Origin of the sequence: Longicatena caecimuris (genome assembly GCF_004341945.1) — a bacterium.
Lineage (GTDB): Bacteria > Bacillota_I > Bacilli_A > Erysipelotrichales > Erysipelotrichaceae > Longicatena > Longicatena caecimuris.
The window spans coordinates 1-50,611 of record NZ_SMBP01000024.1 but is presented as its reverse complement, the minus strand read 5'-3'; the positions used below and the strand labels follow the sequence as shown (position 1 = coordinate 50,611).

Genomic DNA, 50,611 nt, shown 5'->3' with positions numbered 1-50,611 from the left:
TATTTTCGCACATAAAAACCCGCATAAATACGGGCTCTGATTAACATTTGTTTTTTTGCTCCTAAAGAAACATGGTGCTAACTTCTAAAGACGGGAAAAATTTAATGTATTTTACCATCTTTTTCGCGAGAAACACTTGCGATTTGAAAAAAGTGTTGCTATAATGGTATAGCACTTACTTTGGACCCACCTGAGGTCTAAGGCGGAAGGAGAGTAAAATTATGAAAAAAGGAATTCACCCAGAATACCACCGTATCATGGTGAAATGTACTTCTTGTGGAGCTGAATTTGAAACAGGTTCAACAGCGAAAGAATTACGTGTTGATACTTGCTCAAACTGTCATCCATTCTTCACTGGTCGTCAGAGATTTGCTGCTGCCCAGGGACGTATCGAGAAGTTTAATAAGAAATACGGACTTAAATAAGAACACACATAAAAAAGAGGGTAACCTCTTTTTTTCTTTCATAGGGAAGCCTAGCCTTTCATAATTGAATGGCATTGAGGCAATTGTTTCCAATCAATAAACAGATGTTACATATTGAAAAAGTATTTGGGAAATATGATAATTTCTTATGTTTATTTCTACCATTTCCCACATAAATTCGTTATAATAGATACTGTTGTAATGAGGTGAAAAGATATGTATCAACAATATCGTGAAGGGTGGCTGGAAGTCATCAGTGGCTGTATGTTTGCAGGAAAAACAGAAGAATTGATTCGTAGAATCAAGGTGTTGGAATATGCTAAGAAAAAAATAGCTGTTTTTAAACCGAAGATTGATAATCGTTATAGTGAGGAATGCGTTGTATCACATGCCGGAAGCAGTGTAAAAAGCTTTAACATCAGTAAGGCAAGAGAAATTTTTGATTACATAGATGACAGTTATGATGTAATTGCTATTGATGAAGTACAGTTTTTCGATGAAGAAATTGTGCAGATTTGTGACTATTTTGCTGATCGTGGCAAGCGTGTCATGGCGGCTGGATTAGACATGGATTTTCGCGGTGTTCCATTTAGTGTTATGCCGGAATTATTCACGCACGCGGAATTTGTTACGAAACTGACTGCTGTTTGTACAAAGTGTGGAGCACCTGCTACACGGACACAGCGTTTGGTAAATGGTAAGCCTGCAAGCTATGATGATCCTATTATCGTTGTGGGAGCCAGTGAACAATATGAGGCTAGATGTCGTCATTGTCATGAGGTAGAAGGACGACCTCAAATACATGTAGAAATGAAGAAATAAGAAAAGATGAGCGTTTGATTAATTAATTTGATAACGTTCATCTTTTTAAATGTCTTTGTCATTTGACTTTTTTTGTTTTAGATAATTCATGATAAGAAATTTACGTTTTTCACTTGTTTGTGTCGTATATAAAAAGGAAGGAGGTCTAACTAATGGCACATATTGAGTGTGGCGTAGTTATGGGAGGAAATGACAGTGGATTTGGTATATTTATTTATCTTTCTACTAATATGGATTGAATATCTGCGTACTAGCAGATAATTGATTTATTGAAGCGTAAGATAGCCCCGCCGTGGTCCTTATCACACGAGCAGGTTTCCATTAGCCATTCTCTCATTGTCCTGAACTCCTTTAAGCGTCAAAAAGGGAACGACCACCATCGTTCCCTTTCCTTTGCCCGAAGGCATTGTCCTGATGACTATATTTTACTGATTTCCTATAGTTTGTCAAGATAAAGTAGTCGTATTTAAAAAAATGATTTCTTTTCTTCATCTTTACGTTTTTTATTCGCTCGTGTCGTATATAAAAAGGAAGGAGGTCTAACTAATGGCACATATTGAGTGTGGCGTAGTTATGGGAGGAAATGACAATGGATTTGGTATATTTATTTATCTTTCTACTGATATGGATCGAATATCTGCGCACTAGCAGATAATTGATTTATTGAAGCGTAAGATAGCCCCGCCGTGGTCCTTATCACACGAGCAGGTTTCCATTAGCCATTCTCTCATTGTCCTGAACTCCTTTAAACGTCAAAAAGGGAACGACCACGAATCGTTCCCTTTCCTTTGCCCGAGGGCATTGTCCTGATGACTATATTTTACTGATTTTCAATAATTTGTCAAGACAATAAAGGAGGGTTCAGAAAAAATAAGCTCTTTTCATATTCTTTACGTTTTTCACTCGTTTATGTCGTATATAAAAAGGAAGGAGGTCTAACTAATGGCACATATTGAGTGTGGCGTAGTTATGGGAGGAAATGACAGTGGATTTGGTATATTTATTTATCTTTCTGCTGATATGGATCGAATATCTGCGCACTAGCAGATAATTGATTTATCGAAGCGTAAGATAGCCCTGTTGCGGTCCTTATCACACATACAGGTTTCCATTAGCCATTCTCTCATTGTCCTGAACTCCTTTAAGCGTCAAAAAGGGAACGATTCGAGGTCGTTCCCTTTCCTTTGCCCGAAGGCATTGTCCTGATGACTATATTTTACTGATTTTCAATAGTTTGTCAAGATAAAGTAGTCGTATTTGAAAAATGATTTCCTTTCATCATCTTTACGTTTTTTACTCGCTCGTGTCGTATATAAAAAGGAAGGAGGTCTAACTTATGGCACATATTGAGTGTGGCGTAGTTATGGGAGGAAATGACAGTGGATTTGGTATATTTATTTATCTTTCTGCTAATATGGATTGAATATCTGCGTACTAGCAGATAATTGATTTATTGAAGTGTAAGATAGCCCTGTTGTGGTCCTTATCACACATACAGGTTTCCATTAGCCATTCTCTCATTGTCCTGAACTCCTTTAAACGTCAAAAAGGGAACGACCGAGAATCGTTCCCTTTCCTTTGCCCGAAGGCATTGTCCTGATGACTATATTTTACTGATTTTCAATAATTTGTCAAGATAATAAAGGTGGATTTAAAAGGTGGTTTTAGAAAAATAAACTCTTTTCATTTTCTTTATGTTTTTTACTCGCTCGTGTCGTATATAAAAAGGAAGGAGGTCTAACTAATGGCACATATTGAGTGTGGCGTAGTTATGGGAGGAAATGACAGTGGATTTGGTATATTTATTTATCTTTCTGCTGATATGGATCGAATACCTGCGTACTAGCAGATAATTGATTTATTGAAGCGTAAGATAGCCCTGCCGTGGTCCTTATCACACGTGTAGGTTTCCATTAGCCATTCTCTCATTGTCCTGAACTCCTTTCAACGTCAAAAAGGGAACGATTCTCGGTCGTTCCCTTTCCTTTGCCCGAAGGCATTGTCCTGATGACTATATTTTACTGATTTTTAATAATTTGTCAAGATGAAATCACATAGTGTTTTTTAGTAATAGCTTTATTTATTTTATTAAACATTCTCCATTACTTTCAATAACTGATTTATACCAGTAAAAAGATTTTTTTCGGATGCGCTGCATGGAGCCACTGCCATCATCCTGTTTATCAACATATACAAAACCATACCGTTTTTTCATCTCACCGCTGGAGGCACTAACTAAATCAATCGGTCCCCAAGCGGTATACCCCATCAGTTCAACACCATCTTCTTCTATTGCAGCTTTCATAGCAAGGATATGCTCACGCAAATAAGAAATACGTGCATCATCTTCAATCGTTCCATCAGCCTTTACCGTATCAATCGCGCCTAAGCCATTTTCTACAATGAACATTGGTTTTTGATAGCGATCATAGACGTGATTTAAAGTGATTCTTAAGCCTAATGGATCAATCGGCCAACCCCAATCGCTATAGGTCAGATAGGGATTCTTTGCGGAAGCAAACAAATTGCCTTCTGTTAGTTTTTCTGGTTCTTTCTGTCCGCTGACACAGCGACTGTTATAATAAGAAAAGGAAATAAAATCAACCGGATATTTCTTTAAAATCGCATTGTCATCATCTTCCATATGGGGCATGCAATGTTTTCTAGTTAATTCCTTTATCGCATAGGATGGATAAGCTCCACGTGCTTGGATATCAATGAAAAAGTAACTTTCTCGATCTTTCTTCAAAGCCTCAAAGACATCTTGTGGATGACAGCTATAAGGATAGACAGAACCTGCCGCAAACATGCAGCCAATCTGATTTTCTGGATCTATTTCATGTGCTAATTTTGTGGCTAGAGCGCTAGCTATCAATTCATGATGCGCAGCCTGATATTTAATACGCTCTTCATCATCTCCATCCTCAAAATATAAACCGGCACCTAGAAATGGAGCGTGTAAGATCATATTAATTTCATTAAAAGGCAGCCAATATTTTACGATACCTTTATAACGTGTGAATAAAACTTTGCATAAACGAAGATAAAAATCAATCATCTTACGGTTTTTCCATCCACCATAGGTTTGGATGAGATGCATAGGGCAATCAAAATGTACGATTGTCACAAGTGGTTCTATATGATACTTTTGGCATTCACGAAAGATGGCATCATAAAACTGCAAACCTTCTTCATTTGGTTCTTCTTCATCCCCATTGGGAAAGATACGTGTCCAGGCAATGCTCATGCGATATACCTTGAACCCCATTTCTGCCATGAGGGCGATATCTTCTTTATAATGATGATAGAAATCAACACTGTCATGTGATGGATAGTGATGGTGTTCATCACAGGTAAAGGTTTTAAGATGACTACAAATAATAGCGGAACGATCACTTCCTGAAGGACAGATATCAACATTTGCTAAGCCTCTGCCACCTTCCTGATATCCACCTTCAAATTGATTTGCGGCGGTTGCCCCTCCCCATAAGAACTGTTTAGGAAAGCTCATACACATACCTCTATTTTACGATATGCAGGAAGTCTTCTCCTGCATGTATCGTGTCTTTCGCAACATCCAGTACATCTAAATACTGAGCAGAGTTGGTAATGACAACTGGTGTTTCCAGACAGAAACCTTTCTCTTTTACAAATGCTAGATCCACATTTACTAATGGTTGTCCTTGTTCTACATGATCACCTTGTTTCACAAGTGCTGTAAAGCCTTCCCCATTGAGCTGTACGGTATCTAATCCAATATGAATTAGTACTTCTATTCCATCATCCGATGTAATGCCGATGGCATGACGTGAAGGGAATAAAGTAGAAATCGTTCCGCTGATTGGCGCATGAAAACATCCATCTGTCGGTAAAATAGCACAGCCTTTTCCAAGAATTTCACTGGCAAAAGCATCATCCTGTACATCACATAACGTAATGATCTTACCATCAACAGGTGCTGTCAGCATGGTTTTCTTTACTAAAGGTTTTTCCATTTCCGTTGCTGTTTGTGTTTCTATCGCAGAAGTATTTGTTTTTTCAGCTTTATCTTTAAAGCTAATCATTGTGATTATAAAGGCGATGACCATCGTTAACAGGATACCGGCAATCGCAACCGTAAGATTGCCCATACTACCATCAGGCTCTATCATAGCAGGCAATTCAAAGATGCCCATGCCACCCATAGAGAACTTACGGAAGTTACAGAAGCCATAGAAACCGCCGCCGATACCTCCGGCAATACAGCTGATGATAAATGGTTTTTTCAAAGGTAATAAAATACCATAAATAGCAGGCTCAGTAACACCGAAGATGCCAGAAATAAAGTTAGGAATGCACATTTCTTTTAACTTTTTATCTTTTGTTTTTAAGAAGATAGCTAAAACAACGGCAGAAGTCGCAAAGGTACAAGCGAAGAAAGGCATCATGACCGCATCAAAGCCATTGGTCATAATATTATTGATATATACTGGAATAAAGCCCCAATGTAAACCGAAGATGACAAGAATCTGCCAAGTTAAGCCAACCACAGCACCTGCCAACATTGGAGAGAAATCACGAATCGCAATAACGGTTTCGGCTATGATCTTAGAACCAAAGGTAGCAACAGGTCCGATTAATAAGAAACCAATTGGTAAAGCAACAAGCAATGTCAACATTGGCACAAAGAAGAATTTAACCAGATCTGGAATCCATTTGTTAAATAGTTTTTCACATTTACTAGCAAAGTAAACGATAAAGATGACTGGAATAACGGTAGAAGTATAATCCATGGAAATCAAAGGAATGCCAAAGAAATCAATATAGACAGGAGAAGCAAACATCGTTCCCTCAAACAGGGTATACATAGGCTCTCCCAAGGTTGATACGGCACTGCTTTGAATAGCCGGATAACACATGATCGCACCGATTGTTAAACCAACCATTGGCTTTAAGCCAAATTTCTTTGATGCAGTGTAACCAAGATATAGCGGCAGGAAGGTAAACATCGCATCCCCAATTGCATTGATGATCATATAGCCACCGCAAGTATCGCTATACAAATGCAAAGATACAAAAAGGATATTTAAGCCTTTGATCATACCACAGGCAGCCATGATACCAAGGATTGGCTGGAAGATACCGGAGATGATATCCACAAAACGATCTAATAATTTTTCCTTTTTGCCATCGCTTTGTGTTGCCATATTGTCCATATCACCAAGATGCAATAAAGGCAGGACCTGCGCATAAACATCCGCAACTGCATTGCCAATGACAACCTGATATTGTCCACCGCTTTTCATGACGGTCACAACACCATCCAGATTCTTTAAGACTTCATCCTTGGCGATGGATTCATCTTTTAGTTTGAAGCGTAAACGAGTGATACAGTGTGTGAGGCTGATGACATTGTCACTGCCTCCGATGTTTTTCACAATTTCTTGTGCAAGTGTTTCGTAAGTAGCCATTTTAAAGTCCTCCATTTCTTCATTTTAATGAAATACACGAAACGAAGGTCAAGCCAACTCAATGTAACTATCCTTCTTAAATGCTGCTTAGCTGTCGCTTGTAACGACTTATATCAAACTCAGCTTTTCTGAGTAGATACCTGAACAATACGTGAGATATGAATGCTTAAATATAAGATTTCTTCCTCACTTAAGGTATAAGCATATTTTTTTGTTAGAAAGGCACTGATTTTATTCACACAGGCATAAGCCTTCGGATATTTTTGAATGATGACATCCAATAAGCCATCGACTTCTTGCCCGGTAAAGGTTTTGTGGGAAAAGACACGTTCGGCAAAGAATTTCAAATGGGAAATAAAGCGATCATAATAGATAGAATCCGTATTGATATCAATCGCAAAATCAATGCGAACGATACGTTCGATTTCCTGCATGAGTACCGTGATCTCTTTTACCGTCTTCGTTTGCAGATTCAACTGCGCATTTACGATATGCAGGGCAATAAAGCCTGCTTCATCTTCGCTCAATGCAACATGAAAGCGTTCTTGCACCGCTTTTACTGCATAGCGGCCGACTTCATATTCATCCCGATAGAACTTTTGAATATCCCACAAGAGAACATTCTTCACATCGACGCCCTGTTTCTTACGTTCTACTGCCATATAAATATGGTCACATAAAGCAAGAATGGCATTTTCATTCATTGCCTCATTCACATGGATCTTTGCATAATTTACAATTTCTTCAGCTAATTCCACATGCTCCATCGGAATCGTTTCACACAGCTCCAACAATTTCTGATTCGCTTTCTTATCCGCTAAGGCAAATACTTTTTCAATCTTTGCTTCATCCACTTCACTGCCTGCCTGCATCTGAAAGCCTAATCCTTTCCCTGTAAGAATTTTTTCATCTGTCCCATCAATCGCAATCACAACATTGTTGTTTAAGCGCTTCTTAAATATCATCTATGCCATCCTCCTAACAAAAAAGACCCATATAAGAAACCATATGCATGAAAGCATATACGTTAATTTATACAGGTCGAGCTTGTCTTTCAACAATAACTATCCTTGTTTGCGGTTTCATTATAACAAGCCTTTTTTTAGATGTCAACGCTTTCATGATGATTTTTTGTTTGATATGCAGGTGTGTCGTGCTTTTATAAGCAGCGATTATTTGAACGATAGTTTCATTTTTCTATTGAATCATTTGTATGCTCATCTCATTTTTTCTAAGCGTTGCTTATCATCATATCATGTTATAAGCACCTGTTTACTGTCAGCCTTTTCTATGATGTATTCCCTTCATTAAAATTCGTTTCTCTTATCCTTTAATACAGGGTGTACCACCTTCATCAACATTAACTTTTCTTATCTTTTTCCACACAGTAAAACCTTATATTACTCTATAAGAATTGCTTTTCATTTTTTACTTTCAATGGTATAGTATATAAGGATATTTGCGCATATAAAGGCAACAATAGAAAAGACGCAAAACAAGGAGGTTTGTTTATGAGCATTATGATCGAGCGACTGGAAGGTATGGTCAACCGGTATCATGAGATTACAGAACTGATGATGCAGCCGGATATTGTCTCTGACAGCAGAGAATTGGCAAAGCTGGGAAGAGAGCAAGCAGACTTAACACAGGTCGTTGAAACCTATCAGGATTATAAACACAGTATGGAAGCCTTAGAAGAGGCAAAAGAACTGTTAAAGGAAGAAGATAAAGAAATTAAAGAAATGGCGAAGATGGAAATTGAGGAATTAGAGCCGAAGATTGAAGAATATTTAGGAAAACTGGAGATTCTTTTGATTCCTAAAGATCCAAATGATTCGCACAATGCCATTGTGGAAATCCGTGGAGCTGCCGGTGGCGATGAGGGCAATATCTTTGCGGGTGATTTGTATCGTATGTATAGCAAGTATGCGGAAAGTCAGGGCTGGAAGATTGAAATTGTTGAAATGGATGATAGTGAAGCCGGTGGTTTCTCTTTGGTATCCTTCATGGTGAAGGGTGATGGTGTGTATGGCAAGCTGAAATTTGAATCTGGCAGTCATCGCGTACAACGTGTGCCAAAGACAGAAAGCCAGGGACGTATCCATACTTCTACAGCAACGGTTTTAGTTACACCGGAGATTGAGGCTGAAGATTTTGATATTGATATGAATGATTTGGAAATTGAAACGATGCGTTCCAGTGGTGCCGGTGGACAGCATATCAATAAGACAGATTCCGCTGTTCGTATCGTGCATAAACCTACCGGTATTACGGTAAAATGTCAGGATGGACGTTCACAGCATGAAAACCGCGCAACTGCTTTGATGACGATTCGTTCTCGTGTGTATGAGGAACATCAGCGCAAGCTGGAAGAAGAGCAGGGCATGGAGCGTAGAAGCAAGATTGGTACCGGAGATCGTGCAGAGAAGATTCGTACGTATAACTATCCACAAAACCGTGTGACCGATCATCGTATTGGTTATACCGTGAATCAGTTGGATCGCATCATGGAAGGCAAGATGCAGGATTTATTAGATGCCTTAACAAGTGCTGATCAACAAGCAAAACTGGCAGGTAATAACGAATGAGTACGTATCGTGAGCTGTTAAAAGATGCCAACAGACGCATGGAAGAGGCCGATCGTGGGGAGCAGGCAGCCTTATTGTATTTGTTGGAACTTACCAATATGGAGGCCCATAACCTTTATATGGAATATGAGCAGGAAGTACCTGCCGATATAGCCGAACAATTTGAACAGGGCTTATGTCGTCTGATTAAAGGAGAACCTTTAGGGCATGTTTTAGGTTTTGAATGGTTTTATGGCTATCGTTTCAAAGTCAATGAAGACGTATTGATTCCCAGACCGGAAACCGAAGAATTGGTGGCGAATGTATTAGCTGCTTATGATGAAGTATTTGATGGTAAACAGGTAACGGTCGCAGATATCGGTACCGGTAGTGGAGCAATCGCGATTTCCTTGAAAAAGGAAGAAGATAGATTGCATATGTTGGCAACGGATATCAGTGAAAAAGCCGTTATGGTTGCCAAAGAAAATGCCGCTGCCAATGAGGCAACCGTGTGCTTCATGGTAGGGGATATGCTGCAGCCTTTGATCGAACGCAATATTAAGCTGGATATCTTAATTTCCAATCCGCCATATATTCCCAATGAGGAAGTGATGGAGGAGAGTGTTGTTGATTATGAGCCACATGTCGCATTGTTTGGTGGTGAAGACGGTTTAAAATTCTATCGTATCATCTTTGAGAATGCGCGTAAGGTATTAAATGAAAAAGCTTTTATGGCTTTTGAAATGGGCTATGATCAAAAAGAAAGACTGACAGCATTGGCAAAAGAATATTTTCCGGAAGCTAAGATTGAAGTCTTACAGGATATGAGTGGAAAAAATCGCATGTTATTTATTTATCTGCATACGGATGCGTCTTAAGCGTATCCGTTTTCCTTTTCTAGATGAAGACAGCTTAAAAGATCTTACGAATTGTCCTTGATAAAAGAAGGGTTTATAATTAATGTGCTATGATTTCCAACCGAAAGAAAAAGCGGGTAAAACAGGTGTATGTATTTTATTTGAGCATTTAGAAAAAGAAAAACACGCAACCTTTTCCTTTGTATCAAATAGGAAAAGGGGTAAGGGGTTACTTACAGATTATATGAAATAACATGAAATATTGCTGTTCAATGGATAGAAAATATTTTATAATATACCACGTAAATATGTATTTGCTTTATATATGAAGGAAGGAATGTTTATGTACCATCAGAAAACATATTTGTATGGAAAAGAGCGCTGGATAAGTTTTGGATTCTTATGTATAAGTACCTTGATTATTTTGCTGGCAGCTTTTCTGACAAATCAAATCGTGTCAAGAAGTATCTTGCTGGTGATGTCCTTATTGAATCTTTTATTAGCAGGTATGGTATTAAAAATGAATTTGCGTAGGAAACGTATTCAGAAAGAATTTATATATGAACTAGATAAAGATATTCGTAGTAAAGAGGTATTATGTCCTTCATGTGGGGCTAAGATCGGGGCAAGTGGCATTTGCCCTAAATGCGGATATTGTCGAAAGAATTAGGAGGAAACAGGATGGCAGATGTTATCGTTATCGGCGGAGGTCATGCGGGTGTTGAGGCCGCATTAGCTTGTGCTCGTTTACAGAAAGAAACAATCTTATACTCCATGCACATAGATATGATTGCATCTATGCCATGCAATCCAAGTGTTGGAGGACCTGCAAAAGGAATTGTTGTAAGAGAAATTGATGCGCTTGGCGGTGAAATGGGCAAAGCGGCAGATGCAACAGCGTTGCAGTTTAAGATGCTAAATACCACAAAAGGCCCAGGTGTGCAGTGTTTACGTGTACAATCGGATAAATTGGCTTATAAGGCCTATATGCAGAAAGTACTGTTAGCGCAGGAACATCTGGAAGTAAGAGAAATGTGCGTTGAAAAAGTCATTGCAGAAGATGGTGTCGTAAAAGGCGTTTTGCAGGCTGATGGACATATGGAAGAATGTAAGGCATTGATCATGACGACCGGTACATTCATGTCAAGCAATATACTGGTTGGTCATACCTCTACACCAAGTGGACCGGATGGAGAACCAACAACGAATAACTTATCTCAAAGCCTGCGTGATTTAGGTATTCGTACTTTCCGTTTAAAGACAGGTACACCGGCACGTGTTTTAACAAGCTCTATTGATTTTTCTAAAACAGAAGTACAACCTGGTACGGATGCCTTTCTTTGTTTCTCTCATGAAACAACAAACATTAGACCTTTTAAAGAACAGGCATTATGTTATTTAACCTATACCTCCCCTGAAACCCATCGTATCATTAATGAAAATCTAGAACGTTCTGCCATGTATTCCGGTTTGGTAAAGGGAGTAGGACCTCGCTATTGTCCAAGCATTGAAGATAAATTGGTGCGCTTTGCGGATAAACAACGACATCAGATATTCCTTGAGCCAGAAAGTGAATCCTTGGATACTACCTATGTACAAGGCTTTTCAACCTCTATGCCACATGATGTACAGGAAGCTATGCTGCATAGCTTACCAGGATTGGAAAATTGTGTCATTAAAAAATATGCGTATGCGATTGAATATGATGCAATCGATCCTTTACAGTGTAAACCAACCTTAGAAAACAAGCGGATTGCTAATTTGTATACTGCAGGACAAATCAATGGAACCAGCGGCTATGAAGAAGCAGCTGCCCAAGGGTTACTAGCAGGCATAAATGCAGTCTTAAAACTGGATGGCAAAGAACCTTTTATCTTGCGTCGTGATGAGGCATATATTGGGGTAATGATTGATGATTTGGTTACCAAAGGGACAAAAGAACCTTATCGTCTATTAACATCGAGAGCAGAATATCGTTTGTTGCTGCGTCATGATAATGCAGATTTACGTTTAACACCTTATGGTCATACAATAGGCTTGATTTCAGATGCACGTTATGAAAACTTTAAAGGAAAAGAACAACAGATCATTGACTGTCTGGAATATTTAGATACCGTTCGCTTTACACCGAAATCTACTGTAAATACGTATATGCAGGAATTGGGCTATGAGCCTTTAAAGGAAGGCATTAGCGCAAAAACCTTATTAAAACGTCCGAAAGTGACAATGGAAGGTTTAGCACCTTATTTAGAAAAAACCTTTGCGCCAGCCATTGCGCAGCAAGTAGAAATAGAAATAAAATATGAAGGTTATATTCAAAAAGCGAAACGTGACGCAGCTCATTTGCGACAAATGGATGCCGTCCGTTTGCCGGAACATATAGATTATCAGCAGATTCAGCATTTATCATTAGAAGCGCGACAAAAATTAAATGAAGTGCAGCCAATGACAATGGGGCAGGCTTCTCGTATCTCCGGTGTCAATCCGGCAGATATTGCCGTTTTAGCTGTTTATCTTGAACAATTAAAGCGTGAAGATCATAAAAATGAATCATGATATGTTTATTTATCTACAAGATAAAAGGTGCTTAGCATAAAAAAAGATAATGTATAAAGAGGTAAAAAATGAAACTATTATTTAAACAACGGATCTTCAGCTGGTTTGATAGCTATGATATTTATGATGAAGAACAACAGCCACGCTATCATGTGAAGGGGGTTATGTCACTTGGACATCGCCTACAAATTTATGACAGAGATGGTAATATGCTAGGCGAAATCAAAGAAAAAGCATTTAGCTTTCTGCCTAAATTTACTATGTATATCGACGGCGAAGAAGTTGGTACTATCCAAAAAGAATTAACCTTTTTACGGCCTAAATTTCATTTAACCTGTAATGATTGGGAAGTAGATGGAAACGTCATGGAATGGGATTATGCTGTTGTCAGCCAGAGTGGGCATATTATGGATGTTCATAAAGAGCTGTTTCAACTTTCTGATACATATACAATGGATATCGTACATGAAAAGGACGCATTACTCTGCCTGATGATTGTATTGGCAATTGATGCGGCGAAATGTTCACAAGGTGAATAGCATCCAAATAAAAGGCTTTACAGATACGTCAAAGCTCTAACATAAAAGATATTGTTTTAATAGGTAGCTACTCATAAAACAATATCAACCAACAAACAGAAAGCGAGTAGCTGTTGTATAGGATGTGAAGAAAGACGAGTAAGAAGCAATTGCTTTTTGCCCGTCTTTTTTTGTCTGTTTCCAATAGGAACGTTTACAACAAACGCCCATGCGGCATAAAACTACATAGGCGTTTGAATAATGTGATTTATATAAGTATGTATAATGTATGGATAAGCATGGGTAAAATTCCGTCATATGGATTCAGCTTTTTTATGAATTCCATAACGTTTGCATGATGGTAATTAACATAATAAAACCTCTTCCAAAAGAGAAAAACCGAATTTTGTCCTTTCTGGCCTTATTGCGTGATTACAGATAGGACACAGGATCCAATGATACATATCTAAATCCCTATTTTTTTTGCACAATGTTATGCAATCTGCTATCTACGATAAATTTCTTTTTTCGTGGATCACCCTCTGCCCGATATATCATCAGCTTTTTCAAATCAAAGATGGAACTCCAGACAGTTTCAAAATCTGGTTCATCATATTGACACATGAACCCGAAATTGCCTCTTAAAAGCTGTTGAGTCGCTTCTATCAGATTTCCTTTTATGTGGGTGCTGAAATTTTCCATAACCGTACGATAGCGTTTTGCAGATTGATAATCGTTTCCCTTAGCTGCGTCGTGTTGCTTCATTTCATCAGATGTAAAGCTATTAACAGTACACACAATTTTAGCATCATCGATGCTTACCGCTTCACGGATTCTTTTTTCATACGGTGTACATTCGACAACAAGCATTTCTCCACTCTTGTCTGCGATAAGAATATTACAGTTAGATGCTATCGGCAGTTTCATCAGCAGAAACAGTGCATTTTCTGTGCTATTCGCTTTTTCAAGCAAGTACCTTACGACAAAACAGGAATTAAAACCCGCTTGTATGTTTTTCAGACTAGTCATAACAAAAGTCATTGCTACGGCCAATCCATGTTCATTCACCCCTTCTTCTCCGTTAATGAAAGAAGAAGTTGTTATATTAAATCTATTCCCATTTAACGGGGAATAGATTTCACTTTTACTCCCTTTTTTCAAATATGGTGGTAAATCATTATTTCTTCCATAGATTATGTTGTTGTTTTTGGAATAGGCAAAGGCTGTACACCCCCTGATTTCTACGGGGATATTATCTTCCAGGTTATACATACAGCAGCCCATGCATAACATCCATGATACAAAGGGTAGATAACTTACCCCGATGGTATCACTGACGCCCTTTATTTCTTCACATACTTCAGGAAAATACTCTTTCAATATCCGTTCGCTTTTTCTTCCATGCTCAAGTTGAAAATCATCAAGATGCAGAGGAAATGTGATATTGCTTTTTTGAAAAATTTTTCCTCTTTTAACGCCCATTTGATAATGGTCGCCTTTCAATCGTAAATGATACATATTTCATCCTCCTAATCTTTTTTTATGGCAATCCACACTTCAGAATGACCTCTTGACGGTGTTTCTTTGGTAATAGGATATACTTCTATGTCTGGAAGTCCAGCATATGCATATCCTGAAAACGGCAGCCATTCTGTATAAAATCTTCGAAAAATGTCCTGCACATTTTCTTTAAAATCTCCTTTGTTCTCAAAGACAGCCCATACAGCAGCCGGAATTTCAAATGCAAACATACCGGATGGGACAGGTTCTTTCGTGGCTGCTGCAATATAATAAAATATCTTTTTGGGATTTTCATAAACACTAACGCCTAATATTCCTTCGGGAGATTGATTTGATAAATCACATATTTCGGAAAATAAACTGCTCTTTAAAGCAGACTTCCAAAATTTTGGAATTATTCTTTGATTTTCCTCCATGTCCTCACTTAACGCAATACGAACACCTACCATACGCATGGCTTGTTTTTGTGTAATATGATAGGACATAGCAGTTTCTCCTGAAACTTGAACGGAAAAGCGAATTGCTGGATAAGCATTGAATGTATTTCCTATGCTGCGCGCAGCTGCGGGTGTGATATTATGGACGCTCTGAAATGCCCTATTAAATGAAGTCGGAGAAGCGTATCCATATTTTAAGGCAATATCAATTACTTTCGCGCCTGTCCGTTGTAAATCAAACGCTGCCTGTGTCATTTTTCTGCGCCGAATATATTCAGACAGTGAAACACCTGCCACATAAGAGAAAACCCGTTGAAAGTAAAAGGTTGAACAACAGGCGATTTTTGCAGCTTCGTCATAGGATATATCACCGTCTAAATGGTTTTCTATATAATCTATGGCTGCGCTTAGCTTTCTCAACCATTCCATTTTGTGTGCCTCCTTCTATATAATCATAGCTTCTCATTACTTATTATTCCTCGCTTTTGATGCGCTCTTTTGTAAACTTATATATAGTGTAGATGAATAAAAATTTTGGTGCAAATTTTCTTTATCTATTTTGGCATTTTACAATTACCATCGTATTTAAAATCGAGAACTATCTGACAACAGATTTCTAAATGCTCTTTTTAATGATGAGCATAAGCAGGAATAACTGTGGGAAGACTTCCCACCTCTTTACTAACGAGTGCAAAATGAAAACGGCATAACCTGTAAGTTACGCCGTTTCCTGAAAATAATTTTGATCATACTGTATTATTGAGCCGTCTTAGGCAGCTTTTTTATGTTATATGAGTTTAATCATCATCTCTTTCACTGGTCCATTTTAAGAAAGTTCCGGTTTTCGCATCAATTTCAAAATCATATTCTATTTGTTTATACTTGATTTCTCCTTCATATACCTGTTTGCCATCTTCATCATCTAAGGATAAGTGAATGTTTTTACTGGTTGCGCCAGGCACTTTCTGCAATGCGATAGAGCGAGCTTTCGCTAATGAGATAATAGAAGTAGATGGTGTATGGTGTTTCTTTTCTTCCACATCAATATCATACTGGATAATCTTTCCGTTACTGCGGGCAATGTCATAGTCATATTCGGTATTACCAACGTAGAATTCAACGGAATACACCTTAATGCCATCTTCACGTTCTTTTTTTACTTTCAACAATTGCGTGTTGTTTTCAGTGACCTTGGCATGCGCCAAAGCAATTGCTTTCGCTTTTTCCGCACTGATTTCTTTTGTGGAATCCGATGTATTTGGCTGTGAGGATGCATGGTTATCAGTAGACTCGGTTGCCTTTGTTTGAACATTGTTTTGTGAATTCTGTGTATTCTTGTCTGCTGTTTTATTATCTTCCGTCGTCTTTTTCTTATCGTCGTCTTTCATGTTGTTGGAAATGGATGAAGATAGAATTTCTCCTTTTTCTTGCGTAATCGTATAATCATATTCCTTTGTTTTTGTTTCAAATTCAATATCATATACCGCTTTGCCCTTCTTTGTTTCTTTTTCCACATGAATTTTGGTAAGCTCTGCCTCTTTTACCTTTGCATGTTCCAGCGCAATCGCTTTTGCCTTTGCTTCCCCAATGTCACTTGCGGCTGAGGATGGAGTTACGGCACTGCCACAGCCAGCTAAGATAATGGCACTGAGAAGAGTTGTCAGATATAATTGTTTTTTCATAATCGTTTCCTCCTATGCGATTCCTTCTTTACACATACACAGTACCATGGAAAGATTAAAGGAAGATTAAAGCTTTTCATCTTTTTTTAAAACGGGTAAAGTGAAAATGAAGGTTGTACCTTTTCCATAGCAGCTCTTCACATCACATAAACCACCATGCGCTTCAATAATCCATTTTACCATAGATAATCCTAAGCCACTGCTAGTGCTGTTGTTTCTGGCACTGTCACAGCGATAGAACCGATTCCATATATAAGGAAGCTGTTCTTCTGTTATGCCGATTCCATCATCATCCACAATAATCTGCACATGATCTTCCATAAGTTTTACCTGTAGGAAAAGATGTCCTTGCTCCTTACCATATTGAATTGCATTATGTAACACGTTCATCCAGAAACGAATTAACAATGTCTGATCACCATAGACCATGATGTTGTTCTGTATGTCACTTGTTACCTGTATCTGTTTCTTTTCTGCCTGTAGCTGTATTTCTTCAATGGCATAAGCACTTAATTCACTAAAGTTCAGTGGTTCCATCGTCAACTGGGCATTACCCATATCGGCTCTCGACAACAATAACAACTGGGAGATGATATTACGCATGGCAATGGCTTTTTGTTGGATGACTTTTAACTCTTTGGCGGATGCTTCATCCTTCTGTTTCTCATGTAACAGCTGTTCACATTGCATTAGGATAGTTGTTAATGGTGTTCTTAATTCATGTGAAACATCACTGGTAAATTGCTGTTCTCGTTGTAAACTGTCTTCCATCTGCGCTAACAGTTTATCAAAGGTTTCAGCCATCTCATAGATTTCATCTTTTCCTTTTCCTAAAGCCACGCGTTTCGTCAGATTTTGTCCTTTTAAAATGGTCTGGACTCTTTGGGTAATGGTCGCAACCGGTGACAATGCTTTTTTCGCAAGAAAATAACCGGCAATTGAGCTGACGAGTACAAACAAAGGCAGTAACAGTAAGCTCAAACGCAGGGTAGCATAAACGTTTTCCTGTGCATCACTGATGGATATGATACCGCGCACCATCAAAGAAGGGGCACTCTTTTTTACCTGATACTGCATATCTAACACATAAAACTTAGTCTGATTGCTTTTAATCTTGCGCACCTGTCCATCCGCAAAAGGAAGATCATACGCAAAGCCATAAGGAACTCGCCCATACACCAATTCCTGCGTTTTTGCATCATATACAGAAAGATAGACACCATCTTCTAATTCTAATATATCATTATCAAAATGATAGCTGTCATGCTTATAGTCGATGTTATCAAAACTAGATGATACATGTTCTTCTAAAGTTGCTTTGGTATGGGAAAGAATCTCTTGGGAGCTGTATGTGAAGAATAGCCCTATGATAAAGATGATCAAAAGCATCATCAATGAGCTGTACAATACTGTCAGTTTGGCTTTAATAGATAATCGTTTCATACGTCCACCTTCAAAACATAGCCAACACCGCGAATCGTATGCAGCAGCTTATGCGTATGCCCTTCATCGATTTTCTTACGCAGATAACGGATATAAACATCAATGACATTCGATTCTCCGCTGTAATCATAATTCCAGATATGCTGTTCCAGTTTTTCTCGGCTTAAGACAATACCGGTATTTTGCATCATATAACGTAATAATGAGAATTCCTTTGCGGAGAGATGAATTTCCTTATCAGCACGTAACACTTTATGAGTATTTGGATATAAGACTAAATCATCTACCTGATAAAAACCGGTGTGCTGATTGGATGGTTTGCGTAATAAAACACGGATTCGTGCCAAAAGTTCATCAAAGGCAAATGGCTTTACAAGGTAATCATCTGCTCCGGCATCCAATCCTTTAACTCTATCCTGAATGCTGTCTTTTGCTGTCAACATCAAAACCGGCACTTGCTTGCCATTAGCTCGCAAGGTTTGTAAAACCTCTAAACCATCTACGATGGGCATCATGATATCCAGTATGACAACATCATATTCCATGACTTGTAAAAATGCTAAGGCTTCTTCACCATTTAGGCAAGCATCAACACTGTATTGTTCTTCCCGTAATCGTTCACATACGATACGATTTAGTTCTTTTTCATCTTCGGCTAAAAGAATACGCATATAATCACCTCATCTTCTATGTTCATTTTAGCATATTCCTTGTAATGGGGTATAGGAAATGCCAATAGGGAAAGAAAAACCAGTAGCAGACAGGGATTCAGACCATTGTCAACTACCGGTAATTCATATATGAATCAGAGAGGCTACATTTCATCAATTAGCGTGATGATGTCTTTAATCGACATGAGTTGTGCATCAGCTTCCTTCGCGCGATGATGTTTTAAGATGCTGGCTGCTGTTTCTTGCATGGCTGGGAACGCACTGCGCGTTAACTGATTGGCATAGATAACGATGTTGATACCATGCGCTGCCAGCTGTTCTTCCAATACACTATGATAGGAAGTAGGCACTACCACAATCGGGGTGTTCTTATCTTTTTGGCGAAAGGCATCACAAAAGGCAAAAATTTCATCCGGTGTTTTTTGTCTTGAATGAATCATAATGCCATCTGCCCCAGCCGCGACATACGCATAAGCACGTTGTAATGCATCCGCTATGCCTTTTTCAAGAATCAAACTTTCGATACGAGCGATGATCATAAAGTCCTCGCTTAGCTGTGCCTGTTTCCCGGCTTGGATTTTTTCACAAAAATGGGCAATGCTGTCTTGTGTCTGTTCTACATCATTACCAAATAAAGAGTTTTTCTTTAATCCTGTTTTATCTTCAATAATAATTGCCGAAACGCCAAGACGTTCCAAGGTTCGTACGTTGTATACAAAATGTTCAATCAAACCACCAGTATCGCCATCTAATATGATGGGTTTGGTAGATACATCCATCACATCATCAATGGTACGTATGCGGCTGGACATATCCACCAGTTCGATATCAGGTTTTCCTTTTGCGGTAGAATCACACAGACTGCTGATCCACATGGCATCAAACTGATCAAGTTCTTCTTTGTTTTGCACAATTGTTTTTTCGGCAATTAAAGCCGTAATGCCACTGTGGACTTCCAGTGCTTTTACGATAGGACGCAGCTGTAAAAGCTGACGCAATCGTTTCCTTCGAAATTCAGGCATAGCTAACTTATCATGCATCACTTTATCGATATGCTGTACCTTTTCCGTGCGTGTATAAGGAACCTCAATGAGTTGTCCTCCCCATGTTGATAGAACCTTAAGCACGTTATCACGTATGATTTTTTGTTCGTTCGTCTTCCAATTATCACCATGAATGACATAATCCGGTTTTAACTTTTGTAAGTTTTCGGTATATGAAACCGTGGATTGCGCAACAACATGTGCAACGCCATCCAACTTTTGCATCATTTGAAAACGTTCATCAAAGGTAATTGTCGGAAAACGATCAAACTTTATCAATGCCTCATCTGTTAATACCCCTATCGTGAGCTCTCCATAGGCCTGTGCTTCTTGAATAATATGAAGATGTCCTTCGTGAATGACATCGGTACTAAAACATGCATAAACACTTTTCATGTTAGTATTCTCCTTTCAAAACGCTCATAAATTGTTCTTTATTTTCTACAGCAGTTTCTTTCGGTCTTCCTAAGTCAGCACGAGAACCTACTGCAACACCGATTTCGATAAATACCGGTCCTTGATAGTTTCTTTGTAAAGTGCTATCCAATTCTTGTAAATCAGTAATATAGAGAACATGTTTATAGCCCATGGCCTTTGCGATATCATAAAGGGGCGTCTTAGCACATTGTGTCGGCATGCCACCAACGGATTCATGAGCAAGATTATTAAAAACGATATGGATAAGGTTCTCACAAGGCTGTTGGGCAATATAGTTCATAGAACCCATGTGCATCAGCGCAGCTCCATCGCCATCAAAACAAAAGACACGCTTATGCGGACACTTTAAGGCTATACCTTGTGCAATCATAGAGGCATGTCCCATAGAGCCTACGGTTAAGAACGCTTGTTTATGATGACCTAATATAGCATTGCTCTGTTCATAAACCTCTCGGGAAATCTTGCCGGTCGTACTGATGATGACATCTTCTGATTGCAGTGAAGAAATAACGTGTTGAATGGCTTCTTCTCTTCGTATATGGAAGCCATTTTGAAAGTGTAAGGTTTCTTCGCTTTCAAGAGCACCTTTTTCCACAACGATGGCAAATTGCTTCTTCGCTTGAAAACATGTCTGTGCTTTTTTTAGTATCTGTGAAAGGGAGAAGGCATCATCGTCTTTTTTCAACACGGCATAGGGAATTTCTAACAGCTCTAACATAGGTAAGGTGATCGCTCCCTGAAACTTATGCTGTGGTTCATCTGCATATCCGGGCTGACCGCGATAGCCGATGATGAATAACATTGGAATCGCATATACCTTTTCATGCAGCAGACTGGTGATAGGATTTACAGCATTACCTAAGCCACTGTTTTGCATATAAACACAAGATATCTGACTGCTTGCTAAATAGATGCCAGCTCCCATAGCCAGTGCTGCACCTTCATTTACAGGCACATGATGCTGTGCAGGGCTCTTGTGCAAGTATAAATAATCACAAAAGCTTTTTAATGTGGAATCTGGAACACCAATATAATCGTGGATAGCAATTGCTTCTAAAGCATTTATCAAAGTTTCTGCTTTCATCTGTTTTCCTCCATATACATGCGTAAGACTTTTTTAAAGTGAAGAATATCTGCATCGCTGATTTCCCCTATATTACCAATCCTAAATGCATCTATACCAGGTAATTTCCCAGCATATAACAAGAAACCATGGGCTTTAAAAAAGTTGTAGAAATGCGTAAAATCAAAACCTTTCGGACACAAATATGTCGTTATGACACAAGATTGCACGTCAGGCTCTACTAAGGTATGGAAACCATACTTCGTCATACTGTCATGCAATTCTTTTTGGACATGCATATAGCGTTTACGACGTGCTGGAATGCCTCCGTTTGTTATCAGTGTTGTCAAAGCTTCTTGCAAAGCTAACATGACATGCGTTGGTGAAGTAAAGCGAAATGCGCCTTGGGTTTCTTCCATAGAGCGATATTGTTCGTACAAATCTAAGGACAGGCTAACAGCACAATGCGGACATGTATCCAAATGTGCTTTTCTGGCAAAGATGATAGCTACTCCCGGTACACCATGCAGACATTTATTCGCACTGGTTATCAGATAATCAATCCCTGCATCTGCAATAGCAATCGGTGCAGAGCCAAAACTGCTCATGGCATCGACAATGCTGATTTTGTGATAGCTGCGGATACATTCTTGTATACGGTAAAGATCATTCATCACACCTGCCGTTGTTTCACAATGCACATAGGCAACATGGGTATAGCGAGGATCGGCTATCTGCTCTTTTACTTCATCGAGTGGTAAAGCTTTATCCATAGGATAATTTTTTAATGTAAATGGGATATGAGCAGTTTCACATATTTGTGCCATGCGGTTTCCATAAGCTCCATTCGCTAAAATCAGAACATGCTCATCTTGACGAATCGTGCTTGTTAAGACACTTTCTACTCCAAAGGTTCCAGAACCTTGCATGAAAATCAAAGCGTATTGCGCTGGATGCACTTGTCCCAATTCGCATAGTTGTTCACGCAAAGATTGGATTATCATACGATATTCATCATCTCTAGTGCCAAGATCTTGTAACATTGCTTGCTTTACAGCAGCGCTGGTTGTTAAAGGACCCGGTGTTAATAAGACAGTAGGCTTCATTTTTAGCATCTCCTTTTGATGAATCATATAAGATAATTATATGTTCAATATCGTTATGATAATACATAAATTGAACAAATACAAGGAAAATATCAATATAAATGTTTTTTCTATCTGAATTAATCGCTATAATATGAACAAATAATAGCCTTTGTAACTAGCCGTTTGCTTCTTTCTGTATAGGATAGATACTATCCGGGAATACCTTAAGAAAGGCAGTGATAAAAAACTTGATGCAATGCTATTTACAAAAATGAAAACGGAAACATTGATGTTGTAAGCAGATGATAGTATAATGAAATTACAAGGTGAGGAGGTCGATTTTATGAAAAAGACCATTATTACAATCAGTAGAGAATTTGGAAGCGGCGGTAGAGAAATCGGCAAAAAGCTGGCTGAACAGCTGAATGTACCTTTCTATGACAAAGAACTTATCGAAATTGCTGCAAAGGAAAGCGGATTAGATAAGGAATTGTTTGAGGAAGAAGATTCTCGTACAAGCAAAGGTTTCCGTTTATTAGGTGCTCTTGGTTATTCCTTAGGAGGACCGTTATCAACAATTACTGAACTTTCCTTGAATGATCGTCTGTTTCTGGTACAATCACAGGTTATTGAGCAGGTGGCAAAGGAAGGCGCATGTGTTATTGTCGGACGCTGTGCAGATTATGTTTTAAAAGATTATGATACGGTATTAAATGTATTTATTCATGGTAATATGAAAGAGAAAAAAGAACGCGCTATTCATTCTTATGAAGTAGATGAACGCGATATTGAAAATTCTATTCATAAAATTGATAAGCGTCGTGCGAATTATTATGAGTATTATACCGATCGTAAATGGGGCCGTGCAGAAAATTATGATATTTCATTAAACTCCAGTACCTTTGGTATTGATGGTTGTGTGGAAATCATTAAAGAAGTTGCGGTCAATAAGAGTTTATAAAAAGGATGTGCATATGTTGAGCCTTCTAAAACAGAGGGCTCTTTTTGTATGAAAAAAATCCTTCAAATAGTGATAAGAATTCTGGGTATAAATCATAAATCGGTGGATATTTATTCATATTTACTACGTTTGTCATTACCTTTTTGATCATTCAGATGATTACGAAGGGAATGACTTATCATGAACGCTGAAATATGGTATGATAATACACGTAATAATTTTCAGTTATGCTGATGAGGTGATGATGATGTCTGAAAAAAAAGTAGTTCGTTATAAATTAGTGCGCCATAAATGGCCGGATGAGATAGAAGCAGAGAAGAAACAAAGGAAAAGACGCATTGGCATAATTGCTCTATGTGTTATTTTCTTCTTTTCTGGATATGGTCTTAACCGATTTTTAAGCCGTTCAGATGTCACCAATGATAAAACTTTTGCTAAATTGAGTGAAGTATATACCATCATGAAAAATAAATTTTATTTTGGGAAAGATAAAGAAGACTTCAATGAGCAACTGATCAATGGAGCTATCAAGGGTATGGTCGATGCCGGCGGTGATCAGCATACGATGTACCTGAATAATGAGCAAAGTGAAAGCTTTACAAGCTCTATGGAAGGCAGTGTTGTCGGCATTGGTGTTACAATGTATGCCTTAGATGATAATACGTTTATCATCTCTGATATTATTAAGGATTCACCGGCAGAAAAAGCAGGACTTCATGCAGGTGACCAGATTTATGCAGTAGATGGCAAAGTATTAAAAAACACTTCAACAGAAGAAGTGGCTAAAAAAGTTAAAGGGGAAAGTGGCACAAAAGTGAAGCTGGAAATCATTCGCAGTGGAAAACATATAGAAAAAACGATTACCCGTAAAAAAGTAAATGGAACTGTGTTCAGTGAAATCAAGGGAGATACAGCAAAAATTGAACTAACGACTTTTGCGGAAACAAGTGGTGATGAATTTGGTCGCCATTTAGAGGATATCAAGAAAGCAAAAGTTAAGCATTTGATTATTGATTTACGTGATAACAGTGGAGGCTATTTAAAAGCGGCACTACAGATTGCCAGTTATTTAATGCAGGATGATCAGGTTATTTTTAAGGAAGATGATCATGATGGCAATATCACGGAATATAAGACATTGAATGGTTATGAGCATTATACCTTTGATAAATTATTGATACTAGTCAATGGTGGAACGGCAAGTGCATCAGAGGCTTTAACAGCGGCTTTAAAAGAACAGGCGCAAGCAATCGTTATCGGTGAAAAAACATATGGTAAGGGTACGGTACAGATTCCATTACCATTTAAGGATGGCAGTATGCTAAAATACACAACCGGTGAATGGATAACACCAAAAGGTAATAAGCTTAATAAAGTTGGAATTACTCCGGATATCAAAGTAGCACAGGAAGCGGCATATGTAACAGGCATGCCGCAATTAGATAAAGAAGAATTTGCTTTTGATACCGTAAATGAAGCGGCATCTCCCGTACAGATCTACTTAAAGTTTTTAGGATACGCAGTTGATCGTACGGATGCCTATTTCTCTTATACCTCTGCAAAAGCATTAACACAGTATCAAAAAGATCATGAATTGAAAGCGGATGGAAAGATTCGCGAAGAAGTCTGTAGATCACTGGTATCAGACTGCCTTAGAAAATGGCGGAGTGATCCATATAAATATGATTTACAATTAAAGAAAGCGATGGAAATAGCAAATGAAAAATGAGGAAAAGCTATTTGATTTAGTATCAGAATATCAGCCTCAAGGAGATCAACCTAAGGCAATCAAAGAGCTTGTAGAAGGCATAAAGGAAGGAAAGAAACAGCAGGTTTTGTTAGGGGCAACCGGAACGGGTAAGACCTTTACGATATCGAATGTCATTGCACAGGTCAATAAACCTACGCTAGTGTTTGCGCATAATAAGACGTTGGCTGGACAGCTATATTCAGAATTTAAAGAATTCTTTCCTAATAATCGTGTGGAATATTTCGTATCTAACTTTGATTATTATCAGCCTGAAGCCTATATACCAAGTTCTGATACCTATATTGATAAGAATGCCACAACCAATATGGAATTGGATATGCTTCGAATGGCAGCCGTCAATTCGATACTGGAACGAAGAGATACGATTATTATTGCGTCTGTAGCCTGTATCTATGGTGCCAGTAACCCAGAGCAATATCGGGATATGTTTTTCAGTATTCGCGTAGGGGATATCATAGATCGTAAGGAATTAATGGGGAAATTAGTAGCACGTCAGTATCAGCGCAATGATATGGATTTAATACGTGGTACCTTCCGTGTACGTGGTGATGTGATTGAGGTGGCACTTGGACATACCGATTCTTATATCTTGCGTATTGAGATGTTTGATGATGAAATTGAACGTATTTGTGAAGTAGATCCTTTGACTGGTAAGGTACAAAACGCCTATACGGTATATGTTGTGTATCCGGCAAGTGGCTATGCGACAAAGCAAGAAATTATCAATCGTGCCGCAGATACGATCGGTGCGGAATTAGAAGAACGCTTAAAAGAACTTGATAATGAAGGAAAGCTGCTAGAGAAACAGCGCTTGGAACAACGTACTCGTTATGATATGGAGGCATTGCGTGAATTTGGCGTATGCCCCGGTATAGAAAACTATTCTCGTCATATCGATGGACGAAAACCAGGGGAACGTCCTTATACCTTATTTGATTACTTCCCGGATGATTTTTTATTGGTCGTAGATGAAAGTCATGTATCTTTGCCACAGATTCGTGGGATGTATAATGGCGATCGGGCAAGAAAAGAAACTTTGGTGAATTATGGATTCCGTTTGCCAAGTGCATTGGATAATCGACCGCTGCGTTTTGAAGAATTTGAAAAAATGTACCATCAGGCAGTCTTTGTTTCCGCAACACCGGGAGATTATGAAATGGAGAAGACGCATGGTGAAGTCATTGAACAAATCATACGTCCTACAGGATTGTTAGATCCTAAGGTTGAAGTTCGTCCAACACAAGGACAAATTGACGATCTGGTGGATGAGATAAAAACACGGATCGCTCGTAATGAGCGTACCTTGATAACCACATTAACCGTGCGAATGGCAGAAGATTTATCCAGCTACTTGAAAGGGATGGACTTTAAGGTTGCCTGGCTGCATCATGAAGTAAAAACAATTGAGCGAACGGAAATCATCCGTGATTTGCGTCGTGGGAAATATGATGTATTGATTGGTATCAACTTGCTAAGAGAAGGTCTGGATATTCCGGAAGTTTCCTTAATAGCGATATTAGATGCGGATAAGGAAGGCTTCTTGCGTAGCGAACGCTCTTTGATTCAGATCATTGGACGTGCTGCCCGTAATGCGCATGGTGAAGTTATCATGTATGCCGATACGATTACCGGCAGTATGCAGAAGGCTTTGGATGAAACAGCCAGAAGACGTGAAATCCAGATTGCTTATAATAAGGAACATGGAATCACACCAAAAACAATCATCAAGCCGATTCATGAGGTTGTTCGCAGTAAAGAAACACAGGAAATGACGGCGAAATATATGAGCAAAAAAGCCAAAGTAACAAAGAAGGATAAAGAAAAACTCTTAGTAAATTTGGAAAAGGAAATGAAAGAAGCGGCAAAAGTGCTCGATTTCGAGCGAGCTGCGGAATTACGCGATATTTTGATTGAATTACGTAATTCATAATCACTAATAAGGAAGAAGGAGATGGGGCAATGTTAAAAGATAAGGATAAGAAGTTAAATCGTTTGACGATGAAACACATTATATTCATCATCACCTATACCATTGCCTTGGTTTGGGTCATTTTACATATTGATCAGGTCATGGGTACTTTACAGATGATCATAAATTTATTAAAGCCATTTATTTATGGTATTATGATGGCATTTGTCTTTAATCTGCCAATGAAGTACTTTATGAAGAAACTGCCTGCATCCTTGGGTAAAGGTAAACGTGCAGTGGCAGCCTTGTTATCATTGATCATTATTATAGGTGTGATCACCTTTATCTTTTGGATTGTCATGCCGCAAGTAATTCACAGTGTTACCACACTGGCAAATGCATTGCCGGGGTATTTAGAAGAAGTGCAAAAGAATATTCAAACGGCGATTGAGAATAAACAGATACCGGAAGAAGTTTTAAAACAAATTGAAACCTATGCGATGGATATTCAAAAAATGACGGTTAATATCGTAAAGAATGGGTTGCCTCATCTCATTGATATGGCAAGTGGCTTTGCGAGCAGCATTGCGAATATCTTTATGGCTTTGGTGATTGCGGTCTATCTGACAATTTCCAAAAACCGCTTATTAACCCAAGCAAAAGAATTCTTATATGCCTTTACATCAAAGCGGGTAAACGAGTATTTACTAAAGGTTGCACATTTAACCAATGTAACCTTTGCTAATTTTGTTACCGGGCAATTAGTAGAAGCAATCATCATCGGTATCCTTTGTTATATCGGATGTCTGATTTTACAATTCCCATATGCGCCGATTCTTAGCGTAATCATTGGCTGTACAAATATTATCCCTATCTTTGGAGCAATCTTCGGTGTAGGTTTAAGTGCCTTGCTTGTTGCTTTTGTTGATCCGCTGCAAGGAATCTTCTTTATTTTGTTCGGTATTTGTCTACAGCAATTTGAGTCTAATCTCATCTATCCACGTGTTGTGGGGAATACAGTAGGCTTATCTGGCTTATGGGTGTTATTTGCAATCACGGTAGGCGGAGGTTTCTTTGGTTTTGCCGGTATGTTATTGGGCTTGCCGATTTTCTCCATCATCTATGCTTTATTGCGTGAAGAAATGCATCGGCGAAGCAGTTTGAAAAGACAAAGTGATGAAGGAGAAAAGTCAAAGCAACCTTTGCCAAAACAAGCATCATAAAAAATAAACAAGGCGGTAGGAAGTCATACATTCTTATCGCCTTGTTTTATGATCGGTGTTTGAGCTTTCAAGAAGCGTTTCATAGTGCTGTATGACTTCTTCATAAAAAGCATTCGTTTCTTCCACAGAATAAACCATTTCTGTGTCCCATAAATTCGCTAAAAAGTCATAAATACAATGATTTAAACTATTCTCCTTAAAGAAGAAGGTGCTTTTATCCATATCTTCTCCGTAATAGAAAATAATATTCGTTGGAGAATAACAGCTGATAGAAAGGATGCTTTCAAAAGAAAAGTATTCTTCTTTTAATAGGAAGTCAGCTCTATTATCTTCTTGATTTTGTTTTAAGATCTTACGCAGGACATAAAGGCGTTCTGCTAATGTGGTTGGTTCATATAAAAAGGAAGGTATTTGAAAATCACGTCCATTTTCCATAAACAATAACACACCTTGCTTCGTAAAATAATTTACGGAATTTTAAAACGTCCTGCTGCAGCCAAGGTACAATTAAGTACAACGAAAAAGACGATGTATAAAGGACAGAAATCTTCCTTAAAAGCCAGCGTCTTACCTTCAAAAGCATCTCAGAATGTTATTTGGTCGAGTAGTAATAAAAAAATTGCAACGGTGGATAAATATGGTAAAGTCAGCGCAAAAGCCACAGGAAGTGTAACCATTACAGCGAAATCATTGAATGGGAAAAAAGCACAATGTATTGTAAAGGTTGTAAATGCTCCTTCAAAGGTGACTTTAAATTATAAGAACAAAACATTGAAAAAAGGATCTTCTTTTACCTTAAAAGCAACACTGGCACCGAAAGGAACCATTCAAACAGTTACCTGGTCAACATCTAATAAGAATGTTGTGACCGTCAGTGCAAAAGGAAAGGTTACAGCTAAGAAAAAAGGAACTGCCTATATTTATGCACGTAGTGTAAATGGCAAAAAAGTTTCCTGTAAGATTGTTGTGAGATAATGCTAATTGAACAGCATGAGAAAATCTGCTGTTCTTTTTTAATGCAACCAAACTTTTAGGAAGTTTCACCAGAAAATTACGGGGCAACTTTAGGGGAATGAAAAAACAAACAAGAAATTTCAGACCCCTAAAGATTTTGGATACCCCCTTTTTTTATGCCATCAGCATTCTGTCAAAATGGAGGATATCTGTTATAATACATACAGAAAGTGAGGGATTTTATGCTTTATATCATTTCACCGACAAAAACAATGAAAACAACGACCCATTACAAACCATCTGCCCTGCCACAGCTGTGGGAAAAAGCAGAGTTGCTTTTAGCGAATATAAAGATGTTAACAGTAGAAGATATTATGCATTTCATGCATGTGAAAGAAGCATTGGCTATACAGACAAAACAACGCTTTGATCAATTGTCTTTTCATGAGAATGGCTATTGTGCAATAGAAGCTTATGATGGCTTACAATTTAAATATATGCAAATGGAAAATTTAGCGATGAGCGAGCTTTCCTATCTTCAGGAACATCTGCGTATCCTAAGCGCTTTTTATGGCATTGTCAGACCCTTTGACAGTATTCAACCTTATCGCTTAGAAATGCAATGTAAACTAAAGGTACAAGATTATAACGATCTATATGCATATTGGCAAGATACTTTGGCTAAAGTATTGCTAAAGGAAGTTCATACGCATAAAGAGAACTATCTTTTGAATCTTTCAAGTAAAGAATATGAGAAAGCAATACGTCCCTATATTCCAAAAGAACAATGGATTGATGTTATTTTCCAAGTAGAAAAAAAGGGAAAACGTAAAGTTGAGGCAACACAGGCCAAGATGGCAAGAGGACGCATGGTTCACTTTTTGGCACAGCGACAAGTAGAAACTTTGGCAGAAGTTTATCAGTTTCAAGAAGATGGTTATCAGCTAGATAAGGAACGAACTGGAAATCAGCAGATCGTATTTTATAAAAAAGGATAAAATGATAAGATTTTAAGGTAATCCTGTTTGCATAGAGATTGATTCCTTGATAAAATTTAAACCGTTCTAGAAAGGAGTCAAAAGAATGGATTATATAAAACTTATCGGTATCGTTATCATCGTCGCTGGCTTTGTCATGAAATTTGATGTTTTAGCGACCGTGTTGATTGCCGGTTTTGTAACTGGCTTGGTATCCGGATTAAGCTTTATGGAAATATTACGCATTATGGGAGAATCCTTTGTGAATAATCGCTTGATGTCGATTTTTTTGGTGATTTTTCCTGTTATTGCGATTATCGAGCGATATGGACTTAAGGAACGCTCTGCTTATTTGATAGGGAAGATTAAAAATGCATCTGCCGCCAAGGTATTGGCTTTGTATATGATCATACGCAGTATTGCCAGTGCCGCAAATATACGAATCGGCGGACATGTAGAATTTGTACGCCCTTTGATTTTGCCGATGTCAGAGGCGGCAGCAGAGAAGGCTAAGGGGGAACCCTTAAATGAAAAGCAAAGAGATACATTAAAAGGAATGACAGCCTCCATTGAGAACTATGGGAACTTTTTTGCGCAAAATCTGTTTCCTGCCGCAAGTGGTGTCTTATTGATACAGGGAGCGTTAGCAGAAGCCGGCTATGGAGAAGTTACGATCAGTTCTGTAGCAGCAGCTTCCATACCGGTGGCCATAATTGTCCTGTGCTTAAGCTTTGTGCAGGTTTGGCTAAAGGATAAGAAATTGCGAAGGAGGGAAGAATAAAATGGCGGCATTCTTAGATTATGCAGCGGAATTTATCTTTATCCTTTGTGGATTTATCAGTTTTAATGCAGCCTATCGGGCTTTGGAAAATGAAAATGCCAAAGTGGGGACGACATTGTTTTGGAGCATCCTTGGGGTTATCTTTATGTTTGGTAAGGTGTTACCCTATGAAGTGTGCGGCATCTTGTTATTAGTGATGGGCGGTTTGACCATGACCCATCAAGTACAAGTTGGTACATTTGCGCCAGTAGATCAAAAAGCACGTCAACAATACAGTGAAAAAATTGGTAATAAGATATTTATACCGGCGGTGTTGGTAGCGGTTGTGGCGTTGATATTGTCAAGAGTGAAACTTGGTGAATTAGCGTTACCCGGTGCGGTAATGGTTGGAACAGGATGCATCCTTGCTTTATTTACCGCTATGTTTATTTGTCGTCCAAACTTTCAGGATACACGCCATGATACGGCTAGATTGCTGATGCAGGTGGGAAGTGCCTCCTTGTTGCCACAGTTGTTAGGAGCATTGGGGCAGGTATTTACCAAAGCCGGTGTTGGCGATGTCATATCAACAATGATGGCTGGTATCTTGCCAGAAGGCAGTATCTTCTTTGGTGTGGTTGTCTATTGCCTTGCGATGGTCATTTTTACGATGATCATGGGAAATGCTTTTGCGGCTTTTTCAGTTATAACGGTAGGGATAGGTATTCCATTTGTGATTGCTCAAGGCGGTGATGCCAGTGTTGTTGGAGCTTTAGGTATGACGTGTGGATATTGTGGAACATTATTAACACCGATGGCGGCAAATTTTAACATTGTACCGACGGCCGTATTAGAAACAAAGGATAAATGGACCATCATCAAAGCACAGGCACCAATGGCTTTGTTGTTGATTCTCATTCATATCATCTTGATGCTGACCTTAGCTTTTTAAAAAAGTTTAAAAAGCTTTGATTGGCACAGAATAAAGCGTATGGAAAGGAGCACATACAGCACATAACAGCTGTATCATAAGATTATGAAAATATTAGTAACAGGTTTTGATCCGTTTGGAAAGGAAAGTATCAATCCGGCAATTGAGGCAGTGAAACGTTTAGATGATGAAATTGCGAATGCACAGATCATAAAATTAGAAATACCAACGATTGCCCATACATCTCTTGCCGTCATCAAACAGGCGATTGAAGACCATGAACCGGACATGGTGCTATCCATTGGTCAGGCAGGAGGCAGAAGTGATATCACGGTAGAGCGCATTGGTATCAATATTGATGATTATCGCATTGCAGATAATGGTCATCAGCAGCCTATCGATGAAAAAATCTTTGCGGATGGTCCGGATGCTTATTTTGTTAATCTGCCGATTAAGGCGATGGTCAAAAGCATACGCTCTGCAGGTATACCAGCCTCTATATCTAATTCAGCAGGGACCTTTGTGTGCAATCATGTTACCTATGGCGTTCGCTATTTATTAGAAAAACGTGGAAAAGGACAAAAAAGTGGGTTTATTCATATTCCATATCTCCCAAGTCAGGTTGTTGATAAACCAAATCAGCCAAGTATGGCATTGGATATCATTGTAAAAGGTATTCAAGCGGCGATAACGGCAATGGTTGAGCAAGCAATTGATGTTAAAGAAAGTGAAGGCACGATTTGTTAATGAAACAGATATTTGTATATGGTTCTTTACGTAAGGGAATGTATAACTATGAACGCTATCTGAAAGGGAAAAGCCGCTTTGTTGGATATGGATATGTAAAAGGCTGCCTCTACGCATTAAAAGATGCGGCGTATCCGGCATTGCTGGATGGTGATCAAGATGTCTTTGGTGAAATTTATGAGATTGATGAACAGGTTGCATCAGCGATTGATGAGCTGGAGGGCTGTCATAAAGATGCGTTAGGGGAGTACTACAAAGCACGAAAGATAATACGTACAACACAAGGCGCACTTTTAGAATTGGAAGTCTATTGCTTTTCCTTGGATTATGAAAAGAATGCGGAGCGTTTAAAAGCGGTAATTCCGCATGGAGATTTTGTGAAATATGTTAAGGAAGAAAAGAAAGAGGCAATATAAGAGATAGAAGCAAATAGCAAGCAGATTGACACATGAAGGATCTAGGGACGTATTTGATATTGGTCTATGTGAAAGATATAGGAAATCTCTATATCGGCTGATGAGAAAGATAGCTTATTTAATAAAAAGTTAGCTTATTTAATAAAATAATAAGCTATATGATTTTTATAAAAGGATAACCGATCAAAGCACTTACTCAGAGGATTTGTTGAAATTGTTGCGTTCTTTGAAAGTATGGTATAATGATGCTACATGAGTGATCAAATCGAAAGGGAAAGGGGCAAAATGAATGAACTATGCGGTGAGTGCATGTCTTATGGGCGTGAATTGTAAATACAATGGCGGTAACAATGAAAATGCCAAAATTATAGCATTTTTAAAGGATCGTCCTCATCTTACAGTATGCCCTGAAATAGCCGGTGGTTTACCGGTTCCGCGGGCATGTTGTGAGATCGTTAACGGACGTATCTTGAATACAGATAAGGAAGATGTGACAGACGCTTTTATAAGAGGCGCTGAAAAGGAAGTACAGCGGTTGCTTGATGAAAAAGTAGATTTGGTAATCTTACAGCCAAGAAGCCCAAGCTGTGGAAAAGGGCGTATTTATGACGGTACTTTTCAAGGGAAATTAAAAGATGGTGATGGTGTTTTTGTACAGCTCTGTAAAAAGCAGGGAATTGAAGTGTGGAATTGTGACGAATTTCTTGAAAAACGAATCGGCTTTTTAAAATAATGGCGATTTCCTTTGTTTTCGTTAAAAAAAAGATTGTAAGTGGTATCAAAATGGTTTAAAATAGAGTATGTAAATAAGTTAATTTAGGAGGAATATAAAATGAAACAAATTACTGTATCTGTAATCGACCCAGTTGGTTTGCATGCACGTCCAGCTACTGTTGCTGTAAACGCTGCAAGCAAATTCAAATGTGAAGTTAACGTGTCTTTCAAAGGCCGTGAAGTAAACATGAAATCCATCATGGGTGTTATGTCACTGGGAATCCCAACACAGTCTGAAATCACAATCACTTGTAATGGTGATGATGAAGATTCTGCAATCGCTGCTATCGAAGAAGTATTGCGCGCACAGAAAATCATCGGTTAATGAAATTATGATGAAAAAGATGACAAAGGTCATCTTTTTTTTCAACTCTTTTATAAGGTAATAAAAAAGAAACATAATGCATCACAGAAATCTGTGGTAATCGCTTACATTTCGATAAAGTTTGATATAAAATGTAAATGAAGTATGCTATAATAGAAACAGCAATACAGAAAGGAAGAATGAGAAAATGTACAAAGATATTTATGAAAGATGGTTACATCATCCTAACCTAGATCCTTCTTATAAAGAAGTGCTTGAAAACATGGATGAAGAGACGATGAATGATGCTTTTTATACAACGATAGAATTTGGAACAGCAGGAATGAGAGGCTTGTTGGGTCCTGGAACAAATCGTATTAACATTCATACGATTCGTAAAGCAAATGTGGGATTTGCTGAATATATCTGCGCACATGGCGAAGAAGCTATGAAACGCGGCATTGCGATTGGTTATGACAACCGTCATATGTCAAAAGAGTTTGCTATGGATTCTGCAAGGTTGTTGGCTACGTATAACATTCGTTCTTATGTGTTTGAATCCTTGCGCCCGACTCCTGAATTAAGCTTTGCAGTCAGACATTTTCAATGTTTCGGCGGTATCATGGTAACGGCTAGTCATAATCCGAAAGAATATAATGGTTATAAATTGTATGATGAAAAAGGCTGTCAGCTAGTACCGGCACTTGCTGCACAAGTTATTGATCGTGTGAATGCGGTTGCGGATGAATTGGCAATTGAGGCGAATCCAACAGCGGAACAGGAGAAACTCATTACGGTCATCGGAAAAGATGTTGATGAAGAATATTATGCTAATGTATTAAGTATCCAGTTGAATCCGGATATTCCAAAAGATGATGTGAAAATTATCTTTACCCCAGAGCATGGAACAGCCAATATTCCAGTGAAAGAGGTATATACACGTGCGGGATATCATTTTGTGGCTGTGGAAGAACAATGTACGCCAGATCCTGATTTCTCGAATACACCAACACCAAATCCTGAAGAAGCAGGTTCTTATGAAATGGCATTAGAATATGCAAAACGTGAAGATGCCGATATTATTTTGGTATGTGATCCTGATGCAGACCGTATGGGTGTCGGTGTTAAACATAATGGAGACTATAAACTATTAACAGGGAATCAAAGTGGTGCCGTTTTAATTGAGTACATCTTCTCACAATTGACAGCAAAAGGGGAAATGCCAAACAATCCTGTCATGTTTAATACCGTTGTAACCAGTGATCTTGGAGAAAAGATTGCGACAAAGTATGGTGTTGCAACAGAAAAGACATTAACCGGTTTCAAATTTATTGGTGAAAAGGTTGCGAAATATGAAAAGACAAATGAAAAGCAGTATGTATTTGGTTATGAAGAAAGTTATGGCTCTTTGATTAAACCATTCGTACGCGATAAAGATGCTCCACAGGCTTGTTTGATGCTAGCTGAAGCTGCTTGCTACTATAAAGCAAAAGGTAAGACATTAGTGGATGTATTATATGATTTGTATGCTGAATTGGGCTATTATGAAGAAAGTCAAACTTCTTTGAAATTAGAAGGACAGGCTGGAGCTGAACGCATTCAGGAAATTTTAGCTACTTTGCGTAAGAGTGAAGTAAAAGAAATCAATGCAACAAAGGTAACGCGTTTTGAGGATTACAAGGAATGTCGTATCTTAGAAAATGGTGTAGAGAGTGAATTATGTGGCTTTACGAAATCAGACGTCTTGAAATACTATTTAGAAGATGGCAGCTGGATAGCAATACGTCCAAGCGGTACAGAACCAAAATGTAAGTTCTATTATTGTATCAAAGGCACTTCCTTACAGGACGCACATGAAAAAACATTAGCTTATCAAGATGCTATGAAGAAACTGATTGGTTAATAGAACATAGCAAAGTACATTTTAATGCCCGATTTGGGAAAAAATAAGGAAGTCTTAAGACTATTGAAAAATAGTAAAGACTTCCTGTTTTAATTAGCAAAGGAGTATGAAGATTTTACCATCTGCCATGAAAAGGCAAAGTTTATGCGGGATGCCAGGTCAAGGTAACCAAAATGATCAATAGAAAGACAAAGCTTATTGAATGATGTCTTATGCACATAGTTTAACAATCTGCAATAGTTTTTTCTTAATGAAAAAGGTACTATAGGCAAAAGATAATACAAGTAAAGGGATTAAGATGATCATAAAAACACCTCCTTTTGTTAGCTTAGGATAACTCTATATATACAATAACTTATATGGGATTAGAAGTCAACATAGATGCATAAAACTTTGATTATCAAAGGCTAAACGACAATTTTCATGATTTGTATAAAAAAACAGCAAAAAACCTTGAAACCCATTACAAATTCTTTAAAATAACAAAATTCTTGTAGGTTTTACAGGCAAAATAGAGTAAAATAAAGATATGATATAGAAACTGGAGGAGTTCTCATGAAAAATAAAATTTTAGATAATTATTATAAAGGAAATGCCATCAATGCATATGAGTTTTTTGGTGCGCATATCTGTGAAGAACGTGGGAAAAAGGGTGTTCGTTTTACGACATTTGCGCCGCATGCACAGGAAATACAGGTCATTGGAAGCTTTGATGATTGGAGCTGTAAAGGACACAAGATGCGTCGCAGTGATGATAAAGGAGTATGGACATTATTTATTGCTGGTGCTAAAGAAGGAGATATGTATAAATACCGTATCACACAGGCAACTGGCAGAGTTGTCGATAAAATGGATCCATATGCATTTTATTCAGAGTTGCGTCCGAACACAGCATCCATTGTGACAAATCTGGAATATAAAAAATGGAGCGATGGCAAATGGCTCGCAGAAAGAGATAAGAACTTTGCAAAACCAATGAATATCTATGAGTTGCATATAGGCTCATGGAAAAAGGAAGAAGATGTGGAATGGGTAAATTATCGCAGCATAGCAAAAGAATTAATCGCTTATGTAAAAGAAAATCATTTTACTCATATTGAATTGATGCCTTTGAATGAATATCCATTCGATGGTTCTTGGGGTTATCAATGCAGCGGTTATTTCAGTGCAACGAGCCGTTATGGTACATGTGAGGATCTGATGTATCTGATTAACGCATGTCATAAAGCAAAAATTGGTGTCATTATGGACTTTGTGCCGGTACACTTTGTACGAGATGATTTTTCTTTGTCTTATTTTGATGGAACGCCTCTATATGAATATGAGAAAGCATGTGATGCAGACTCACAATGGGGAACCGCTAATTTTAATCTATGGAAAGAAGAAGTACGCTCATTCTTAATGTCAGCGGCAGCTTTCTGGATTGATAAATATCATGTCGATGGTCTTCGTATGGATGCAATCAGCAATGTCATTCACTGGCATGGCAATAAAGACTTAGGAACAAACGAAGGAGCATTGCACTTTATTAAACGAATGAATTTTAATTTACATGAAGCATTCCCTGGAATCATGCTGATAGCAGAGGATTCCAGTGATTTCCCTAAGGTTACACATCCGACGGTTGAAGGTGGTTTGGGCTTTGACTATAAATGGGATTTAGGCTGGATGAATGACACCTTGAAATATTTAGAAAAAGATCCTATTTACCGTAAATGGCATCATAATAATATTACTTTCTCAATGGCCTATTTCTATTCTGAAAGATTCTTGATGGAATTTTCTCATGATGAAGTAGTACATGGCAAGAAGACAATTGTTGATAAAATCTTTGGAACCTATGAACAAAAATTTGCGCAATTAAGAACGTTATATTTGTATATGTTTACACATCCTGGTAAAAAGCTAAACTTCATGGGAAATGAATTGGCTCATTTCCGTGAATGGGATGAAGAAAAACAGTGCGATTGGGATCTATTAAAATATCCGATGCATGACGCTTTCCATAAATACTTTGCGAAACTAGGTGAAGTATACTGTAAATCGGCTACGCTGTATGAAAAAGAATATGACTGGGAATCTTTTGAATGGATCGATGCGGATAATGCGGATGAAAATCTCTTTAGTTATATGCGAAAAGGGGAAACTAAGAATTATATCGTTCTTCTGAATTTTTCACCTAATGTATATAAGGCTCATACCTTCGGGGTTTCTGAAAGTGGAACCTATCAGGAAATTCTGAATACGGATATGGATATATATGGAGGAGAAACTACAACATTGCAGAAATATAAAACGATAAAAGAAGAATGCAATAAACGTCCTTATACCATTACAGTAGATGTGCCAAGTTTTGGCGGTGTCTTATTAGAATATAAGAGAAAAAAACCAACTGCGAAAAAACAAGTGAAATAAAGTAAGAAAGGTTCAATGCCATGATGGTATTGAACCTTTGCTATATATGGGACAAACGTTATGCATTTCATAAAGAGTATCGTTTTTTAATACCTACTATCGCTTTTGGAAAAGAAGTTTAAAAAAATAAACACTTCTTCTTGCATTTCATTTCCATTCGTATTAAAATACAAGAGCGCCACATTTTGTGGTGTTTTAGAATGCGTGGGAGAAGGAGCAGCTCCTTCAATCAAACCACTGCATAAGACAACAATATATAGGAGGTGTGTCTTGTGAGTAAAAAAGTTGCAAAGATTTGTAAACTTCAGTTCCCTGCAGGAGGAGCTAGACCGGGACCAGCACTGGCATCTGCCGGAATCAACATGCCGCAGTTCTGTACAGCATTTAACGATGCTACAAAGGACCGTAATGGTGATATGGTACCAGTTATTATTACTGCATACGAAGACAAGAGCTTTGATTTCGTATTAAAAACAACTCCAGCAAGCATCATGATCAAGAAAGCTGCTGGCATCAAGAAGGCTAGTGGTGATCAGAAAGAAACCGCTGGAACAATTACAGTTGATCAGCTGCGTGAAATCGCAGAATACAAAATGCCTGACTTAAACGCAAATGATGTAGAAGCTGCTATGCGTATCGTTGCTGGTACTGCTAGAAACATGGGCGTTAAAGTTGAAGGTTATGAAGGATAAGAAAGGCGAGAGGTAAATAGATATGGCAAAAGTTGGAAAGAAATACGCTGAAGCTGCTAAGAAAATCGACCGCTCAAAGTCTTATTCGGTAGCTGAAGCTGTAAAATTAGCAAAAGAAACAAACATCGCTAAATTCGACGCATCTGTTGAAGTTAGCTTCAAATTAAATGTAGACCCACGTCATGCAGATCAGCAGATCCGTGGTGCTATGGTACTGCCACATGGTACTGGTAAAACACAGAAAGTTTGTGTTATTACACAGGGACCTAAGGAACAGGAAGCAAAAGACGCTGGCGCAGATTTCGTTGGTGGAAAAGAATTGTTAGAAGAAATCCAGAAGGGATGGTTTGACTTCGATGTGATCGTTGCCACTCCAAACATGATGGGTGAATTAGGTAAATTAGGTCGTCTGTTAGGACCTAAGGGCTTAATGCCAAACCCTAAGACTGGTACAGTTACCATGGATGTTGCAAAAGCTGTTGAAGACATCAAAAAAGGTAAAGTAGAATACCGTGTTGATAAAGAAGGTAACATTAACCTGATGATCGGTAAAGTAAGCTTTGACGATGAGAAGTTAGTGGACAACTTCAACGCAATCTACAACACAATCGTAAAAGCACGCCCTGCTGCAGTTAAGGGTGCTTATATCAAAAACCTTGTATTAACAACAACAATGGGTCCTGGCATCCATGTCGAAATCGTTAAATAAGGTTGACAAACTGCAAAACAACGTTTAAAATATTCGATGTTATCAATATACCATAGACAGTAACGGCGTAACAGCTTAATCATGTTACCGAGGTAGAAAGCAAGTAGATAAAACTTTCACCCGTAGACTGTCCAGTTTGCGGGTGTTTTATATCACTCTTGAAAGGTATATTGTTACATATAAATCAGGAGGTGTGAAGTTCATGAACCAGGCAATCATCGATAGCAAAAAGGCAGTCGTTTCTGAAATTGCTCAGAAAATGAAAGAAGCCGATTCAACCGTAGTTGTTGAATATCGTGGTCTGAGTGTTGCGGAAGTAACACAGCTGCGTAGAGATCTTCGCGCAGAAGGCGTAGAGTTCAAGGTTTACAAAAACTCTCTTGCTCAGCGTGCTGCCGAAGAAGCCGGTGCCAGTGAATTAGTAAAAGACTTGGTTGGACCAAACGCAATCGCATTTGGACCAGACGCAGTTGCCCCTGCTCGTGTATTAGCAAAATTTGCGAAAACACACGACAAGCTTGTACTGAAGAGCGGTATCGTAGAAGGTAAGGTAGTCAGTGTTGACACAATCAAAGAGTTGTCAAGTCTGCCAAACCGTGAAGGTATGTTATCAATGCTGTTAAGCTGCTTACAGTCACCAGTACGCGGATTCGCATGTGCTGTTAAAGCTGTTGCAGAAAGCAAAGAAGAAGGTGCAGCACCAGCTGCCGAAGCTACAGAAGAAGCTGCTGCTTAATTGCATGCAGACAAACTATTAACTAGGAGGAAAAGAACATGGCAAAATTAAACCAGGAAGACATCTTAGCTTACTTAGAAGAAGCTACAATCTTAGAACTGAATGAATTAGTAAAAGCAATCGAAGAAAAATTTGGCGTAACGGCTGCTGCTCCAGTTGCTGTTGCAGCTGCTGCTGATGCAGGTGCTGCTGCTGAAGGACCAAGCGAAGTAACTGTTACATTAACAGACATCGGTGGAACAAAAGTTGCTGTTATCAAGGCTGTACGTGAAATCACAGGCTTAGGTCTGGTAGACGCTAAGGGTCTGGTTGACAAAGCACCAAGCGTAATCAAAGAAAATGTTAGCCCAGAAGAAGCAGAAGAAATCAAGAAGAAATTGATGGACGCTGGAGCTAGCGTAGAAGTTAAGTAATAACTTACACATCTTGATGAACTACAAAAAGCCTTCGGGCTTTTTGTCACCTAAAAAAGGCGGGATAACGATGGATCATTATTTTACAGATAATCGTCATTTAGCAGAAAACCGGAAGGAAATATCTTTCCGGTTTTGGTGTTTTAACTATACTTTCTTAACTGATAACGGTGTCTTCTCAAAAGGCGGTGTTGATTTTGGAACACAGGTCTTCTTAAACACCCTGCTGAAAAGAGATGAACTACAGGATACGATACTTGATGTTGGCTGCGGATATGGACCAATCGGTATCATCATCAAGCATACATATCCCGATAAGCATGTGGAAATGGTCGATGTCAATCCACGTGCAATCGCCCTAGCTAAAGAAAATGCCAAGGCCAATCATGTGGATGTGCAGATTCATGAGTCCGATGTATATGCACAGGTAACTGGGAATACTTATACTGACATCCTAACCAATCCACCCATCCGGGCCGGTAAGAAGGTCATTTATGAAATCTTTGAAAAAGCTTATGATCATTTATGTGAAGGCGGCTGCTTATGGGTTGTTATTCGTAAACAACAGGGCGCAAATAGTGCAGTGAATAAAATCAAAGAAGTGTTCGGTAATTGTGACATCATTGAAAAAGAAAAAGGCTATTGGATCTTAAAGGCAAAGAAATAAATATACGTACAGCTATAACTATAGTACCGCTATAACGTAGGGAGAAATTAAGTCGGTTGATATCAAGAATACCAACGATAACGTAGAGAAGTTAAATCGGTTGATATTAGGGAATGCCAACATGCACGCTTTCACGAAATTAGGAAGGAAAGCTCTTCTTTATGGAAATTGCCACCATGATGGTGCAACAATCGTTATCACATGCAATCAGTTACGAAAATATACCTTTCCATGCAGATTGCTACCCAACGTACACAAATAGCTAAAATATCGAAAAAGCATTGACAATTTGACAAACCATTGATATTATAATAAATTGCATAATACTAAAATATTAAAATGGGTTTTCATGCCCTATTTTGGTAAGAAAAACTTGTAGAAAGGATGGCGTACATGGACAAAAAACAGCCTTATCGTATTGTCGCTTCCGGTAAAAAGGCAGAGCGTCGCGATTACTCAAAAGTTAGTGGACATCTGGAACTGCCGAATCTGGTTGAAATTCAGACGGATTCTTTTGAGTGGTTCAAGAACGAAGGAATTGGAGAAGTTTTCAATGAAATCTACCCGATTCAAAACTATGGAGGAAATATCAAGCTGAAGTTCGCCGGTTATGAATTCGGTGAACCTAAATACAATGCGGAAGAATCAATGTATCGCGAATGTAATTACGCAGCACCATTGAAAGCACGCATGGAACTTGAAATAACAGATAACACAACAGGTGAAGTTATCAATAAATGGGAAGATGTCTTCCTGGGTGATTTCCCTTTAATGACCGAAACAGGTACTTTCATCATCAATGGAGCGGAACGTGTCATCGTTTCGCAGATCGTGCGTTCTCCGGGAGCGTACTTCTCTACCGGTTATGATGAAAAAACAGGTAAAGTATCGTATGCCTGTGAATTAATTCCAAGCCGCGGTACTTGGCTGGAATACATGACAGAAACGAAAAAAGCGTCTACCGGACGTGTTTTAAACATGAGCATTGACCGTAAACGTAAAATGCTTTCTTCTGTATTGTTTAAAGCTGTCGGTATGTCTATTGATTTAGATCACAGCGAAGATGCCCATGATACAACACAGATCAAGACGTTCTTAAAGGCTATGGGACGTGATGTGATCGAAGATGTTGCACAGGATGATGAAGATCGTGAATTCATGAATCTTTACCTTACATTATATGCATCTTACTTTGGTAAATACGAAGAAATTGAGAATACCCTGTTAGCCGATAAGGTTAAGACTACACAGGAAGCTTTATTGTCTATTTATGAAAACCAGCGTTCGGATGAAATACCTACCTTGGATGGTTCTATCACCTTAATGAATGCGAAGTTCTTTGATCCTCGCCGTTATGATCTAACCAAAGCCGGACGTTTTAAATTACGTAAGAAATTAAATGCCATCAACCGTATTTACGGTAATCGTTTGGCAATGGATATTTTGGCAAGTGATGGCAGTGTCTTCATGCCTAGCGGTACGATGATTCATCGTGATGAACGTAACACTTTACGTGAAGAGTTGGAAAAAGGTATGCATGTACATGCTTTCCCTTTTAATCCATTATTCAACCATCCGGATAAAGTAGAAGTTCCGGCATCTAACCATCTTGGTCTTGTTGGCCGTGTTTTGGCAGAGGATGTGGAATTGAGTGATGCTACCCTGTTTGAAGGAACCGTATTAACACAGAAGGATGTAGACGCAATCGCAAAAGAATGTGAAACCATTTCTGTACATGGCGGTATCATCGCAAAGCAGGTGGCATTGGAAAAAGGCAATGTCAATGCAGTGTTAAACTATGGACAGCGCATGTATGCGTTAGGCCGTGTAACGGATGCACAGGGCAATGATCTGGAAAATGAAGAAGGTGACTTCTATGCAGAAGGCTATTTACCTCGTCACAAGCCAGATACCTTAAGTGCAAACGACCAGGAAGCTTTACGTAATAAAGTAAACAATGGTGAAACTGTGTATGCATGGTTGGTAGGTGCAGCTGTTCAGGAAGTGCTTGTACGTACTGGCGATGAGCAAGTAGTAAAAGTAATTGGTAATGACCCATATGCGAACAAGCATACCATTACGATTTCCGATATGTATGCATTCTATACGTATAACTTAAATGTTATGGAAGGTGTCGGAGAAACCGACGATATCGATATGTTGGGTAACCGTCGTATCCGTTCTGTTGGTGAATTGATCCAGAACCAGTTCCGTATTGGTTTAAGCCGTATGGAGCGTGTTGTTAAGGAGCGTATGTCCATTGCGGAAACAGCAACCTTAACACCTAAGAAATTAACGAATATTCGTCCATTAACAGCAGCTATCAAGGAGTTCTTCTCTAGTTCTCAGCTGTCACAGTTCATGGATCAGCAGAATCCATTGGCAGAATTGACCAACAAACGTCGTATTTCTGCCTTAGGTCCAGGTGGTCTGACCAGAGATCGCGCCGGTTTTGAAGTACGTGACGTTCATAGTTCTCACTATGGTCGTATCTGTCCTATCGAAACTCCAGAAGGTCCAAACATCGGTCTGATTTCCAACCTGACTTCTTATGGTAAGATCAATGAATATGGATTTATTCAGACACCATATCGTATCGTTAAGAAAGATGGAACAGTAGAAGATGAAGCAATCTACTTATCAGCTGATGAAGAAGCGGATTATGTTATCGCGCAGGCGAATGAGGTTGTAGAAGGCCGTTTGATCAATGAAAATGTCGTTGCTCGTAAAGCGGGAGAAACCATCATCGCTAAACGTGAAGAAGTAGAATTGGCCGACGTTTCACCAAAACAGATCGTATCCGTGGCAACTGCCTGTGTACCATTCCTGGAAAATGACGATGCTTCTCGTGCCTTGATGGGTGCGAACATGCAGCGTCAGGCCGTACCTTTGTTACAGCCACATTCTCCATATGTAGGAACTGGTATCGAATATAAGATTGCCAAGGACTCTGGTGTCGGTATCGTCGCAAAAGAAAACGGTATTGTTGAATACGTCGATTCTCAGCGCATCATCGTCAGTGGTGATGATGGAGAACGTCATGAATATCGTTTGCGTAAATTCCAGCGTTCTAACAATGGTACCAACATCAACCAAAGTCCAATCGTAAAAAAAGGTGAACGCATCGATAAGGGAGATATCCTAGCCGATGGACCATCTATGGAAAAGGGTGAACTTGCCCTTGGACAAAACGTTACGATCGCCTATATGACATGGTATGGCTACAACTATGAGGATGCCATCATCATGAGTGAGCGTTTGGTACGTGATGATGTGTATACGTCAATTCATATTGAAGAATACGACATTGATTGTCGTGAAACAAAATTAGGGCCAGAAGAAATTACTCGTGACATTCCTAACGTAAGTGAAGCAGCCTGCCGTAACTTAGACAGCCGTGGTATCATCATGGTTGGTGCGGAAGTACGCGAGGGTGACATTCTGGTTGGTAAAGTAACACCAAAAGGACAGAGTGAAATCTCTCCTGAAGAAAAACTGTTATTAGCTATTTTCGGTGAGAAATCCCGTGAAGTGCGTGACAACTCCTTGAAGGTACCTCATGGTGGTGCCGGTATCGTACATTCTATCCGTATCTTCAAAAGAAGTGAAGGACATGATTTGCCACCTGGAGTTAATGAAACCGTAAAAGTTTACATCGTTCAGAAACGTAAGATTTCTGAAGGTGATAAGATGGCCGGCCGTCATGGTAATAAAGGTGTCATCTCCAAGATCTTACCGGTTGAGGATATGCCATATATGCCAGATGGAACGCCAATTGATATCATGTTGAACCCATTCGGTGTGCCATCTCGTATGAACATCGGACAGGTTCTGGAAATCCATTTAGGATATGCCGCTAAGAAACTGGGCGTGAAATTCTCCACACCGGTATTCGATGGTATCAACAACCAGGAATTAAGCGACATCATGAAAGAAGCCGATATGACCGTAGATGGTAAACAGGTACTGTACGATGGACGTACCGGTGAACCATTCGATGAACGTATTTCTGTCGGTGTTATGTACATGATCAAACTGGCGCACATGGTTGACGATAAGCTGCATGCCCGTGCAACCGGACCTTACTCCTTAGTAACGCAGCAGCCATTAGGTGGTAAAGCACAGAATGGTGGTCAGCGATTCGGTGAGATGGAGGTTTGGGCACTGGAAGCTTATGGTGCTGCCCATACACTGCAGGAAATCTTGACGGTAAAATCTGATGATATCGTAGGACGTACTAAGACTTATGAAGCAATCATCAAAGGAAAAGATATTCCTGAACCAGGCATTCCTGAATCCTTCCGCGTATTGAAACATGAATTACAGGCATTAGCCATCGATGTGAAAATGCTGGATGAAGACGGAAATGAAGTCGATATCAACAAAGAAGAATCAAGTGAACCTGCTGCACTGCCACCAATTCCACAGGAAGAGGTTGTCAGTGAAGAGGATATTAATGATATAAATGAAGATGTTGAAGTTGAAGATGATGAAGTGCTTTTGGATGATGAAGAAAACATGGATGACTTCGACGAAGATGTATTAATTGCAGAAGATGATGAACAAGTAGAGGAGGCGTAAGTAGATGAGTGTTAATGATTTTGCCTCAATTCAGGTGAGCCTAGCATCTCCTGAAAGAATCCATGAATGGAGTCATGGTGAAGTTAAAAAACCGGAAACAATCAATTATCGTTCCCAGAAACCGGAACGTGATGGATTGTTCTGTGAACGTATTTTCGGACCTAGCAAGGACTGGGAATGTTATTGCGGTAAGTATAAGAAAGTACGTTATAAAGGTGTTGTCTGTGACCGCTGTGGTGTAGAAATCACCAAATCCAGTGTTCGTCGTGAACGTATGGGACACATTGAATTGGCTGCACCGGTAGCACACATCTGGTATTTACGCGGTATTCCTAGCCGTATGGCACTGCTGCTGGATGTAACACCAAAACAATTGGAAGAAGTAGTATATTTCGTATCCTGGATCGTAACAGATCCTAAGGATACGAATCTGGAATACAAACAGATCTTATCTGAAAAAGAATATCGTGAATATATGGCACTGTACGGTCCTGGAAGCTTTACGGCACAGACTGGTGCAGAAGCTGCTTTGACCCTGTTGAAAGAAGTTGACCTGGAATTAGAATACAAACACATTCAAGAAGCTTTGGAAAATGCGCAGGGTGAAAAACGTAAGAAATTAATCAAGCGTTTAGATACCGTAGAAGCTTTCCGTAATTCTGACAATAAGCCAGAATGGATGGTTATGACAGTAATTCCGGTAATCCCACCTGATTTAAGACCAATGCTGCAGTTAGATGGTGGACGTTTCGCGACAAGTGATCTAAATGATTTATATCGTCGTGTCATCACACGTAACAACCGTTTGAAGAAGCTGTTAGAGTTGGGAACTCCTGCTATCATCGTACAAAACGAAAAACGTATGCTGCAGGAAGCAGTTGATGCTTTGATCGATAATGGTCGTCGTTCTAAACCAATTACCGGTGCCGGCGGACGTGCTTTGAAGTCTTTATCACATTCCTTAAAGGGTAAACAAGGACGTTTCCGTCAGAACCTATTAGGTAAACGTGTTGACTTCTCCGGTCGTTCTGTAATCGCCGTAGGACCAGATTTGAAGATGTATCAGTGTGGTATTCCACGTGAAATGGCAATTCAGTTGTTTAAACCATTTGTTATTAATGAAATCGTAAATCAGGAAATCGCCAGCAATCCAAAGACAGCAGAGAAACTGATTGATCGTCAGGATCCACGTATTTGGGATATCGTTGAAAAGGTAATTGATGGCTATCCTGTCTTAATGAACCGTGCCCCTACGCTGCACCGTTTAGGTATTCAGGCGTTTAAGCCAAAACTGGTAGAAGGACGTGCATTGCGTCTGCATCCATTAGTATGTACTGCCTTTAATGCCGACTTCGATGGTGACCAGATGGCTGTCCATGTACCATTGAGTGAAGAAGCAAGAGCCGAAGCCTTAGTGATGATGTTAGGTTCTAACAATATCCTAGGTCCAAAGGATGGAAAACCAATCGTTACCCCAGGTCAGGATATGGTCATGGGTAACTTCTATCTGACGATGGAAGAAACGGCTGAAGAATTCCATGATGAAGCGCAGCGCTATTTATCTGTCGATTGTCCAAAATCAGCAGCTATGTGGCAGCGTTATGGAGATAATGAAGGACATGTCTTCGGTAGCATCAATGAAATTTTGATGGCTTATGAAACAGACCAGATTCATTTACATTCTCGTATTGCCATTCCGGCAAGAGCATTAAATAAAACAAGCTTTACGGATGAACAGCAGAAACAGTATTTGCTGACAACAGTTGGTAAGGTTATCTTTAACAACATGTTCCCTAGCGACTTCCCATTCTTGAATGAGGTAAGTGCAGCCAATTTCCAGGCAACACCGGAAAAGTATTTCCTGGATATGGGAAAAGATGTAAAAGAAGCTATCCGTAATTTACCTGTAACACCTGCTTTCAAGAAGAAAGATTTAGGTAAGATCATCGGTGAGATCTTCAAACGTTACAGTACTGAAAAAACATCTGAAATCCTTGATCAGATCAAGGATATGGGATTTAAATATTCTACAGTTGCCGGTGTTACGGTATCCTTAAGTGATATCGAGGTTGCTCCTCATAAAGAAGAGCATGTGGAATATGGTAAAGCCAAAGCCGAAGAATTAAAAACCCTGCGTAAGAAAGGTAAGCTTACGATGCAGGAGTGGGAACGTCACTTAAATAAGCTGTGGGCAGATGTCAAAGATGATATCGCCGAAGAGCTGTTAGGTAACTTGCCACGTAAAAACCCAATCAACATGATGGCGCGTTCTGGTGCCCGTGGTAATACGTCAAACTTTACTCAGTTAGCTGGTATGCGTGGTCTGATGGCGAAACCATCACAGTCCAAATCAGCGAAGGGTGAATATGTACCAAGTATCATCGAGGTTCCTATCTATTCATGTTTCCGTGAAGGTCTGAATGTGTCTGAGTTCTTTATCTCAACACACGGTGTGCGTAAAGGTCTGACCGATACCGCATTGAAGACTGCCGAATCTGGATATCTGACACGTCGTTTGGTTGACGTTGCCCAGGATGTTATCGTTAAACAGGAAGACTGTGGTACAGATAAAGGGTACTGGGTAGAAGCTATCGTAGATCGCAAAACGAATACGATTATCGAATCTTTGTATGATCGTTTAGTTGGTCGTTATACAAAACAAGAAGTTACAGATCCTAAGACAGGTGAAGTCATCATTGAAAGTGATGAATTCATCACGGAGCCAATTGCGCAGCGAATTGTAGATGCTGGTGTTGAAGGCTTATATATCCGAAGCGCATTTACTTGTAAATCTATTTACGGTGTATGTAAGAAATGTTATGGTCGTAACATGGCAACCGGTAAAGATGTTGAAGTTGGCGAAGCTGTTGGTATCATGGCTGCCCAATCTATCGGTGAACCAGGTACACAGCTGACCATGCGTACTTTCCATACCGGTGGTGTAGCAAGTGCTGATGGTGGAGATATCACACAGGGTCTTCCTCGTGTCGAGGAGCTGTTTGAAGCTCGCTGTCCTAAGGGTGTAGCTGTATTAGCTCAGATTACCGGTGAAATCACATCGATTAATCAGATTGAAACAGGCTACGAAGTAGTTGTCGCAAATGATAAAGAAAGTATTACGCATAAGGTGACTTTGGTACAGGCAATTCGTCCTTGGATGAAGGTTGGTGCACATGTCGAAGCTGGTGACAAAATTACGGAAGGTCAGGTTGACCCTAAGGAATTATTAAAGGTTGCTGGTGTACGTCAGGTACAAAACTACATTCTAAAAGAAGTTAAGAAAGTATATGCTAGCCAGGGTATTGAAATCAGTGACAAGCATATTGAAGTTATGATTCGCCAGATGCTGCGTAAAGTAGTCGTTCTGGAAGGCAATGATACACACTTGAATCCAGGTGTGCAGGTATCCTTGACCGAAATCACGAAAATCAACCGTCAGGCATTGTTAAGCGGTAAAACACCGGCTACTTTCAAACCGGTATTGTTAGGTATTTCTAAGGCATCTGTTGAAACAGACTCCTTCTTATCGGCAGCATCTTTCCAGGAAACAACGAAAGTTCTGACGGATGCAGCAATCAAAGGTAAGAAAGATTACCTCATTGGTCTGAAAGAAAATGTTATCATCGGTAAGCTGATTCCAGCTGGAACCGGCTGCAAAGCTGATCGCCAAACAAATGAAATCATTGCGGAAAGAGCAGAAGAGTTACGTGAAGAGCGTATCGAACGTAATGCGAAACCAGATGATGATCAATTTATGGCATATGTACCTTCACCTGAGAAATTAACAAGTGAAATGGTACAGAAAATCATGGATGGTGAAGATGTATCTGATGAAGAAATTGGAATTAAACAGCCAATTCTTCCGGAATTACACGATTAACAATCCTAAAGGATATCAAGAAGGAGTTCTTACGATGTAGGAACTCCTTTTGTGATTATCAAAAGTATCCATATCAAGAGGCAAATTCGTAAAGCGATAGAAAGAATTTCTGCCTAGATCATATGGAATAGCAGATTAGTAAAAATAATCTGAAATAATCATAAAAAAGTTATTATTTTGATTGACAGGAACGATATAATTTGATATTATATACAGGCACTCAACGAGAGTGACGTCCACCAAACAGTGGATGCTATCGGTCTTTGAAAACTGAACAGGAAACGTCAATTTCAATGAAAAAGAGAAG

At 39.0% G+C, this 50,611-nt stretch carries 40 protein-coding genes and 1 other annotated feature; of the genes, 28 read left to right on the top strand and 12 right to left on the bottom strand.

The features are described from left to right. Positions 1-221 precede the first annotated feature (221 nt). Together rpmE and EDD61_RS11970 are read left to right on the top strand one after the other, a co-directional pair. The gene (rpmE, locus tag EDD61_RS11975) at positions 222-425 is read left to right on the top strand and encodes a 50S ribosomal protein L31 (RefSeq protein ID WP_008691228.1); all 204 of its coding nucleotides are present in this window, start codon (positions 222-224) and stop codon (positions 423-425) included. Between the two features lie 216 nt (positions 426-641). After that, on the top strand, positions 642-1,247 hold the full coding sequence (locus EDD61_RS11970) for a thymidine kinase (RefSeq protein WP_008691231.1): 606 nt from the start codon (positions 642-644) through the stop codon (positions 1,245-1,247). 2,080 nt (positions 1,248-3,327) lie between these two features. Here EDD61_RS11970 and EDD61_RS11965 read toward each other — a convergent pair. The 3 genes from EDD61_RS11965 to licT all read right to left on the bottom strand — a co-directional run bounded on the left by EDD61_RS11965 (position 3,328) and on the right by licT (position 7,662). After that, positions 3,328-4,758: a 6-phospho-beta-glucosidase gene (locus EDD61_RS11965; RefSeq protein ID WP_132225580.1), complete on the bottom strand. Its 1,431-nt coding sequence runs from the start codon at positions 4,756-4,758 to the stop codon at positions 3,328-3,330. Positions 4,759-4,768: 10 nt separating this feature from the next. After that, positions 4,769-6,697, bottom strand: coding sequence for a beta-glucoside-specific PTS transporter subunit IIABC (locus tag EDD61_RS11960; protein WP_132225578.1), 1,929 nt, complete (start codon positions 6,695-6,697; stop codon positions 4,769-4,771). 119 nt (positions 6,698-6,816) lie between these two features. Further along, a complete protein-coding gene (gene licT / locus EDD61_RS11955) occupies positions 6,817-7,662 on the bottom strand; it encodes a BglG family transcription antiterminator LicT (protein ID WP_132225576.1) in 846 nt (281 codons plus the stop codon). 546 nt (positions 7,663-8,208) lie between these two features. Between licT and prfA the strand changes: the two genes are divergently transcribed. The 5 genes from prfA (at position 8,209) to EDD61_RS11930 (ending at position 13,216) form a co-directional block, all read left to right on the top strand. Beyond that, complete coding sequence (gene prfA / locus EDD61_RS11950) at positions 8,209-9,285, top strand: peptide chain release factor 1 (protein WP_008691238.1); 1,077 nt, start codon at positions 8,209-8,211, stop codon at positions 9,283-9,285. Then, positions 9,282-10,142 carry a peptide chain release factor N(5)-glutamine methyltransferase gene (gene prmC, locus EDD61_RS11945; protein ID WP_132225574.1) on the top strand — a complete coding sequence of 287 codons (861 nt, stop codon included), beginning with the start codon at positions 9,282-9,284 and terminating at the stop codon, positions 10,140-10,142. The genes prfA and prmC overlap by 4 nt, the downstream gene beginning before the upstream one ends. Before the next feature lie 322 nt (positions 10,143-10,464). Further along, positions 10,465-10,791 carry a hypothetical protein gene (locus EDD61_RS11940; RefSeq protein WP_008691243.1) on the top strand — a complete coding sequence of 109 codons (327 nt, stop codon included), beginning with the start codon at positions 10,465-10,467 and terminating at the stop codon, positions 10,789-10,791. Positions 10,792-10,802: 11 nt separating this feature from the next. Further along, complete coding sequence (gene mnmG, locus EDD61_RS11935) at positions 10,803-12,677, top strand: tRNA uridine-5-carboxymethylaminomethyl(34) synthesis enzyme MnmG (protein ID WP_132225572.1); 1,875 nt, start codon at positions 10,803-10,805, stop codon at positions 12,675-12,677. A gap of 68 nt (positions 12,678-12,745) precedes the next feature. Beyond that, a complete protein-coding gene (locus tag EDD61_RS11930; RefSeq protein WP_008691246.1) occupies positions 12,746-13,216 on the top strand; it encodes an LURP-one-related/scramblase family protein in 471 nt (156 codons plus the stop codon). 453 nt (positions 13,217-13,669) lie between these two features. On the opposite strand, the gene EDD61_RS11925 is transcribed toward EDD61_RS11930, so the two are convergent. From EDD61_RS11925 to EDD61_RS11890, 8 genes are all read right to left on the bottom strand, one after another. Then, positions 13,670-14,713, bottom strand: coding sequence for a C45 family autoproteolytic acyltransferase/hydrolase (locus EDD61_RS11925; RefSeq protein ID WP_117547675.1), 1,044 nt, complete (start codon positions 14,711-14,713; stop codon positions 13,670-13,672). Positions 14,714-14,724: 11 nt separating this feature from the next. Further along, positions 14,725-15,582, bottom strand: coding sequence for an AraC family transcriptional regulator (locus EDD61_RS11920; protein ID WP_132225570.1), 858 nt, complete (start codon positions 15,580-15,582; stop codon positions 14,725-14,727). A gap of 368 nt (positions 15,583-15,950) precedes the next feature. After that, complete coding sequence (locus EDD61_RS11915; RefSeq protein ID WP_132225568.1) at positions 15,951-16,835, bottom strand: PepSY domain-containing protein; 885 nt, start codon at positions 16,833-16,835, stop codon at positions 15,951-15,953. Between the two features lie 66 nt (positions 16,836-16,901). Continuing rightward, positions 16,902-18,278 (bottom strand): sensor histidine kinase, encoded by a 1,377-nt coding sequence (locus EDD61_RS11910; protein WP_132225566.1) that lies wholly within the window; start codon positions 18,276-18,278, stop codon positions 16,902-16,904. Then, the gene (locus tag EDD61_RS11905; protein WP_132225564.1) at positions 18,275-18,949 is read right to left on the bottom strand and encodes a response regulator transcription factor; all 675 of its coding nucleotides are present in this window, start codon (positions 18,947-18,949) and stop codon (positions 18,275-18,277) included. Before EDD61_RS11905 ends, EDD61_RS11910 begins: the two co-directional genes overlap by 4 nt. 143 nt (positions 18,950-19,092) lie before the next feature. After that, a complete protein-coding gene (aepX, locus tag EDD61_RS11900) occupies positions 19,093-20,388 on the bottom strand; it encodes a phosphoenolpyruvate mutase (RefSeq protein WP_132225562.1) in 1,296 nt (431 codons plus the stop codon). A gap of 1 nt (position 20,389) precedes the next feature. Then, a complete protein-coding gene (aepY, locus tag EDD61_RS11895; protein ID WP_132225560.1) occupies positions 20,390-21,514 on the bottom strand; it encodes a phosphonopyruvate decarboxylase in 1,125 nt (374 codons plus the stop codon). Further along, on the bottom strand, positions 21,511-22,599 hold the full coding sequence (locus tag EDD61_RS11890) for a 2-aminoethylphosphonate--pyruvate transaminase (RefSeq protein ID WP_132225558.1): 1,089 nt from the start codon (positions 22,597-22,599) through the stop codon (positions 21,511-21,513). Before EDD61_RS11890 ends, aepY begins: the two co-directional genes overlap by 4 nt. A 325-nt stretch (positions 22,600-22,924) precedes the next feature. On the opposite strand from EDD61_RS11890, the gene EDD61_RS11885 reads away from it, so the two are divergent. The 4 genes from EDD61_RS11885 (at position 22,925) to EDD61_RS11870 (ending at position 28,445) form a co-directional block, all read left to right on the top strand. Continuing rightward, positions 22,925-23,542: a cytidylate kinase-like family protein gene (locus EDD61_RS11885; protein ID WP_008691257.1), complete on the top strand. Its 618-nt coding sequence runs from the start codon at positions 22,925-22,927 to the stop codon at positions 23,540-23,542. A gap of 247 nt (positions 23,543-23,789) precedes the next feature. Further along, entirely contained in the window at positions 23,790-25,271 is a 1,482-nt protein-coding gene (locus EDD61_RS11880) for a S41 family peptidase (protein ID WP_243642726.1), read from the top strand. Continuing rightward, positions 25,261-27,243: an excinuclease ABC subunit UvrB gene (uvrB, locus tag EDD61_RS11875; protein WP_008691259.1), complete on the top strand. Its 1,983-nt coding sequence runs from the start codon at positions 25,261-25,263 to the stop codon at positions 27,241-27,243. Before EDD61_RS11880 ends, uvrB begins: the two co-directional genes overlap by 11 nt. Positions 27,244-27,272: 29 nt before the next feature. Further along, complete coding sequence (locus EDD61_RS11870; protein ID WP_132225554.1) at positions 27,273-28,445, top strand: AI-2E family transporter; 1,173 nt, start codon at positions 27,273-27,275, stop codon at positions 28,443-28,445. 33 nt (positions 28,446-28,478) lie between these two features. Here EDD61_RS11870 and EDD61_RS11865 read toward each other — a convergent pair whose 3' ends face one another. After that, on the bottom strand, positions 28,479-28,880 hold the full coding sequence (locus EDD61_RS11865; RefSeq protein ID WP_008691264.1) for a hypothetical protein: 402 nt from the start codon (positions 28,878-28,880) through the stop codon (positions 28,479-28,481). 15 nt (positions 28,881-28,895) lie between these two features. Here EDD61_RS11865 and EDD61_RS11860 point away from each other — a divergent pair, with 15 nt between their 5' ends. The 17 genes from EDD61_RS11860 to rpoC all read left to right on the top strand — a co-directional run bounded on the left by EDD61_RS11860 (position 28,896) and on the right by rpoC (position 50,304). After that, positions 28,896-29,420, top strand: coding sequence for an Ig-like domain-containing protein (locus EDD61_RS11860; RefSeq protein ID WP_132225552.1), 525 nt, complete (start codon positions 28,896-28,898; stop codon positions 29,418-29,420). 221 nt (positions 29,421-29,641) lie between these two features. Beyond that, positions 29,642-30,397, top strand: a complete 756-nt coding sequence (gene yaaA / locus EDD61_RS11855) for a peroxide stress protein YaaA (RefSeq protein ID WP_132225550.1) — start codon at positions 29,642-29,644, stop codon at positions 30,395-30,397. A gap of 85 nt (positions 30,398-30,482) precedes the next feature. Next, positions 30,483-31,157: a DUF969 domain-containing protein gene (locus EDD61_RS11850; protein WP_008691269.1), complete on the top strand. Its 675-nt coding sequence runs from the start codon at positions 30,483-30,485 to the stop codon at positions 31,155-31,157. A gap of 1 nt (position 31,158) precedes the next feature. Further along, positions 31,159-32,088, top strand: a complete 930-nt coding sequence (locus EDD61_RS11845; RefSeq protein ID WP_132225548.1) for a DUF979 domain-containing protein — start codon at positions 31,159-31,161, stop codon at positions 32,086-32,088. A gap of 84 nt (positions 32,089-32,172) precedes the next feature. Then, on the top strand, positions 32,173-32,814 hold the full coding sequence (gene pcp / locus EDD61_RS11840) for a pyroglutamyl-peptidase I (RefSeq protein WP_132225546.1): 642 nt from the start codon (positions 32,173-32,175) through the stop codon (positions 32,812-32,814). Next, positions 32,814-33,230: a gamma-glutamylcyclotransferase family protein gene (locus EDD61_RS11835; protein ID WP_132225544.1), complete on the top strand. Its 417-nt coding sequence runs from the start codon at positions 32,814-32,816 to the stop codon at positions 33,228-33,230. Before pcp ends, EDD61_RS11835 begins: the two co-directional genes overlap by 1 nt. Before the next feature lie 289 nt (positions 33,231-33,519). Next, positions 33,520-33,963 (top strand): 2-thiouracil desulfurase family protein, encoded by a 444-nt coding sequence (locus tag EDD61_RS11830; protein WP_008691273.1) that lies wholly within the window; start codon positions 33,520-33,522, stop codon positions 33,961-33,963. A gap of 99 nt (positions 33,964-34,062) precedes the next feature. Then, positions 34,063-34,329, top strand: coding sequence for a phosphocarrier protein HPr (locus tag EDD61_RS11825; RefSeq protein WP_008691274.1), 267 nt, complete (start codon positions 34,063-34,065; stop codon positions 34,327-34,329). A 187-nt stretch (positions 34,330-34,516) separates the two neighbouring features. After that, entirely contained in the window at positions 34,517-36,211 is a 1,695-nt protein-coding gene (locus EDD61_RS11820; RefSeq protein ID WP_008691275.1) for a phospho-sugar mutase, read from the top strand. Between the two features lie 555 nt (positions 36,212-36,766). After that, entirely contained in the window at positions 36,767-38,626 is a 1,860-nt protein-coding gene (gene glgB / locus EDD61_RS11815; protein ID WP_008691277.1) for a 1,4-alpha-glucan branching protein GlgB, read from the top strand. Between the two features lie 272 nt (positions 38,627-38,898). Next, positions 38,899-39,318 (top strand): 50S ribosomal protein L11, encoded by a 420-nt coding sequence (gene rplK, locus EDD61_RS11810; protein ID WP_008691278.1) that lies wholly within the window; start codon positions 38,899-38,901, stop codon positions 39,316-39,318. Positions 39,319-39,340: 22 nt separating this feature from the next. Beyond that, positions 39,341-40,027: a 50S ribosomal protein L1 gene (gene rplA, locus EDD61_RS11805; protein WP_008691279.1), complete on the top strand. Its 687-nt coding sequence runs from the start codon at positions 39,341-39,343 to the stop codon at positions 40,025-40,027. 32 nt (positions 40,028-40,059) lie between these two features. Beyond that, positions 40,060-40,186, top strand: a sequence feature (ribosomal protein L10 leader region). Positions 40,187-40,229: 43 nt separating this feature from the next. After that, positions 40,230-40,763 carry a 50S ribosomal protein L10 gene (rplJ, locus tag EDD61_RS11800; RefSeq protein WP_008977706.1) on the top strand — a complete coding sequence of 178 codons (534 nt, stop codon included), beginning with the start codon at positions 40,230-40,232 and terminating at the stop codon, positions 40,761-40,763. 38 nt (positions 40,764-40,801) lie between these two features. After that, a complete protein-coding gene (rplL, locus tag EDD61_RS11795) occupies positions 40,802-41,176 on the top strand; it encodes a 50S ribosomal protein L7/L12 (protein ID WP_008691281.1) in 375 nt (124 codons plus the stop codon). A gap of 70 nt (positions 41,177-41,246) precedes the next feature. Next, positions 41,247-41,843, top strand: a complete 597-nt coding sequence (locus EDD61_RS11790) for a class I SAM-dependent methyltransferase (protein WP_008977705.1) — start codon at positions 41,247-41,249, stop codon at positions 41,841-41,843. 393 nt (positions 41,844-42,236) lie between these two features. Further along, positions 42,237-46,424, top strand: a complete 4,188-nt coding sequence (rpoB, locus tag EDD61_RS11785; RefSeq protein WP_008691284.1) for a DNA-directed RNA polymerase subunit beta — start codon at positions 42,237-42,239, stop codon at positions 46,422-46,424. Between the two features lie 4 nt (positions 46,425-46,428). Then, positions 46,429-50,304 (top strand): DNA-directed RNA polymerase subunit beta', encoded by a 3,876-nt coding sequence (rpoC, locus tag EDD61_RS11780; RefSeq protein ID WP_008691285.1) that lies wholly within the window; start codon positions 46,429-46,431, stop codon positions 50,302-50,304. Positions 50,305-50,611: the final 307 nt, after the last annotated feature.

Bases quoted from the DNA above. Each gene is read 5' to 3' on its own strand.
- rpmE (WP_008691228.1), top strand. From the start codon at position 222: ATGAAAAAAGGAATTCACCCAGAATACCACCGTATCATGGTGAAATGT.
- EDD61_RS11970 (WP_008691231.1), top strand. From the start codon at position 642: ATGTATCAACAATATCGTGAAGGGTGGCTGGAAGTCATCAGTGGCTGT.
- EDD61_RS11965 (WP_132225580.1), bottom strand. From the start codon at position 4,758: ATGAGCTTTCCTAAACAGTTCTTATGGGGAGGGGCAACCGCCGCAAAT.
- EDD61_RS11960 (WP_132225578.1), bottom strand. From the start codon at position 6,697: ATGGCTACTTACGAAACACTTGCACAAGAAATTGTGAAAAACATCGGA.
- licT (WP_132225576.1), bottom strand. From the start codon at position 7,662: ATGATATTTAAGAAGCGCTTAAACAACAATGTTGTGATTGCGATTGAT.
- prfA (WP_008691238.1), top strand. From the start codon at position 8,209: ATGAGCATTATGATCGAGCGACTGGAAGGTATGGTCAACCGGTATCAT.
- prmC (WP_132225574.1), top strand. From the start codon at position 9,282: ATGAGTACGTATCGTGAGCTGTTAAAAGATGCCAACAGACGCATGGAA.
- EDD61_RS11940 (WP_008691243.1), top strand. From the start codon at position 10,465: ATGTACCATCAGAAAACATATTTGTATGGAAAAGAGCGCTGGATAAGT.
- mnmG (WP_132225572.1), top strand. From the start codon at position 10,803: ATGGCAGATGTTATCGTTATCGGCGGAGGTCATGCGGGTGTTGAGGCC.
- EDD61_RS11930 (WP_008691246.1), top strand. From the start codon at position 12,746: ATGAAACTATTATTTAAACAACGGATCTTCAGCTGGTTTGATAGCTAT.
- EDD61_RS11925 (WP_117547675.1), bottom strand. From the start codon at position 14,713: ATGTATCATTTACGATTGAAAGGCGACCATTATCAAATGGGCGTTAAA.
- EDD61_RS11920 (WP_132225570.1), bottom strand. From the start codon at position 15,582: ATGGAATGGTTGAGAAAGCTAAGCGCAGCCATAGATTATATAGAAAAC.
- EDD61_RS11915 (WP_132225568.1), bottom strand. From the start codon at position 16,835: ATGAAAAAACAATTATATCTGACAACTCTTCTCAGTGCCATTATCTTA.
- EDD61_RS11910 (WP_132225566.1), bottom strand. From the start codon at position 18,278: ATGAAACGATTATCTATTAAAGCCAAACTGACAGTATTGTACAGCTCA.
- EDD61_RS11905 (WP_132225564.1), bottom strand. From the start codon at position 18,949: ATGCGTATTCTTTTAGCCGAAGATGAAAAAGAACTAAATCGTATCGTA.
- aepX (WP_132225562.1), bottom strand. From the start codon at position 20,388: ATGAAAAGTGTTTATGCATGTTTTAGTACCGATGTCATTCACGAAGGA.
- aepY (WP_132225560.1), bottom strand. From the start codon at position 21,514: ATGAAAGCAGAAACTTTGATAAATGCTTTAGAAGCAATTGCTATCCAC.
- EDD61_RS11890 (WP_132225558.1), bottom strand. From the start codon at position 22,599: ATGAAGCCTACTGTCTTATTAACACCGGGTCCTTTAACAACCAGCGCT.
- EDD61_RS11885 (WP_008691257.1), top strand. From the start codon at position 22,925: ATGAAAAAGACCATTATTACAATCAGTAGAGAATTTGGAAGCGGCGGT.
- EDD61_RS11880 (WP_243642726.1), top strand. From the start codon at position 23,790: ATGTCTGAAAAAAAAGTAGTTCGTTATAAATTAGTGCGCCATAAATGG.
- uvrB (WP_008691259.1), top strand. From the start codon at position 25,261: ATGAAAAATGAGGAAAAGCTATTTGATTTAGTATCAGAATATCAGCCT.
- EDD61_RS11870 (WP_132225554.1), top strand. From the start codon at position 27,273: ATGTTAAAAGATAAGGATAAGAAGTTAAATCGTTTGACGATGAAACAC.
- EDD61_RS11865 (WP_008691264.1), bottom strand. From the start codon at position 28,880: ATGGAAAATGGACGTGATTTTCAAATACCTTCCTTTTTATATGAACCA.
- yaaA (WP_132225550.1), top strand. From the start codon at position 29,642: ATGCTTTATATCATTTCACCGACAAAAACAATGAAAACAACGACCCAT.
- EDD61_RS11850 (WP_008691269.1), top strand. From the start codon at position 30,483: ATGGATTATATAAAACTTATCGGTATCGTTATCATCGTCGCTGGCTTT.
- EDD61_RS11845 (WP_132225548.1), top strand. From the start codon at position 31,159: ATGGCGGCATTCTTAGATTATGCAGCGGAATTTATCTTTATCCTTTGT.
- pcp (WP_132225546.1), top strand. From the start codon at position 32,173: ATGAAAATATTAGTAACAGGTTTTGATCCGTTTGGAAAGGAAAGTATC.
- EDD61_RS11835 (WP_132225544.1), top strand. From the start codon at position 32,814: ATGAAACAGATATTTGTATATGGTTCTTTACGTAAGGGAATGTATAAC.
- EDD61_RS11830 (WP_008691273.1), top strand. From the start codon at position 33,520: ATGAACTATGCGGTGAGTGCATGTCTTATGGGCGTGAATTGTAAATAC.
- EDD61_RS11825 (WP_008691274.1), top strand. From the start codon at position 34,063: ATGAAACAAATTACTGTATCTGTAATCGACCCAGTTGGTTTGCATGCA.
- EDD61_RS11820 (WP_008691275.1), top strand. From the start codon at position 34,517: ATGTACAAAGATATTTATGAAAGATGGTTACATCATCCTAACCTAGAT.
- glgB (WP_008691277.1), top strand. From the start codon at position 36,767: ATGAAAAATAAAATTTTAGATAATTATTATAAAGGAAATGCCATCAAT.
- rplA (WP_008691279.1), top strand. From the start codon at position 39,341: ATGGCAAAAGTTGGAAAGAAATACGCTGAAGCTGCTAAGAAAATCGAC.
- rplJ (WP_008977706.1), top strand. From the start codon at position 40,230: ATGAACCAGGCAATCATCGATAGCAAAAAGGCAGTCGTTTCTGAAATT.
- rplL (WP_008691281.1), top strand. From the start codon at position 40,802: ATGGCAAAATTAAACCAGGAAGACATCTTAGCTTACTTAGAAGAAGCT.
- EDD61_RS11790 (WP_008977705.1), top strand. From the start codon at position 41,247: ATGGATCATTATTTTACAGATAATCGTCATTTAGCAGAAAACCGGAAG.
- rpoB (WP_008691284.1), top strand. From the start codon at position 42,237: ATGGACAAAAAACAGCCTTATCGTATTGTCGCTTCCGGTAAAAAGGCA.
- rpoC (WP_008691285.1), top strand. From the start codon at position 46,429: ATGAGTGTTAATGATTTTGCCTCAATTCAGGTGAGCCTAGCATCTCCT.